The organism is uncultured Anaerobiospirillum sp. (assembly GCF_902485895.1).
GTDB classification, from domain to species: Bacteria; Pseudomonadota; Gammaproteobacteria; order Enterobacterales; family Succinivibrionaceae; genus Anaerobiospirillum; species Anaerobiospirillum succiniciproducens.
In genome coordinates, this window is record NZ_CABTML010000067.1 from 1 (window position 1) to 57,671 (window position 57,671).

Consider the following 57,671-nt stretch of genomic DNA (forward strand, 5'->3'; position numbering starts at 1 on the left):
CGCGGCTATCGTATATTACTTGAGGGAGATGTTTGGCTTATCTTAGGTCGTGCCGCGACAGAAGATATGCCTTTTATTCGCCTTAAACGTTTTCTTCTAGCATTCCCTCAGACCAAATTGAAGCTCAGCGAGATTTCCTATGTAGATTTGCGCTATGTCAATGGTTTTGCAGTGGGTGACCGTAATCCACCTGAAACGGTCGCGCCTCAATAGGTAATTTTGCTTTTAAGTATCTTTAGTGTTTTGTGCACGATAAGTGATTTAAGCTTCATAACGTATTAACGACAAAGACCATGCACTGAATGGCAACATATTTGTGTTTCTACCGGATAAGATTTAGCTATTTAGATAGAATGGCGATCTAAATAACTAGGTCATACAGCTATCAGGGAGTGCAACCCCTGAACAAGTCAGTCAAGAGGACAGGAGATATTGCATGTTTTTAAAAGGGGACAAGGCGGCTAAAGATCATGACAACGCCCCAGATCCTTTGGTAGCAGTCGATATTGGCACCTCTAAGATTCGTCTTATTGCAGGCAGCGTTGATGAGGAAAATATTGTAAACATCAGTTACTATGCTGAAGTGTCCTCATCAGGTGTAAGTAATTCTTCAGTAAGCAGTATCGATAAGCTTGCTGACAAGCTTGCTGAATTGATTGACGATTATGAGAATAAAACAGGTAGAACTTTCTCTCATTGCGTAATGGGCATTTCTGGTCGCCATATTGAATCATGTAATGAATCTGGTTCCGCAACTGTTCCTACCTCATATGTAACTGTATCTGATCGCGACCATGCTATTGAAGATGTGCGTGCAATTGTCTTTGGCGAGTACAAGCATTTAATTCATCTTATTCCAAATAGCTATACTCTTTCAGGCACTACTACTCGTGATGACCCAATTAATATGCGTGGCTCTCGATTAAAGGTAAATGCGCACTTGATTAACTGTAATGAGGATCAAGAGAGTAACTTCCGCTCTGCTTTTACCAAGCTTACAAAGAGTTTTAACATTGATCATGTAATCTACTCAGGTATTGCCGCTGCTGATGCAGTCTTAACCGAAGAAGAAAAAGAGATTGGTGTTTGTTTAATTGATATCGGTGGTGGTTCTGTAAACGTATCTGTTTATGATCAAAATGACCTTGTGATGACCTTCGGCGTTGAGCAAGGTGGCACTGGTATCACTCGCGAGATTGCTACTCGTTACGGCATTCCTCTGTCTACTGCCGAGATGATCAAGGTTAATTATGGCTTAGCTCATCCAGCATTATTAACTGAGGAAAATAAGAACAAAGGCTTATCTATCCCAGTTAACAACGGAGAAGAGCCTCGAGCTGTTGCTTTTAGTGATTTGGCCAAAGTAATTGGTCTTAAGCTTAGCGACATTCTCAAGATAGTTTCAGATCGTATTGATCACAAGAAGCGTACTGAGGGCATTGATATTACTCTCGGTGCTGGTTTCGTGCTCACAGGCGGTGTTGCTTGTACACGCGGTATGGCTACCTTAGCTTCTAACATGCTTGCTCCTCGTGACAGTAGCCAGCGTGTGAAGGCTCGCGTTGGTATTCCTTGCGGTGTAACAGGATCTGATGAAGTTGCCAAGCCTGATTGTGCCACAGCTGTAGGTCTCTTGCGTTTTGCTAACTCACTGACAGCTCAAGAGCATCGTAATTTAGCTATGCAAAAAGAAGAAAAGGCTTCTAATGGTGTGATTAAACGTGGTTACACCTGGATTAGAAACTGGCTTGCTCACGAGTTTTAGTTTGCAAAATAGGTAGCGCACTTCTTAACGATGAATATGTGTAGTTCTATCGTGAATTGCTAAGAACGTACACGTTAAGATAAGTGCGTGCGGTCATTTAACAAAGAGCAAGATTATGCATACATATGCAAATAATCATGTAAAACTCGATGTTTTGACTGCTATAAGATTTTTTAGGTGGCTTTTATACATGGCATACTTGCAATTTAGCCACCTCTAAAAATGAGACAAAATGGCGTGTTGAAGCTATTTTGTTAGGCCTTAATACCCTAGGCCTGTACCAAAACTGTGCGAGATTCCACATATTAGTCATCTTTGTGAGGCTACGATGATGATATTTGCAGAGTTTTAAGGGTATAATGTACGACACACTAATGTTAAGTAAGATGCTCAGTATCTACCTTATGGGAGTTTTATGGACGATTTTGTTGTGGATTCAGTAGTCCCAAGTACTGCCGGAACTGAAGCAGGCATTCACTCTGCTCAAAAGTGCGTGATTCGTGTTTTAGGTGTAGGCGGCGGCGGTGGTAACTCACTGCAGCACATGATCAATCAAAGTCTCACCGGAGTTGAGTTTATTGCCGTAAACACCGATGCTCAGGCTTTAAACCGCTCAACTGCCCCATTAAAGGTACAGATCGGCGTTAAGCTGACTAACGGTTTAGGCGCAGGTTGTGATCCAAATAAGGGTCGTAAGGCTGCTGAGGAAAGTAAGGAAGATATTAAGAAGTTACTCTTTAATTCTGACTTAGTTTTCATTACTGCTGGCATGGGCGGTGGTACCGGTACTGGTGCTGCTCCTATCATTGCAGAAATCGCCAAAGAGACTGGTGCTATCACCATTGCTGTTGTTACTAAGCCTTTCAACTTCGAAGGCCGTCGTAAGATGGTTAATGCTGAGGCTGGTATTACCGAGCTGTCAAAGCACGTTGACTCTCTTATCGTTATTGATAACGACAAGCTCCTTAAGAACTTAGGTTCAAACATCTCAATCATCAACGCCTTCAACGAGGCTAACGATGTATTGTTAAATGCTGTTAAGGGCATTACCGATTCTATTACTGCTCCTGGTTACATTAACTTGGACTTCTCTGACGTTAAGACCATTACCCGTGGTCGTGGCCATGCCATGATCGGTAACGGTGTAGGTCAGGGTGCAAACTTCATTGAAGATGCTGTACAGCGTGCTATTCACTCACCTCTGATTGATCAGGTTGATATTAAGAGTGCAACCGGTCTGCTCGTGAACGCACGTATTAACCATAACTTCCCAATTGCTAAGTGGGAGCAGATCTGTAAGGAAATTCAGAACTACGCTGATGACGAGGCAGACTGCAAGTACGGTATTATTTTCGACGATCAAATCGCTGAAGATCAGATCGTGGTTACTATTCTGATTACTGGTATCTCTGGTTCAGAGTCTAACTCTAAGGACAATGCTGCAGCTGCAGTGCGCTCAAGTGTCAACAATCGACGCAATAGCCCATCAGCTCCACAGGACCCTGGTTTCTTTAGACAGGCTCAGATGAATGGTTATGCTCCTGCTCAGCAGCGCATGCCACAGGATGTTCCAGCACAGCGCCCACAGTCAGTTCCTGGTCGCAACTACTCCCAGGCAACTGGTATGGCTCCAACTGGCTACTCCAACATTGAAGCTAAGGAAGCCTCACTTGGTAACAAGGCTGTTGGCGATGATTGGAATGATGCCAACGAGCTGCCAACAATCTTCCGTAACAAGGTTTAATTTTCCATTAACTTTAGTGTCGAGTACTGCATACTCCCATGCAGTACGCTAAAAAGCCCGGTTCTCCGGGCTTTTTTATGCATCTCATATCCTAAGCTACTACTTCTTAAGTAACCTCCATTCCTTTATCCTCACGGTAAATTGCATTTCTTATCTACATTCCTCCATATTCATAGCTTTTTCCTTTGGTATGGTTTTTTAGCTGTATCCTAAATTTGTAATTACATTAAAGCTTTTACTTTATGCTTTGACAAAGTCTTATACGGACAAGCTTTTTATAGCATCGAGATTTCATTGCATGAGCATGAGTTAAGTTAGAAACGAAGGCTAAGCTTGCTTTTTTTAGAGCATTTACATACATAGATACGATGTAATTTTTTTAATTATATTGTGTATTCGTGGCATTCTGGGTAGGCCTTGTCTCATGCTGAAAGTATATGACTTGGAAAAGATGGCATATACGCGCTATAATTTAAAATCACCTGTATAAGAAAGCGTGCGCAGATGTGCACCTGAGGAGACTTATGAGCGACTTTGTTGTGCAGTCTGTATCACCTAGCAGTCCAGCAGACTTTGGATCTATGATTCGTGTCGTCGGTATTGGTGGCGGTGGTTGTAACTCGCTGCAGTATATGATTAATCAAAGCCTGCAAGGCGTTGAGTTCATTGCTGTAAATACTGATGCTCAGACATTAAACCGTTCTACTGCATCACTGAAGGTACAGATCGGTGTAAGACAGACTAATGGTCTGGGTGCTGGAGGTAATCCATATAAGGGTCGCGAAGCTGCTGAAGAGTCTCGTGAGGACTTAAAGCAAATTCTGCAGGACTCTAAAATCGTATTCTTAACTACAGGTCTCGGTGGTGGTACCGGTACAGGTGCAACTCCTGTTGTAGCTCAGATTGCTAAAGAGTTAGGTGCGCTTACCATTGCAGTTGTGACCCGTCCTTTCTACTTTGAAGGACGTAATCGTACTATCAATGCCAATGCAGGTATTACTGAGCTCACTAAGTACGTTGACTCTATCGTTGTGGTTGATAACGATAAGCTCTTAAAGTCTCTTGGTCAGAATATCTCTGTATTAAATGCCTTCAATGAGGCTAATGCTGTACTGTATAACGCAGTACGTGGCATTTCCGACGCAATTACAGGTGCAGGCTTCATTAACTTAGACTTAGCTGACGTTGATATCATTATGCGCTCTCGTGGTCATGCCTTAATTGGTCTTGGCCGTGGTCGTGGTGTTAACTTTATTGCTGATGCAGTACACAATGCTGTACATAACCCACTTATGAGCTCTAGTGATGTTAAGCGTGCTACAGGTATGCTCGTTAATGCTCATGTAAGTCCAAACTTCCCAATCTTAAATTGGGATATGGTGAATACTCAGCTCTTAAGTTACACCGATCCAGAGGCTGATATTAAGTACGGTCTGATTTTCGATGACTCTTTAAACGAGGACGAAATCGAGATCACCATTATCATTACAGGCTTTAACTCTAATGATGATGCCTATTCTGGTTCTTCACAAAATATTACTCGAGCCCATGCTATTCCTCAAAACTTAGGCTCAAATACTCCTCTGCCTGTTAAGTCCATGGACGATAGCTTCTTAAGAAAGAATGTACAGACAGCAGATCGTAGTGCTTCAGCAGCTCCTGTAGCTCCAGCTGCTCAGGCTGCTACATATGCACCAAGTGATGCTCCCGTACAAACTGAGCAGCAATACGCTAAGGCTGTAGGCTCTGATTTCGATGAGGAAATGCCAGAAGTCTTCCGTAACAAGATTTAGCGCATAGATAACATCAGTTTGCATTGAAAAAGGCGTTGCATGGCAACGCCTTTTTCAATTGTACGCTCTATTAACTTTTAATCTTAATGGCATGGGATTAAAGTATAGTGGAAAACAGTGAAAGCTGAGGCATAAGTGATATCTATGGCTGATACTTATATTTGACGTGTGATTTTCTGATGTAAGCAGGCTTAGCTTATTGCATGTGGTAATGGCTTTGGGTAAAAGGGTTGCGTGATAGTCGTTACAAATTCGATGATGATTAATCAAATTAATGTGATTAGACTGGCATTCATTCGTAGTCTATGATGCTGTAACTAGGCAGATATGTTATATATCACAATTGCATGGTCATAGTTGAGATAGCTGTTATAGAATGGTTTTTCAACAAGCTCCATTTATGTTGAGCCCATAGTGGTGCTTCTATATTTCACATTGCCATCGATTTTGCTTAATAATCGATGCAAAGTGCTTTAAAATGGGCGTCCTTATGCGATTGGCCTTGATCGACTTTAAATAATTTCTTAGTCCGAGCTTAACATAGGCGTTATTGCATTTGTTGACAAACACCAGCTGCTTTTATCCATAGTGCAGCAATTGCCATGTCATCAATTTTCAGTGCCATTTGACAACTGTCAGATGAATGGGCAGGCTAGAGCTTCAACACTAAATTTAGTGATTATGGATAAATATCTATGTTAGTTTGCTATACCTTGGTTTTCAGAGGATGTTTTTTTTTCTATCTGTTTAAACCATGTGGTGTAGCAATTTAAGAAATCAGACAAAGATTTGGAGTTTTAAAGCGAGATATTTACGTTTCACAATCTGCTTTATAACCTTCTTTGCCTTGCTGTTTTAGGTGCTCTTACATTCTATTGCACATTAGTTTTGGTACATCATCTTCAGGCATAGTTACTACATAAGGACTTCGATTTTCTCAATAAGCAATCTAAATTGCTCTACATAAACAAGCTTCTGTTAATTTCATATAGCTCATCAATATTACGGCCATATCGATTAAAGATGAAGTTTGCACTTGCATGTCTTATAAAACTTAATTTCTTAATTACAGGACATGGAATTAATGCTTGAGAGTCGCATGCTTATATAGGCAATAACAAGCCTGTTTATTAGGAAGGAGCTGCAATGTCAGCGCTTAATCTGAACGCGTCATTTAAAGGTCAAGGTGCTGGTGATTCTAGCAAGTCACCTAAAATTGAGCACTCCTTGGTAAAGCGTATTGGTTTGATTTCAGTTGCTGCAGCTGTAGTGGCATTTATCTCCATTACTGCAGTGTTTTATCGTATTTCAGCGGCATTGATTGAAGGCGAGATCATTTCAAAACAGCTGCCAGCTGAAACTAATATCATCGCAAGCAACATACGCGCAAACATTGATCCATACATTGCACTCTCTCGCTCGATGGCTCAATCTGTTTACACTATCGACTGGATGCAAAAGGGTGAGCCAGAGTCTGGAAAGGCTTTGTTTAAGGAAAGCAGTCTGGCAATCAAGGAAAACAACAATCTGTTCTCTACTTTCCTAGCCTCGTTTATCTCTAATGTTTACTTCTTCAATGGTGATAATGCCGGTGCATTGGACATTAACGGTAAAGACTCATGGATGCAGGGCATTGTGAACTCTGCTCGCGACTATGAAGTAAACATGGATAAGGATCGTAATACTGGAGATCTTGCCTTATATATTAACTACAAGGTTAAAGATACGAACGGCAAGGTTATCGGTATTACTGGCGCTTCTGCTCAGATCAATAGCATGAAGGATATGATCAAGGCTCAGAAATTAGGCAAGTCAGGATACTTCTTCTGTATCAATGACGCAGGCTTAATTCAGCTGCATACCAATCAGGATTATATTCTCAAGACCAATGTAAATGATATCGAGCCTGGTATGCTCGATGTGATCTTACAGACGGTTAACAACCCAGGTCACTCTGCATTTTTTACCTCAAAACGAGATGGGCAGGAATACATTTTAGTAGCTATTAAAGATCCTACGCTTGAGTGGATCATTGTTGGTCGTGTACTTAAGTCTGAGGTTATGGCCCCACTCAAGAGCATTTTGCTGCAGTCTAGTGTTGTTATCGTGGTAATGATCTTAGCTCTGCTTGCTTTTAACAGCTATATCTCACGTATCCTTAACCAACGCTTAAGCTTGCTACATCTGAACATTACTTCATTCTCAGATTTCTTTGAGCGTAAGACTAATGAGCCTAATATGCAGCGTCCTTCCACTGTTGATGAAATTGGTTCTGCAGTTCAGACTCTGTGTAATATGGGTGATAAGATCGAGGCTGGTCTTAAGGACAATATGGCAGCAATGCTTGCCGTGCAAAATACCATTGATAATGTGAACAAGGGTAACCTTAAGGATCAGGTTGGCTATAAGAGTAACGATAAGTATATTTCTGTGCTCATCGACTCTTTAGACCATACCATTGCCACTGTTAATACTGTTATGAATGAGGCAACTACGGTCTTAGGTTCATACGCTCAAAACGATTTCCAGGCGCGTATCAATAGCAATGAGTTTGAAGGCCAGTACAGCCATCTGTTAACTGGTATTAACCGTTTAGGCGATGCTGTCTGTGCTCTGCTACGTGAGTACAAGGAACTGTCTGATCACTTAAAGGATAAGTCTAGCCAGCAAACCTTAGCTGTATCAACTGTAGCAACCGCTCTTGAAGAGCAGCTCGGCCTTATTGATGGTACTTTGGCTGCAACTAGAAATATTACTCAGTCCAATGTTGAAGTAGGTCGTCGTACTATTGAGATTGAGGAAAACGCCTCTCGCATTCAAAACGTAGTAGCCAAGATTCGTGAGGTGGCTGACCAGACTAACTTACTGGCACTGAATGCTGCAATTGAAGCAGCCCGTGCCGGCGAGCATGGTCGTGGCTTTGCTGTGGTAGCTGATGAGGTGCGCTCACTTGCTAGCGTCACTCAGAGCAGCCTCAATGACATTATCTCAATTGCAGATTTACTCATTGAGAATATCCACACCTTAAAGAACTCAGTACAAACTCAGTCAGACTCTATTCAGATGATTGAGCAGTCCTCCGATGAGCTGCGTGCAAATAGCCAGAACAATGCAACCTTGGTTAACGACGCACAAAGCATCACCAGAGAGCTTGATTCCTTAGCTGAGCGTATCTCTCAAGAGGTCTCATCTAAGCGTTTCTAAAAGTCCCGTATTTTAATAGATGCCTTAAGGCACCACGTCCTTAAGGCATGCGGCACGTCAGGTAAAACCACCGTCAAGGTCTAGCACCTGTAAGGTAAAACACCATGATGTGCCGCCCTTCCGTTTCTAGGCCTCAGTCTTGCGCCTTAAGAGCCTTTCTTTTGAGCTCCACAACATCTCCCGATATAGCAGCTGTTCATTTCAATCACGTCTTTTGCAAAAGCCAGATGCCAGCATAGCTGTACCTTGTGCAAGCATCAGCAGTTCTCTTCTAAGAACTTCTAGTAAAGCATTAACAAACATTTAAGTGCATTAGTAGCTTTGAGTTTGGGGAATTTTGCCTCTTGTCTGCTAATGCTTAGGATGTTAAGAATTTAGTAGGCTCTAATCTGCCTACATATACAAATAGCATTATGGCGCAAGGTGCAGTACTAATATTTTTGTGGGAACTATCTGTAATTTTGGATGTCTAATCGACAGCAGTGAGTTAAAGAGGCAACCAAGTTATTTAGTAAGCAACTAGTTTTAAGCTTAGGGCTTGAAGACAATTTTGATGTGAATCCAATTTAGCGCTAAGTTTATAAGGCTATACTGTACATGTAAGATCCGTTGTACTAATCTTTTTTTATCAGCAAGACTATTTGTTAAATAGTCCTGAGATAGTCAAAATCATCTCTTTTGTCTCGATCGATATTTATTGTTGAGATAAGATGTCAAAAAAACATGATTTTGATCAAAGTTTGTATTAGAATTATGCGGATTTAGATTGCAAAGATGCCTTTGCATTCAGTTCTGATACATAGTCGTAGGAGAGCAATTCCATGGTACTACAGAGAACAGTAAAAGAAGCGGTTTCTGCTACCGGAATTGGCCTGCATTCAGGCAAGAAGGTAGAAGTAACTTTTCGCCCTGCTCCAGCCGACACTGGTATTGTCTATACCCGTACAGATTTAGATCCTCAGGTATCAATTAAGTGCGAGCCAGAGGCAGTGCGCGATACTCAGCTGTGCACCGCATTAGTTAACCTTGACGGTGTTCGTATTTCAACTGTTGAGCACTTAACTGCAGCTTTAAGCGCATTAGGTATTGATAACCTGTATGTTGATGTCAACGCACCAGAGCTCCCTGTAATGGATGGCTCATCTCAGCCGTTCATCTACCTGTTTGAGTCAACTGGCATTCAAGAGCTTAATGCTCCAAAGAAGTTCATCCGCGTAAAGCGTCCAGTACGTGTTGAGGATGGCGACAAGTGGGCTGAGCTGACTCCATCTGATGCTTTTAGTGTTGATCTCACTATCGATTTCAATCACCCAGCAATGGACAAAGAGCTGCAGCACTTTGCTATGGAGTTCTCTGGTAAGAACTTCGTAAAAGAGCTTTCTCGTGCACGTACTTTCTGCTTCATGCGTGATGTTGAGTACATGCATAGCCACAACCTTGCTTTAGGTGGTTCACTTGAGAACGCTGTAGTGCTCGATGACTTCCGCGTGATCAATCCAGACGGTCTGCGTTATCCAAACGAGTTTGTTAAGCACAAGATGTTAGATGCTATTGGTGACCTCTACATGAATGGTCACAGCATCTTAGGCAACTTCAAGGCATACAAGACTGGTCACAAGCTTAACAATATGCTCTTACGTGCTGTTTTAGCTGATGCAGCTAACTACGAAGTTATCGAAATCGAGCGTGAGAGAGCAACTAACAACGCCATCGACTTCTTAGGCGAGCGTGATTGTGCTCCAGTAATGGCAGGCCACAAGTTAGTTCTTAACTAATTAATAATCTGACTAGCGATAGTAGAGTATTTGATTAAAGACCGCTTTAGCGCCTCAAAGTGCTAAGGCGGTTTTTGTTTTTACCCACCAAGTTTTCCAAAGCCACAGATCACCATGAGCCTAATATCCATAAGAAATTAAGCCAGCTGTCGATTAAGTCGTTCAAATTCCTGTCATCTAATAAGGCCTTCCTTATCCAATCACCTCAGATATTCGATTTACTAGTAGCGGCATTTGCCTAGATCTTGTCATAAGTAGCAATCGGGCTTATGCTCAAGACTAAGTTTACTAAAGGATTTTAGCTTGGAGGGTGCATGAGGATAGTATCAGGATGGCTTGAAGGAGAGGGCATAAGGCAGGTTCCTACCCCGAACTTCAATAAGAGACCAAAAGGCGAGATTTCCATGATTGTCATGCACTGCATCTCGCTACCGCCTGCTCAGTACGGTGGTCCATATGTCGATCAGCTCTTTACTAACTCCTTGCATGGTGAGGATCATCCATACTTCAAAGATATTTGTAATATGGAGCTATCCACCCACCTCTTTATCAACCGTGACGGTCTCATAACTCAGTACGTATCCTTCCTAGATCGTGCCTGGCATGCAGGGCGTAGTTCTTATAAAGGCCAGCTAGAGTGTAATGACTTTGGTATTGGTATCGAGCTTGAGGGCACTGATAGCGACGTCTATACCGATGCGCAATATGCTGCCTTAAATCAGATTCTTCCACTCATAAAAGAGGCATACCCTCTCATTGGAGATCGCATAGCCTCTCATTCAGAGGTAGCTCCAACCCGCAAGACCGATCCAGGCCCTTACTTTGATTACAGCCGCATTGGCGTGCCGCACGACTAGCATTCAACAGCCGCATTGGCGTGCCGCACGACTAGCATTCCACGGCATAGCTATAGCCGCATCGGCGTGTTGCACGACTAGCATTCAACACCATCTGTTAGCGCTTGCTAGGCTCATGCGCGCTGTTAAGTGAGCTGCTAGGCTTTATTACAGATCTGGTGCAAGATGGTAGAGGCTGAAAATATATTGCATTAATGTGGTGCACTAAGTTGTAGCCGCAAAAAGTTGGCTAGACTTGTCTAGATAATTTGACTGTTTGATCTCTGTTCACATTGAGATTGCAGTTATTCACAGATTTCAGGGGGATGAGGGGCACTATGGCTCAAGAGTATTTATCCGACTATTTCCTAAAAGCTAATGAGAGAGCACGTCAGCACATTGAGCCGCTGCCATTGAACAGCTCTGAGGTTAGTGAGCTTATTGAACTGTTAAAGGATCCGCCAGCAGGTTCTGAGACCGTTTTATTTAATCTTCTGGCTAACCGTATTCCACCTGGTGTGGATGAGGCCGCCAAGATTAAGGCTGAGTTCTTATCTGAAGTTGCTTTTGGCAAAGTTGAGAGTCCATTAGTAAGTCCAGAGCAGGCTGTAGAGCTGCTTGGTAATATGAAAGGCGGCTACAACGTTGCCCCGCTGATCTCTCTTTTAAATGATGCAGAGCTTGGCGAAGATGCCGTAGATGCACTTGAGCACACTCTCATGATCTACGATGCCTTTGATGATGTGGCTAAGCTTGCAAAAGAAGGCTCTGTAAATGCCAAAGAGCTGATTAGCCGTTGGGCTGACGCTTCATGGTTTACCTCACGTGATGCTCTGCCTGCATCCCGTAGCTATACCGTATTTAAGGTTACAGGCGAGATCACCACCGACGATCTCTCACCTGCTTCTGATGCATGGTCACGTCCAGATATCCCACTGCACGCTCTGGCCATGTTCAAAAACTCTCGTGATGGTTTAACTCCAGATGAAGAGGGTGTAACTGGCCCAGTTAAACTCATTAACTCCTTAAAGGCTAAAGGTTTACCAGTAGTCTTTGTTGGTGACGTGGTTGGTACTGGTTCTTCACGTAAGTCTGGCACTAACTCTGTTCTCTATCACTTTGGTGATGAGATCGAGGGTGTTCCAAACAAGAAAGCTGGTGGTTTAGTTTTAGGCGGTAAGATCGCCCCAATTTTCTATAACACCTTAGAAGACTCAGGTGCTCTGCCAATTGAGCTTGATGTATCAGCTTTCAATACTGGCGATGTCATTGAAGTTAACTTCGACAAAGGCACTGTAACTAAGCAAGGTCAAAGTGAAGTAGCAGCAAGCTTTAGCCTGCGTCCAAGCCTAATTGATGAGGTAAGAGCAGGTGGCCGTATTCCTCTTATTATTGGCCGTGCACTTACCAAGCGTGCTTGTGAGTTCTTAGGTAAGGACTTACCTGATGTCTTTGCCAAAGAAAGCAGCACTTGCTCATGTGAAAGCAAGAAGGGCTTTACTCGTGCTCAGAAGATCGTAGGTCGTGCTTGTGGCCTTGAGGGTGTTCGTCCAGGTCAGTACGTTGAAGTTAAGGTAACTACTGTAGGTTCTCAGGATACTACTGGTCCAATGACTCGTGATGAGCTTAAGGACTTAGCATGCCTTAAGTTTACTGCTCCATTAGTGATGCAGTCATTCTGTCATACCTGTGCCTATCCACGTCCAGTAGACGTAGAAAACCACAAGAGCATGCCTAAGTTCATGATTGAACGTGGTGGTGTAGCTCTGCGCCCTGGTGATGGTGTTATTCACTCATGGTTAAACCGCATGTGTCTGCCTGACACTGTAGGTACTGGTGGTGATAGCCATACCCGTATGCCTTTAGGTATCTCATTCCCAGCTGGCTCTGGCTTAGTTGCCTTTGCTGCAGCTACAGGTATGATGCCTTTAGATATGCCTGAGTCTGTATTAGTACGCTTTACTGGTACTCGTAAGCCAGGTATTACTCTGCGTGATTTAGTTCATGCCATCCCTTACTTTGCTAGAAAGCAGGGTATGCTCACCTTAGATAAGAAGGGTAAGATCAACGTCTTCTCAGGTCGTATTCTCGAGATTGAAGGTCTTGAGGATCTTTCTGTAGAGCACGCCTTTGAGCTTGCTGATGCTTCTGCTGAGCGTTCAGCTGCAGCATGCGCTATTGATCTGAACTTAGATAGCGTATGTGCTTACTTAAAGAGCAACTCAGCTTTATTAAAGGAAATGGCTCAAGAGGGCTACAAGGATAAGGATGCACTGCTGCGTCGTGCTGCAGCTATGGATGAGTTTATTGCTAACCCATCACGCATTCAGGCTGATGCAGATTGTGAGTATGCTGCAATTCTTGAGATCAACATGGACGAGATTGATGAGCCTGTGCTCTGCGTGCCAAACGATCCTGATGCAGCCTACCCATTAAGCGAGTGCGCTGGTACTAAGCTCGACGAGATCTTTGTTGGCTCATGCATGACCAATATTGGTCATTACCGTGCTGTAGGCTCTATCCTTAATGGCCTATCTCAGGAAAGCAAGTGCCGCTTCTGGATGGCTCCTCCAACCCGTATGGACGAGTCTCAGTTGCGTGCTGAAGGCTTATACTCAACCTTCGTAAGAGCTGGTGCTCGTATGGAGATGCCAGGCTGTTCATTATGTATGGGTAACCAGGCTCACGTTGCAGAGAATGCCACTGTAATCTCAACCTCAACCCGTAACTTCCCTAACCGTTTAGGTAAGGGCTCACAGGTATACTTAGCTTCTGCTGAGCTGTGTGCTGTATGTGCTCGTTTAGGTTACATTCCAACTAAGGAAGAGTACTTTAAGCTCACTGAATGCTTAAGTGGTAATGAGCAAACTCTTTACAAGCTCTTAAACTTCGCTCAGGTCTAATACCAAACGAAGCTCAGTTGCCCTGAGCACGGCTTTACTTGAGAGGTTCATGCTTGATTACAAATATTGAGCATGAACTTTTTATAAGCTAAGTCCATGGCATCAGATGATTAGAGCATATACGCCGCCTATGTCTTGCTTGCACTAACAAGTTAGATCTAGGCGGCTTTTTTATGGTTTGATCTTTGAGCAGATTAATAAGTGCATCTGTATTACGAGGGTGATCTTATGGCTTATAGCTGAATAGTTTTGAGCATGGTTGTGGATAGTTTGCAAATTTTGCAGTGACAATTCATGCAAAGCGTCAAGATCATAGGGCAATGAGCGGTAGAAATGGTGCGTTTATGGTTGCGGCCATGTCAGTAAAGCGCTAAAAAATTGAGGGTGCGCACAAGTTCAACAAAGAATGGAAAAATAAGAAGCAGCTTTGGTATGTTTTGCTAAAATGGAGAATTGCAGCGGGCAATAACTCTTATCAGCTGCTATAAGCAACTGACAATATGGCCCTCTAGCAAATTTGCAGTAAGAACTGTGCTCAATACGCACATTGCGTTGTATAACTGCAAAAACAGATTTTAACCGGAGTCCGGGATGCTTGATGTTCACAACCTATAAGCGTAATAAGGGCTGTGTTTTAGTCAGGTATAGATCAGATGCTCATAGTTCAGAGCGAGATCGTCAAATTCCGGCTTGCTTTACGCATGAGGATATAAAAATGAAGGTTGCCGTTTTAGGTGCAGCAGGTGGTATTGGCCAGCCATTATCTTTAATCTTAAAGACCCAATTACCAGCTGGCTCAGCTCTGTCTTTATATGACGTAGCTCCTTTCACTCCAGGTGTTGCTGTTGACTTAAGCCACATCCCTACCGATGTTTGCGTAAAGGGCTTCACTGGTGATGACCTTCCTAAGGCACTTGAGGGTGCTGACATTGTTGTTATCCCAGCAGGTGTTGCACGTAAGCCAGGCATGACCCGTGATGACTTATTCAACATCAACGCAGGCATCATCGCTAACTTAGTTAAGAACTGCGCCAAGGTTTGCCCTAAGGCTTGCATCTGCATCATCACCAACCCAGTTAACTCAACTGTACCTATCGCAGCTGAAGTATTAAAGTCTGAGGGTGTATACGATCCACACCGCTTATTCGGTGTTTCTGCATTAGACGTTCTCCGCTCCGAGACTTTCCTTGCTGAAGAGTTAGGCCTCTCCAAGGCTTACATGCAGGTTCCAGTAATCGGCGGTCACTCTGGCAACACCATCCTCCCATTACTCTCCAAGGTTCTCGGCTACGAGACCATCTCTCAGGAGCGTATCGAGCAGCTGACCAAGCGTATTCAGGAAGCTGGTACTGAGGTTGTTGAGGCTAAGGCTGGTGCAGGTTCTGCTACCCTGTCCATGGCTTTAGCAGGTGCTCGTTTTGCTCTGAAGGTAGGCCGTGGCTTAGCTGGTGAGCCAGGTGTTACCGAGTACGGCTATGTTGAGGGCGGTTCAAAGTACGGCCAGTTCTTCGCACAGCGTCTTGAGTTCGGCACCGAGGGTTGGAAGCGCGTTATCGACTTCGGCCCAGTTTCTGACTACGAGCAGAAGTGCCTTGACGAGGCTAAGTCTGTATTAGAAGGCAACATCAAGAAGGGTGTTGAGTTCGGTCAGAAGTGGGTTGCTGAGAACAAGTAATCCTAATTAAATTAAGGCTGTATCAAACAGCTAAATTAAAAAAAGGAAGCCATGTGCTTCCTTTTTTTATGCCTGAGTGCCATACATGTGCCCACGATCAAGATCACATGTGTGTATCTATTATAAGATCACAGCAAGATCGTACGCTCACCGCTTAACTAGCGCTGAGATCTCAGTTCAGTTTGCCAATAATGATGATGCCATTAAGATCGTTTTATTAGGATTATGGAGCTTCCTATGAGCTAAAGGCGCACAAATAAGCGCTGTGCTTCTTTATGAGGATCAATGAGAGATCGCAGTATGGGCGTGGTTGGGAGCTTTGTGTATGTCGCTTCAAGATTAGATGCTTTTTAAGATCGTGGATCAAAGGATTACAGGTGGGTATAGGATCACCGCTGGTATTGTGGGCATAAAGATCAGAGCTCTATTGCTAGTATCGGTATTGAGAACCTCACAGTGCAAGGCATTGTCTAGTGTTGTTGCGGCATCTAGAGATCAAAAGATCAGAGCTACAGAGGCTAGTTATTGGTTTTAGAGATCAAAAGATCAGAGCTACAGTGGCTAGTTATTGGTTTTTGGGGAGGGCAAAAGTAGCCTAATCGCGGTTAACATTTCACAAAAGCACTGACATAAGCTAAAAACTTGTATTGTTGGAACTATTGAAGCTCTTTTTTCTTTTGTGGTGCAGTAGCTTTAAACCCTATAAATAAGCGCTTTTTGTAAAGTGTAGAGGAAAATTTTGCCTTTTTTGGCAAAAAGTATGAAAAAACGGCAACGATTTGGCGATAGAATAGGTAAGAACAACAACTATTAAACTATTGGCAAGGATTACTTATGAGAAAGCCCCTAGCTTTAGCGGTGGCCTTTATGGCTGCCCTCTCAAGTTCTGCTTACGCTAGCGTGTCGTCAGAATACGATAAGGTTACTGACACTCAAGCTTTAGCAGCACGCAAGGCAATTGAAAGCACACTTGAGAAGTACAAAGACGATAACTCAAACGTTAACGTATACACCGTAGACGAGCTCAACACCTATGTTGAGAGCGGCGTTTACATGAAGGTGATTCGTGAGCGTGATAAGTGTCAGTTCACTCCTGATATTGAAGACCGTGCCCGTATCGTAGGTATGCCTGCATTCGAGTACGTCTGGGGTGATATGCTGATTACTGGAACTTGCGTAAAGCAGGACGTCGAGCTTGGTCTTGATTACATCAAGAAAGCAGTTGACCATGCTTATGCGCCAGCAATGATCCGTTTATCCGATTTCCACGAGCGTGGTTACTTAGTACCACATAGCAAGGAAAAAGCAGTTACTCTGATGAGAGCTGCAGCTTCTTTAGGCTCTCGAACTGCACGTCTGCAGTGGGCCGATATGCTTGTCCGTGGCTTAGGCGCTCCTGCCTATTATGAAGAAGCATATTCATGGCTCTACCATTCTCTATACTTCAACGAGTACGAGAAGACTAAGCGTACCTATCTGCAAAATGAAATGCAGAAGATGATGCCTCCAAACATTATTGCTCGTGCCAAGGGTGACGGCTTCTACGATATTTAGGCCTTAGCCACAAAAAAGTTTCAAAGGCGTAAGCCTGTGAAAGTAGAGCGGAGCTTTTGCTCTGCCAATAGTTAGTTGTTTTTGTTCTGAGTCCCGTAATGTTCATGCATTGCGGGATTATTTATTTATAGGCATGAAAAAACTAACACTTCCATCAGATCTTTTCTAAAACTCCTCCTTACAAAGATCACCGCATCCACATCTAAAAGAACAAAATCATTTCACATTCTTAGAGCGATCATAGGCACTGTTTATCTCATGCTTGGTGTGTATAAAGGTACCTCCCATCAATAGTGTTTTACGCGATAAATAAAAAAGTAGATACTTAATTAAGCAAAATGCAGCGATTACTCGCTCCGTTATTAGGCGTAGTTTGGGATATATAGGCCATCAGTGTATAATGATGAGCGGCTTTTGCCCGGCCAATGAGATCCGTTACGATCTTGATCTTACGTAAGACTTAGTTTTACTAGCGGTAAGTTAAGGGGCATAAGATCACGTCATTTGTATGTCACGCTCTAAGTACACACTCACATATTCAGCTTAGTTTTGTTGAGTGGTTAAACTACATGCAGTTGCATTAGTAACTGACAAAAGTGAGTGGCTATAGTCTAGCTATCTTGTAGCAAATGACGTCTACAGTTTCATTCTTAAGTAATAAGAACACCGTTGCACAATGTGTTTAAGCCAGATCGCTTGCTACTAAAGTAGGCGTATGACTACACGGTTTTGTTAATACTTCTAACTTCGGGAAGATAGTACCTCGATGTTTGAGAATTTATCCGAAAGACTTAATCGCACCCTGAAAAATATCTCAGGTCAGGGTCGTATTACCGAAGACAATATTCAGAGCACTTTACGTGAAGTAAGAACTGCCCTGCTTGAGGCAGACGTAGCCCTGAGCGTTGTTAAAGACTTTACTGCTAAAGTTAAAGAGCGTGCCTTAGGTGTTCAAGTAAGCACTAGTCTTACACCAGGCCAAGAGTTCGTTAAGATCGTATACGATCAGCTCACCGAGACTATGGGTGCAGCTAATAGCGAACTTAATATTGCCCACCAGCCTCCTGCAGTAATCTTGCTTGCGGGTCTTCAAGGTGCTGGTAAGACTACCTCAGCAGGTAAGCTTGCTTTATATATCAAAGAGCGCTTAAAGAAGACTGTGATGGTGGCATCTGTTGATACCTACCGTCCAGCCGCTATTGATCAGCTGCATACTTTAGCTAAAGAGATTGGCGTTGATTCTTTCCCATCTGATCCAACCTCAACTCCTCAGCAAATTGCAAAAGATGCAATGGCTGAGGCAAAGCGTCGTTATACCGAAGTTCTGATTATCGATACTGCAGGTCGTCTTGCAGTAGACGAAGAGATGATGAACGAGGTTAAAGAGCTTCACGCTATCTGTGAGCCTACCGAGACCATGTTCGTGGTTGACTCCATGACCGGTCAGGACGCTGCCAATACCGCTAAAGCTTTTGCTGAAGCTCTGCCTTTAACTGGTGTAATTTTAACTAAGGCTGACGGTGACGCCCGTGGCGGTGCTGCTCTGTCTGTTCGTCAGATCACTGGTAAGCCAATTAAGTTCATCGGTATGGGTGAAAAGGTTGTAGCTTTGGAACCTTTCCATCCTGACCGTATCGCCTCTCGAATCCTTGGCATGGGTGACGTGCTCTCATTAGTTGAAGAGATGTCACGTAAGACCGATCTTGCTAAGGCAGAACAGATGGCTAATAAGTTGAAGAAGGGTGAAACCTTTACTCTTCAAGACTTTTTAGATCAGATTCGTGAGATGAAGAAGATGGGTTCGATGAATGACATCATTAGTAACCTACCAGGTGGTGCCAAACTCTTAGAGAAAGTAGGCTCCAAGGTCACTGATGATCAGCTCAAGCATACTGAAGCTATCATACTATCCATGACTCCAAAGGAGCGAAATCACCCTGACCTTTTAAAGGGATCACGTAAAAAGCGTATCGCTGCAGGTGCAGGTGTAGATGTAAGTGATGTAAATCAGCTCTTACGTCAGTTTGAACAGATGCAAAAAGCAATGAAGATGTTCAAGCGTGGCGGCATGAAGGGTATCATGAACACTATGCGCGGTATGATGGGCGCTGGTGGTATGATGCGCGGCATGATGGGCGGCGGTGGCCTGCCTCCAATGGGTGGCGGTGGCTTTAAGCGCTAGGCTAGATGAAAAGATCACCACTATAGATGCGTACATCCTCGCTACAAGATGACAAACTTGAGCGCACATCTATAATGAAAAAAGAAGGCAGCTAAAGATGGCTGCCTTTTTTTATATCCACTATAGGCAGCTTATATACAGTCGCCATATAAGATCACCACAAGCTCATGAAGCGTACATCAACGTAAGATCCCTAAACTTTCGGTCACTAGGATCAAGATCATAGAGCGATGGGGTAACAAAGGCTATGTTTATGCGTTTTAAGCTCCATCAGTGCGATGATTAAAAGGCAAGATCACAGCTTAGTTAGCATAAGCATTAGGGGATTGATAGGAGAAAGGCCAAAAAATGCGTCTTTGATCTTGATTTTTGTGAGAAAAGATGTAAAATCGCACTTCTGTATTGATATCTTGGCTGAAGCGCATAACGATTTAGTCCTTATGCACCTCTCAGCTTGAACTTTAAAATAGGTTAATTACGAAATGGTAGTCATTCGTTTACGTCGTGCTGGCGCTAAGAAGCGTCCTTTCTATCACGTAGTAGTTGCTGATTCTCGTTTTGCAGCAACCGGTCGTTTCATCGAAGAGGTTGGTTTCTTTAACCCAATCGCTCGTGGTAAGGAAGTCCGTCTCAAGTTAGACATGGAGCGCGTTAACTACTGGAAGGGTGTAGGTGCTCAGCCATCTGACCGCGTTGCTCGTTTAATCAAGGACGAGGAAATGGGCGCTGAGGCTGTTGCAGCTTACAAGACTGCAAAGTACGAGAAGGCTGTAGCTGCTCGTAAGGCAAAGGCTGAGGCTGAGGCCGCTGCTGCCGCCGCTGAGGCTGCTGCTGCAGAAGCTCCTGCTGAAGCTTAATAAAGCATTACCCGACTAATGGTCGATGATGCACCACGCTCCATGGGTAGACTAGGCTCTACTTATGGCTTAAAGGGCTACTTAAGAGTTCAGTCCTTTACCGAGCAACCTGAAAACCTTTTTGACTACTCGCCATGGTATATTCGTCGGCGTGGAGAAGAATGGCGTGAGGTTCAGGTAGAAGCTTGGAAACCGCATGCTGACGGCTTTATAGTTAAGCTAGATGCGGTCAATGTCAAGGAAGAAGCAGCGCTTCTTACTGGCATGGATATCGGGATCAAGCGCTCAAGCTTGCCCGCACTTCAAGACGGCGAGTTCTACTTAGTAGACCTCGAAGGATGCACAGTCATCGGTCTTGATGATGTAAACCTCGGAGTTGTTTCGAGGGTTGTGGATCAAGGAGCTGCTCCTTATATGGTAGTGTCTCCCTCTGACCAAACGAAAGGTGGACCTCGTGAGAGGTTAATTCCTTACGTTAAAGGCCCGATTGTTACGCATGTCGATCTCGATGCAAAGACAATCCGGGTTGAGTGGGGCGAAGATTACTAAACCGCTCCTGAAAGGACAAATAAGAGTTTAAACGCCAGCAATGCTGGTACCTTTACAGGATTTAAATATGTGGTTTGGTGTAATATCGCTCTTCCCTGAGATGTTCAGTGCTGTATGTAATTCAGGTGTAACGTCACGAGCTGTCAAACGTGGCCTTATAGAGGTCAACGTTTGGAATCCTCGAGACTTCACATTAGATAAGTATCAAACCGTGGACGATAAGCCATATGGCGGCGGTCCAGGTATGCTTATGAAAGTACAGCCGTTACGAGATGCAATCAGCGCAGCTCGACAAAGAGCACCTGAGGGAACAAAAGTCGTGTATATGTCTCCGCAAGGAGAACGTCTTAGCCACTCACTGGTCACGCGATTCCATAACTGGGGTTCGTTAATCCTTATAGCCGGACGCTATGAGGGAATAGATGAGCGTATCCTTCAGAAAGAAGTCGATCTGGAGGTCTCAATCGGTGACTACGTGCTCTCGGGTGGTGAAATCCCTGCTATGTGTGTCATCGATGCGGTATCACGTATGGTTCCTGGTGTTCTAGGAGATATACGTAACGCGCATGAGGATTCTTTTGCCGACGGATTGTTGCACTTTCCTCAGTATACTCGTCCTGAAGTTATCGACGGGATGGAAGTTCCTGAGGTGTTAATGAGCGGCAATCACGAAAAGATCCGTCGTTGGCGATTGCAGCAGGCATTAGCCCGTACATATGAGCGGCGTCCTGATTTATTGCAGTCAAGATTACTAAATCGTGAAGAGCAAAAGCTCTTAGACGAATACCTTGAGCAAAAACAGCTCAAGGATTAGAAGAATTTACTTTAGGTAGGTAAAAAATGGCTAGCCATCCAATTATTGACCAGCTTGAGAAAGAGCAGCTTCGTCAGGACATCCCTGCATTCAACCCAGGTGATACCGTTCGTGTTGAAGTACGTGTAGTAGAAGGCGACAAGACCCGTCTGCAGGCTTTCGAAGGCAACGTTATCGCTAAGCGTAACCGTGGCTTAAACTCTTCTTTCACCGTTCGCAAGATCTCTTCTGGCGAGGGTGTTGAGCGTGTCTTCCAGACTCACTCCCCAATGATCGCTTCTGTTAAGGTTACCCGTCGTGGTGACGTTCGTCGTGCAAAGCTGTACTACTTACGTTCACGTACTGGTAAGGCTGCTCGTATCCGCGAGAAGGTTTAACAGTCAGACAGGTTTAATTCCTGTTAAGGCCGCAGACTCTTGTTTGCGGTCGTTTGTGGCTCAAATTTTGAGCCTGCCAAGAGCCTTGTTTGCACGAACAAGGCTTTTGTCATTTATGGCCCCCAAAAATAAGTTTGGCTGACTATGCACGCCATAGCTCAGTCTAATTTATACCCTAAACACAAGCCACCACGATTGCTCCTCAATCCCACCGACAACTGGCTATTGCTCTTATCACAGGCTCAAAGTGTCCTCACTTTTCCAAGCGCTACTTTTCATCATAAGTCCTTTAACGCTAAAAGCCACCTAAAGCTACTAGCTGTGTCAAAGATCTTCTAGTCTATTAGACGCATCAACTGGCAGCGAAGGCTATTAGCCGCATCAACTGACTGCTTTATACACTACGCATCCATTGCATACAAAGATGACATATGTGCACACGTAGCAGCTTTATTGAGGCCATTGTAGATGGTCATTTGCAGGTTAAAGCATTGCTTACTAACGCTGGTTAGAGCATTGCGTACTAACACAAGGGTGCTGAGCGTCTTAGTGATTTTTCGTGACTATTAGTCTTTATAGCAGGAGCCCTAGGGGCATGTTGCAGTAGTAAAGACTAGGCTTTTGCGCATAAAAAAAAGCCCTATTGCTTGGGAACTCCTTTGGTCACATTCTTGATCTATTGGTATAAATATACTTAATTCCTTGATCTAATGGCATAAATATATGCGATTCCTTGATCCATTGAGCTAAATACATTGTTCCTTGATTTAAGTTATGCTAAAATATAATTATATATTCAAACTTAGACCAAGGATAAAATAACATGAGCCTCCCTAAGCTGCCTCCTCTAAAACTATGCTTTCCTGAAGGTAGAACATACGTTCAAACCTACAAAGGTGTATGGGAAAAGGAACTTAGGGATGAGCAAGGAAACGTCGTTAGAAAGGGCCGTTCTCGTACGATTGATCGAAAGACTGTTGGAAAGATGAAGCCAGGAACAAGAACTGGATACGTTCAGTTCTACGAGTCTTTCTATCAGGATTATCCAGAGCTGAGAGACTATGCTGTCTATAGAAATGAAGATAGCTCATTCACGCTAAAGCGAATAAGCAATCTTAACGTTCAGAACAGTGAAGATGCTGAGCTTATTGATGGTGTTATCGGTACCGGTGACTATGAGCTGTCTGATAGCGGTAAGGTCATTAAATCTGCATCTGGCATTCCTATGTCTAGAGACCCAGCTGAGTTGGTACATGCAAGTAGTGTTTATACAAATCATGCTGAAAGCTTTGTTGCAAATGACCATAGTGCTCGAGAGCTAATCTCGACAAAGAAAGGTGGATGCTTCTTGTTTGTCGATGATTCATTTCATAAGACAGGCTTGTCCAATGCATTAATCCGCACATTTAAAGAAGCTTGCCGCAACATGAGCGCACGCAAGGCATACATCTATGCTCGCCATATTGAGGCCTATCTAGCTCAGATGAACATAACTGGAGACAATACTTACGAAAGTTTCAATCGCTTCTGCAAAGAGCACGAAACAATGATTGAGATGTCTCCACATAAAACAACATTAAAGCGTATAGCTGCTCTCATAACTCCAAAGTTTATGGATACTTTCCATAAGCACTTCATTGCTGAATACATCAAAATCAACCACACAAACATAATTGAGGATGGCATTGTTCTTCTCGTTGATGGAAGTCCAATTGCCCATAAGAATAAAGACCGCATCTTTGTTACAACTGGCAGAGCGAAGAATGGCGAATTTCAAAACCAAATGAATGTGCAGTTTATGTGTGACGCTACAAATGGATGCGCTCCGATTGGCATTGATGTGTTTAATGGCAATACAACCGATATTGCTGCATTTAAGAACGTATTGCAAAAAGTAGCTAACTACAACCTGACATCAACTAACTACACCGTTGTAGCTGATAAAGGTTATACCAGCCTTGATAATATGGTCGCAATTGAGCGCAATGGAGGTCATTTCATATTAAACTGCAGAAAGGGCGACAACACTGATGTCTGTAAAGCTATTAAGCGTGCGATAAAAAAAGGACTTCACACTAACGGCACGTATTTCTCAGGAGATAATGCCGATGAGTGCTATGAATACATAGATGATCCTTACAAGTATGATTCAACGCCGGTACAGGGTAAGAGAGCCCGTAAAGACGCAATAATGCGTGTTAGATACCATGTCTTCTACAACTGTAGAATTTACGAGGACGCTGCACGCAAGCTTAGAGAAGAGTTAAGAGCAGCCATTGAAGCATACTCAAAGGCTAGTGAGCTAACATCTGAGCAGCAAACCATCCTTTCAGAATACACTGATTTTGATGCAGAGAAATATAAGCCAGGTCAAGAAGGCAAAGAGCTATTTGTATTTGTGAATAAGGTAAACGATGACCTCAGATATGAGGGGTATCAGGTGTTAGTCACAAATAACTTAAAACTTAGTTCTTTAGATGTTCGTAAGCTTTACGATTCTCGTGTAAGCATTGAAACAAAAATTCAGAACATGAAGCAGCATCTTGGCGGAAGAACAACAAAGAGTAAGAGCGACGCAGGTTTAATGCAAAAGCTATTCTTCCAGTATCTTGCGTTAATCATATCTTCTGATATTGGTAACCGAGTGGCACAGGCACGCAAAGAACGATCTGGTAAATACTCTGATGTATTTAGATCAAAGAAAGAGGTGTTCTCGGTTTTAAGCGAGATGGTAGTGGATAAATACAAAAGCGGCTTAGTATGGAAGCCTATATCCCAGAAGCACAAATATGTACTTGATTGCTTAGGAATCAATATGCCTTCGTCACTATTGTCTTGTACTAAGTTAGGAGAGAAGTATGAGGAAGCACCAGCTATATCTGATGATCTCGCTGGTGACGAGGAGCAGATAGCCTACCTGTAAAGATCCTATAAGAATGGCTTAAATATGCGGCGCATCCTCATTTTGTGAGTTTTGATTGCCGCATATTTGTCACATTCATTGATCTAAGGAAAAATGTGACCAACGGAGTGGGAATAGGGCTTTTAGGTTATGGTTCTAGCTTAGCTTGTTAAAGCATAAGCTTTAGAGGTTTGCAGTATTAGATATAGCCAAATAAGGTAGCTAAGATGTAGCCAAATACGCATGATGAAGCTACACCAATCAGACCTGGAAGAATGAATGAGTGGTTGATTACGAACTTACCAATGCGAGTAGTACCAGTACGATCGAATTGGATAGTTGCTAAGTCTGATGGGTAGGTTGGCAGAATGTAGTAGCCGTAACATGCTGCAGCAAAGGCTACGATGATGCCAGGCTCTACACCAATGCCTAAGGCAATTGGTACGAAAGCGGCTAATGCAGCAGCCTGTGAGTTAACGAACTTAGAGATTAACAGCAGCATGATAGCGTAGGTCCACTGGTGCTCTTTAACGATGTCACCTAAGAACTCTTTCATCATTGGGGTGTGCACAGCGAACATGGTGTCAGCCATCCATGAAATACCGAACACAGCAACCAGAGCAATCATACCTGACTTAAAGATTTCGTTAGAGGCAATCTTCTTGGCTTCAGTTGGAGTAAAGATGATGATTAAGGCACCAGCAAGTAACATAAAGGCCTGAATTACATGCACCATAGAGATGTACTTAATATCAGGATTACCCATCTTGTCCTTAAGTGGGATAGCAGTGATAGTGCCATCCTTGATAGCCTCTTTGAACTTGCTATCAGCACCGTGATCAGACTCTTGATCAAAGCCTAATGCCTTAAGGTTGATTTCACCCTTATTTGAGCCAGTAGAAGTCCAACGCAGTGGAGTATCGGCGCTTATAGTGGTCTCATAGGCCATCTTCTGACCCCATGAAGGCTTGATGTCATTAGAGGCACCAACCACAGCCACAGCAGCAATAGCGCCTAAGAAAATCCACATGGCAAGCCAGCTAGACTTAGGCAGCTTTACGCCTAAAAGACTCTTAGAATCACCATATACGTACTTCTTGAACTCTTCGTCCTTGAGCTTCTCTTGGAACTCTTTATCGTCCTCAAGATCCTTACCTCTAAACCAGCTGAAGATACCAATGCAGAGGATACCAAATAAGGTGCTAGGAATGGTTACAGCAAGCAGGTCTAAGTAGCCGTCAAATCCAGGGATCTTGTGATCAGAGGCTAGTAAGAAAGCAGACAGTGAAACAACTGCTACTGATACAGGGGATGCAATAATGGCAAGCTGTGATGAAATGGAAGAGGCTGCCATTGGACGCTCAGGACGAATACCATTCTTAATAGCGATGTCATAAATAATCGGCATGATGGTATAAACCACGTGGCCAGTACCACAGAGCATGGTTAAGAAGCCGGTGATGAATGGAGCGATGATGGTTACGTACTTAGGATTCTTACGTAAAACCTTTTCTGCAATCTGCAGCATTACATCTAAGCCACCGCTAGCCTGCAGTGTAGCTGAGGCAACTACTACCGCTAAGATGGTAATCATAACGTCGATAGCAGGCTTGCCTGGTTGAATGTGGAAAACGAAGATCAGAACCAGGATGCCGATACCACCGAGCATACCAAGTGCTAAACCGCCTTTTTTAGCGCCATAGAATAAACAGGCTAGAACAACGATGATTTGCACGAAAAACTGCATACCATCGGACATTGAAGTAAAGAGCTCCATAAGGCCCCCTAATCAGATCACACACATCTCATAAATTCATTTCATGAGCATTTGTGCATATTTTAGATTACGTATAGCTGACTAAGATAAGCTGGAATTGTGAATTATGAAGCTGGCTAGAAAACTAAAACAAAATGGTAAATTTAGATGTATAAGATGACAATTTTCTCTCTGTTCATGATATGATTTCTCATTTTCTTGTTTTCAACATCAAGTTTTAAATTTACTCAAAGCCAATATACATGCGGATTCTTGCTGTATAGCTAATAACTATAGTAACAACAAAAGTAATGCCAAAATGAGCATGATGTTCTTAATAGCAAGAGGTCTAAATTGGTAGAAAAAATGAGTGAGAGAAAGAAGATAAGAATTTGATGGCGGTAGATCGGATCGGTAGATACAAAAAAACCAGCCTGAAGCTGGTCTTTGAAAAATTTTGAAATGCCCAAAAACAAAAAAACCAGCATAAAGCTGGCTAATTGCGGTCATCTCGGAGCAGTCTAGACCAACTCACTTAGTTGGTTGCGGGGGCAGGATTTGAACCTACGACCTTCGGGTTATGAGCCCGACGAGCTACCGAGCTGCTCCACCCCGCGATTGAATGAGCACATTATATGGAATGGGCTATGAGCTGTCAACACTTTTATGAAAAAAGTTTGGTTTTTTGTCCTTATCAGAAATATATAATCATACTCTAATAGTACATGATGCCCATATACATGCCATTTGTGAACTTTGATCTAGATCTAAAAATATTTGACTTCGAACTTAAAATTATTGGCATATAGACCATATGTATTGTTTGTATTTAGCACTTAGAATGAAAAATCGCCGTTCACATACCCCTCTGTAAGGCTATATGCTGCTCGTTAAATAAAATTAAGGGATGTCGGTAAGAGACTGGACACTCCCAGACACTCCCCTAAAAAAGAAGAATGTAGGTCATGGAGTAATTATGCACCAAAGAAAGGGGTAAAAGGGAGGTTTGAGACGGGCTCTATAACAGATGCATGCTGCTATTGGGTAGAGGAATCAGATTATGTGCTTGGGATGGAAAATTAAAAAGGCCACATAGTTAAGGTGTGGCCTTTTAATTAAAATTAGTGTAGCTACAAGAGCGATTACTTTTGCTGAACGGTGAATACTGAGTTTTCAGTACCAAAGTCGTTGCGGCAGTATGACTCAGCATCCCAGTCGTTGTCGAACTTAACTTCACCGTCGTTCATGATGTACTTAAAACGGTATTGATAGCTTGGCTGAATATCAGTAGGAACGGTGATTGAGCCTCTGAAGGTGCCGTTCTTCTGTGGCTTCATAGCAACTGGCTCCCAGCCATTATGCTCGCAGATTAAGAAGATCTTGTCAGCGCCTGCAGCAGCTTCTTTCTTGATGTAGAAAGTAATGGTGATCTTCTTGCCGTCCTTGGTTGGGCTCTTGGCAATACTCATGCAAATATCCTCTATTACAGTTGTTGCATTGCAGTCGTTAGCAATCAGTGCACATCTCTTAGGTGCGTAAACTGATAGGGGCTGCATTAGCAATCTTGTGGTCATAATGTGGCAGCAAGTTAGTGAATTGTGCTGCCACTGAGCAGTGAAATCTTTTGTGCTTAGTTATCAAGTTGCAATCATTATGGTGTTACTCAAACGATCGCCACTGTTATAGATAAAACGTGCTTGGCCAGATCTGATGGCAAAAAGTGCTTTGGCTGATCTGTTGGCACCAATAATAGTGATTGCAGATCTGTTGGCAGCAATAAAAGTGCTTGGCAGATCTGATTACAACATTTGATAGCTAAGTTTTGATGTTGATGCTGTCTTAGACAAGCGAAGGTAAGCTTGTCTTAACTAAACGTCTTTGTTCACAAGTTAATCAGGTGTATCTGCTTTTGAGATCGCTCTTTACGAAGATGCTTTGACCTGTATAGGTAGGTGGTGATCCTACATAAAGCCTATGTCACGCCTTATCTTTTCCAATATGTTAATTAGCTTAGACAGTGCGTATTGAGGGTTGTATAAGGTGGGTCTCACCCACGTGTGAACACCCTCTGAACACCCTATGCAAAAAGTACTTTGGTAAATTTTAAGTACGAACAAAGATTATGCATAAGGGCTATTATAGGTAACTTGCATGCATAGATCTATTGCTTAAATTTGCGGATTTGTTAATTTTAGGAGGGTGGTGCCACCCTATAAGACACCCTCTTGCCACGTTGTATGCGGGTTAGATAACAATCGCGTAAATAAGTAGTTATATCTGTGAAATCTTAAAATTTTCTAAGATCTTGATGACGTTGCACAATTAAGTGACAAAAATGGCGTGATCTTTTCCTAATTTAGTACCCAAGGCCTTGGGTTATGATAGGGTGGCATGAGGGTTATTATGAGGGTGTAAGTAAACGATACAGAGGGTGCTTTAACTTGAAAATGTGATATATATCAACTTTATAAGGGTAAGTAGGTAGGGTTCCTAGTCTTTACAAAGCGTGCTAACTGAGGGTTAAGCCTAGGGTTAAACGAGGGTGTCAGGTGCGTGGCTATAGCTAAACATATCTTAAGAGCAAGCTAGCTAAGCATATTGCAGTTGTAATACGGCAATACGTATTGATGAGGCGCTATAGCCGTTGATTAGTAAACTTCTGAAGTTGGACTCGCTCTTACTAGAGATCTTCGATCTCATGATTAGAGACTGTATCGATGGTCGAGGCTTGAGTATGCTTACTTGTTTGGCTATCTTGTAGTTCTAGAGGATCATCATCTGCGGCTAATGCTGCTTCAAGATCGCTAGGATCTATGCCAAATGCACTCTTGAGCTTGCCAAGTTGTGATAGAGCGAGATCATCTATCTTATTCATGCTCATAAAGTCTTGCATTAGCTTTTTAGTGAACCATGGTCTTAAGTAGTATGCACGAGGATAGGTAGTAGTAAAGTTGCCAGAAACATCGCGCACTTTGATGTATTCACTCGATGCAGCTGCTTTTGGTCGCATCTGAATGACATTGCCAGCGCTGCCATCAATTTCACGTGCCGATGCATTCAAAATGAGCTCGTTAAACTCATTGTAATCTTGTTCAAAGAGCTCAAGTGTTTGAGTATCAGGCTTGAAAAAGAAGTAGCCTAAGATGCGTCTTTCGGTGATCTTGGCTCCCTTTGGAGCTAAAAGGATCACAAAGAGCATATGGCGCAGTTTGTGGTAAAGGTGAGATTGCTCAAAAGGTATGAAACGCTCAGGATTGAGATCTGCCATGCACAAGAACGTGCTTTGAGCAGGCATGAGATCAAAGCCTACTGGCAGTGTCTTAAGCTCGATACCAAGATTAGTAAAATCAGGCTCTGAGAGGGTGCCAGCATCAGCTCCTAAGAAGATCTCTGTAAGTTGACCTGCAAAGCCTTTTCCAGCACGGTTGTTATAAGGAGAATCTACTCCGGAGAGAAAGGCAAGCTCACTAAGAGAGCGGCCCGTGATGAGATCAAGGCGTTTAATGAGATCGGCGCGAGTTTTAGGTTGACTAAGTTTGAGTAAGCTATTGAGCTCTTTACGGTACTTAGGTGCACTTTTACTTTCGCTCAAATGCTGTGGCTGTAAAATCGCTGCATTACTCATGATCTAGTCTTCCTCAATGTGAGCTCAACAGTCTAAACCAATTAAGAGAGTATGTCTTGCTTTTAGCATGACAGGAGCATGAGTATTATCCTGCTTCTTTGTATGATTATGTATTGTCTATTGTGGTAAAGGCCTGTTGGTGTGGGAGCTAGGGATTATTGGGGTTTGAGGCAGTTTTTAGCTGAATTTGTGGCATTTTTGCGATTTTTGCATGTTTTTAGGTAAAAACTCAGAGCTTATGTAATGAGTAATGTTCGATTTTGCGATGCATACCATAAACATAGTTTACGCCTTATGGGATAATAATTGCTTGACAAAACAATGCAGGAGGCGGCTTCAAGACGTTTTTGTGCATCTTTGTCAAAGGTGTTTAACGCCTCATTTTTACGCTTGTAAGCGCTTTAAAATAGTTGAGTAACAGCTACTCAGGTGCATGAGATAGAACGCTTATCTTGTGCTCGAAAAGAGTGTTTGAGTGTTTATACGTAGAGTGCGGCGCTATTGTATGAGGCTTTTTTGCGATGATGGATCAAGACGGTTTCAGACCCAATGTGGGCATGGTGATCTTTAATCGCAAAGGTCAGGTGCTATGGGCACGGCGCATTCGGCAAAATTCCTATCAATTTCCTCAAGGAGGAGTGAGGGATAACGAAACCGAAGAAGAGGCAATGTATCGCGAGCTCTACGAGGAAGTTGGGCTAACTAAAAAAGATGTTTGGATTGTTCAAACTTCTAAAGATCATCATTGCTACCGTTTGCCTAAACGAATTTTAGATGCTCATAAAGACAATGAGTTTTTAGGCCAAAAACAGCGCTGGTTCTTATTGTCTTTAGAAGATGAATCAAAACTTAATGATGTAATCAACTTCACGAGCTCATCGCATCAAGAGTTTGATGGTTGGCGTTGGGTCAGTTATTGGTATCCAGTACGCAATGTAGTTACATTCAAACGCGATGTATACAGGGCCATTCTTACAGAGTTTGCCTCTGCAGCTTTAGGACTTGATTTACATCCTCATAAACATGGTGAAAGGCGTAGTCGACCCCACTCAAAGCGTCGTCGCTAAGCGCTTCTTGTTAGCGAGTGCGACTTAGTAGAGTGATTAAGCTTTAATGACACTTTAGTGGGCTTTGGCATGTGATTTTAGCTATCTGATCTAAGATTATCAGCACTTATTAAGTCACGGCACCTTTCATATTATAAGATTAACTAGTGAAACCACCTCTTTACTTAATTATCATGTCTAGAGTTTGGTTTGATAAAGATAGAGACGTATGTAAACGTTTAGCTATCTGATGTTTAACTTGTTAATCAATGCGCGACAAACTCGCAATGCTGCTTGAGCAGCAGATAGATAAACATCGTGCGGAGTTAAGGTATGGACGGAAGAATATTCTTACAAGCATTGCGTCAGATTACTGAGGCAGTAACGGGCGAGCTGGATATTAAAAAGGCAATGGATATCCTGGTACATAAGATTCGCCTGACTACTGAGACCGATTGCTGTTCGATTTATCTTCTCGATAGCTTCCGCAAACGCTATCGTCTGATGGCGACTGACGGTCTGTCACAGTCTGCTGTAGGTAAGGCTACCTTACATTTTGATGAAGGTTTAGTGGGCGTAGTTGGTACTACTGGCGAGGTGTTAAACCTAGCAAATGCTCCAAGTCATCCAAACTTTAAGTACCTGCCTGATGTTGGTGAAGACGAGTATCAGTCATTCTTAGGCGTGCCTATTCTAGATCAGGGTTCTACCATTGGTGTGCTCATTATTCAAAGTAAGAGCAGACAGCAATTTGGTGAGCAAGAGGAGTCTTTTTTAGTCACTCTTGCTGCGCAAATGGGCAGCATCATCTCTAGAAGCCGTGAAGAGCACTCTTTAGAAGATGACGAACTTAAGCGTATCAAGGGTATTAGCTCCACTGGCGAAATTGCCATTGCTAAAGCATTAGTGTGGCAGCCAGATACCTCCCTTGATGATGTAAAAATTCAAAAGACTGAGGATTCAACGCTACAAGTTGATCTGTTCACCCAAGTTCTTTTCCAAATGCAAATTGAGATGGATAAGGCCACTCTCAAGATGCAAGAGGGCGAAAAGAGCAATGCCGCATTTGGTTACATGGCCTCTTATGGCAAGCTCCTCGATGACTCTACTTTCTCTGATGAGGTAATTAGCTGCATTGAGCAAGGCCATTACTTAGCCACCTCAGCAGTTAAGTTTGTTATTGAGCGTCGCCTGAAGGATGCTTTAATCCAAGGTCAGGATGATAAGGTCATCGACATTAAAGACTTTGGTCAGGTATTAGTCTCACGTCTGGTGCACGCATGTAATCGTGAGTTCGACATTGACGAGCAAGTAGTGCTCGTTATGGAGAATATGCCTGCAGCCATGGTTGCTGACTTGCCAAAGGATAAGATCGTAGGTTTTGTAGCAACCTCACAAGTATCCTCAGCACACGCTTCTATCTTAGCCCGTGACTTTGGTATTCCTTCTGTCTTAGGCGTTAAGGTTAACATCAATGATCTTGATGGTCATACCGTGATCGTTGATGGTAGAAACTGTGAAGTGATTCTTGACCCACCTGAGTCAGTGATCGGTGAGTTCAAACAGCTCGTAAGTCAGAGCAAGGAGCAGCAGGATCTCTTCTCAAGAGAGGCAACCGAGCCTGCTAACACCTTAGATGGTCAGCACGTCACTGTAAGCTTAAATGCAGGCTTAAATCAGAATGGTTCTGAGGCACTGCAAGCTGGCGATAACATCGGTCTTTACCGTACTGAAATTGCCTTCATGATGTGTGACACTTTCCCTGGTGAGCAACAGCAATATGAGTGGTACTCACGTATTTTAGAGCAATCAGCTCCTAAGCCTGTATGTATGCGTACCTTAGATATTGGCTCAGACAAGGGTCTGCCATATTTGCAAAGCAAGGAGCCAAACCCTGCTTTAGGTTGGCGTGGTGTACGTGTCACTGTGGATATGCCAAATATTCTGCATACTCAGTTACGCGCTATGCTGCTTGCTCATCAGAAGTATGGCAACTTAGAGCTCATGATTCCTATGGTGTCATGCATGGAAGAAGTGCACTTTGTTAAGAGTGCCATTATTGAGGTTGCTAATGAGCTGCGACAGAAGACTGGCAAAGAGGTTACTCTGCCACCATTTGGCGTGATGATTGAAGTTCCATCCACTACTTACTTAATGGATGAGCTATCTCAAGAGGTAGACTTCTTCTCTATCGGCTCTAATGACTTAATTCAGTACTTATTGGCAGTAGATAGAGCTAATCCAAATGTGGCTCGTTTCTATGATTGTTTCCACCCTGCAGTGGTGCGTTGCTTAAAGGGTCTGGTCGATAAGGCTAAAGAGCACAATAAGCCAATTACCGTATGTGGTGAGTCTGCTGGTGATCCTCTGTCTGCTTTACTGCTCTTGTCACTTGGCTACACCTCACTGAGCATGAATAACTCATTTATTGCTCGTATTAAGTACATCATGCGTCGTGTATCCTGTGAGGATCTGCAAAAGCTAGCAGCCGAGGCTCTCAAGCTTACTGATGGTAAGTCTATCCGTGCGCTGTATGATGCCTATGCTGCAAATCAGGGCTTAGGTAAGATCATGTCATCTTACCAACAGGAAATTAAAGCCATTATTGAAAGCGGTGAGAAGACCGACAATCACTAGTATTGCTTGATTTTCATACGGGGCTTTAAATTACCCATAATTTGAGGCTTTGAAACACCCATAATTTATGGCTATTAGGCAGCGATTATATGCTGCTAAAAGCCCACTTAGCCGCTAAGCTTTAGAGATCTTAGCGGACTGAGCCGCTAAGTTTAAGAGATCTTAGCGGCACTAACAGGCCGCTTTTGCGGCCTTAATTTTTTATATATGCGGCAGCTTATTAACGCCGGATCTTTTGTCTTGGTTTAGCTTAACTACGATAATATTGCGCTGATTGTGCGATAGGATAATGTCTGTGTTAATATTCGGTGATTTTTGTTCTTGAGGCCGAGCTAAGCTCGATCTTAAGAAAGTTGCTGTTTTGCTAGTTAGGAGCCGCACTTTGGGTGTGGATAATGTAATATGCAGGTCTATCTTGATTTAATGAAGAAGATCCTCGATGAGGGTGTAGATCGTTCTGATCGTACCGGAGTAGGTACTCGTTCAATTTTCGGTACACAGATGCGTTTTGATCTGTCTGAATCATTCCCACTTCTGACTACCAAAAAGGTTCACTTACGCTCCATCATTTATGAATTATTATGGTTCTTAAGTGGTGATACCAACATCAAGTTCTTAAAGGACAACAAGGTCACCATTTGGGACGAGTGGGCTGATGAAAACGGCAATTTAGGTCCTGTATATGGTAAGCAGTGGCGTCGTTGGGAATGTGCTGATGGTCGTATCATCGATCAGATCTCCAATGTAGTAGAGCAGATCAAGAACAATCCACAAAGCCGTCGTCTTATCGTCAATGCTTGGAACGTAGCTGACGTAGATAAGATGGCACTGCCTCCATGCCACTTACTGTTCCAGTTCTATGTGGCCAATGATCGTTTAAGCTGCATGCTCTATCAGCGCAGCTGTGACTTTTTCTTAGGTGTGCCTTTCAACATCGCCTCATACTCCTTACTGTGCATGATGATCGCTCAGCAATGTGGTCTCAAGCCTGGTGAGTTTGTGTGGACTGGTGGTGATACTCACCTGTACTCCAACCATTTTGAGCAGGCCAAAGAGCAGCTGTCACGTACTCCACGTGCTTTACCAAAAATGTTAATCAAGCGTAAGCCAGATAGTATTTTTGACTATAAGTTTGAGGATTTTGAGCTAGTCGATTACGACCCATATCCAGTCATCAAGGCTCCTATTGCTGTTTAGTTGTTAACAGCTAGCGCCAAAATTAAACAATAATTAAAAGCTAAGGGCATTAAAGTGCTCTTAGCTTTTTCTTTATTCACCCCTGCCTAAACAAAATGGATTGTATAAAAGAAAAGAAGCTGCCTGATGGCGGTGCAAAGACACCGCTATAGCGTACGCATGTACGGGGCCATAGCGGGCGCTGGTGCAGTGCCATGGCGGGTGCACAATGCTTGCATGGTAACATGGTAGGGCTGTTTATTGTCTTGGAACTCATTTAAGATTTTTTTGAGTGTGTATGTGTGTGGTTGTAAGGCTTTTTAAGCTTTACAGATATTACTAAGGATAATGTATGTGTGGAATTGTGGGCGCTGTTGCTTTGCGTCCTATTGCCGAAATCTTAATTTATGGGCTTAAGTCTTTAGAGTATAGAGGCTATGACTCATCAGGCATCTGTATGTGTGATGATGATTGTATGGTGATTATTAAAAGCCCTGGTAAAGTTAGTGCTTTAGAGAATTTGGTCAAAGAGCAAAAGCAAAATGGCAAGATAGGTATTGCTCATACCCGCTGGGCTACTCATGGTCGTCCTAGTGTAGAGAATGCTCACCCTCATCAGGTGGGAGCTGTAACTTTAGTTCACAACGGTATTATTGAAAACTACCAAGAGCTAAAAGCGCAATTACATAATAGTGGCTATAGCTTTAAGAGTTCTACTGATACTGAGGTATTAGCTGCTTTAATTGATAGTTGTTACCAAAAACAGGAAAAACACGGTGCTCAAGGAGAGCTTTCTTTAGAGCAATTAAACTATCAAGCTCTATCTTGTGCCTTATCCTTGGTTAAAGGCTCTTATGCTATAGCAGTAATTTTTGATAATGACCATGACCATATTTATATTGCTAAAGAAGGTTCACCTTTAGTGTTGGGTCTGGGCATTGGTGAAAACTTTGTTGCCTCTGATGTTTTAGCTCTCACTAGTGTTACCTCTCGCTTTATTTACTTAGAAGACGGCGATAGAGGCATAGTAGGACGTAATGATTATCAGCTTTTTGATAGCCATGATAAGGCCGTGACCCGTGAGGTTAATAGCCTAGAACATAGTAGTGAGTTGTTAGGTAAAGGCCCTTATAAGCACTACATGCAAAAGGAAATATTTGAGCAAACCGATGCCTTAGTTAATACTATGATGGGTAGGCTTAAGGATAGTGATATTGATGAAGATAGCTTTATTGCTAACCACGATAAGGTTAAGTGCTCTTTTACCGAGCTATTAAAGGACATTGATCATTTAGAGATTGTTGCCTGCGGCACTTCTTATCACGCCGCCTTAGTAGGTAAGTATTTAATAGAGCAATATGCTGAAATTAGCGTTAATGTTTCTATAGCATCTGAGTATCGCTACAAAAAGACCATTGTGCCTAGCAACAGTCTCTTTGTGACCATTTCACAATCTGGTGAAACTGCTGATACTTTAGCTGCTTTAAAGCTTGCTAAAACACAAAACTATCTTGCTTCATTATGTATTTGTAACGTAGCTAATAGCTCTTTAGTAAGAGAGAGTGACTATAGTTTATTAACTCGTGCAGGCACTGAAATTGGCGTGGCTTCTACTAAAGCTTTTACTACCCAATTGCTATGCTTTAATTTACTTACTATTGCTTTAGGTCGGGCTCATAATCATATTGATAAAGAACAAGCTCAAAGCTTAATTGCAGATCTTAAGAGTATTCCTAATCTAATTAGTGAAGTCTTAAAGCTTGATAAGGTTATTGAGACCTTAGCTCAAGATTTTGTCTCTTTAGATCATAGTTTATTTTTAGGCAGAGGCATGATGTATCCTATTGCTCTAGAGGGTGCACTCAAGCTTAAAGAAATTAGCTATATCCATGCTGAGGGTTATGCCTCAGGTGAGTTAAAACATGGCCCAATAGCGCTAATTGATAGTCATATGCCTGTAATTGTCGTAGCTCCTGACAATCAGCTGTTGCCTAAACTGATTTCCAATATCCAAGAGGTTAGCGCAAGAGGCGGCAAACTTTATATCTTTACTGATACTACAGTAAAATTAGAAGTTGATGATAAACATCTTAAGGTCTTTACTTTGCCTCATTCTCCTGATTTTATCAGTGCCTTAGTCTTTACTATTCCACTACAACTGTTGGCTTATCATGTGGCCTTAATCAAAGGTAGTGACGTTGACCAGCCTCGCAATTTGGCTAAATCTGTCACTGTTGAGTAGTGGGTGGGGGCCTAATTTTTTTAGGATAAAAATAGACTTTTGGTATACCATAATAAGATATTTGGTTGAAAATAGGAGGCAGTAGAGCATCCTTATTAATTATTGCTGAAAAAGGCTTGGGAAAAGGATTTTTATATTATGAGCGAAATTAACTGGGGCAAGATTAAGTGGCAGTCTCGTCGTGGTATGCGTGAGCTTGATCTGATGCTATTGCCTTTTGTTGATATTGATCTGCCTAAGATGGATGCAAGCGTAGTAGATGACTATTTAGATCTACTCGATGCCAGCGATCTTGAGTTATTCCGCTGGTTCCATCGCATCAATGAAGCCGACACCGAACGTCGTCGCAAGATGGTGGACATTATTATTGAGTGTCACGCAGGCCGTGCTGGCCGTGAGGGTGTTTAACACATAGAACCTTGGTCTAAAGATGGTGGATATGCGCTTATTTATGCTTAAATCAGCCATCTTTAAAGTTATGGTTTTATGATTTGCTCTAAATTCCTTGTTTTGATACATACCTTGTCTAAGCTTTAGGTATGTATCACGATCAATATGCAATTGCGTGCCTATTTAAGTAAATGGAAATGCTGATGTTTGAAGAGTTTACCCTTCCTGGTTTTGTGCTCGAAGCGATTGATAAGATGGGCTGGGAACAGCCTACTCATGTACAAAGTCTCGTCATTCCGAAGGCTTTGGAAGGTGTCGACATTTTAGGAGGTGCACCAACAGGTACCGGTAAGAGTGCTGCATTCTTACTGCCTGTGATTGCGCGTCTTGCTCAGCGTCCCCGTAAAGGTGTGCAATGCATTATTCTTGAGCCGACTCGTGAGCTTGCTATGCAGGTAGCTCAAGTAGCTAAAGAACTCTTAGCATTCCAAGATGAGGCCATTGAGTCAGGCGAGGGCGAGATCACTCAAGAGATCAGCGTAGGTACCATTATTGGCGGTGAAGATCGTGCAGCTCAGCGAGTTTCGATGCCGACCATCGTGTGTGCCACCCCTGGTCGTCTGCAAGAGTTCTTACGCAAAGAGTGGTTTGACAGTGACGATGTCGAGTTATTGGTCATCGATGAGGCTGATCGTATGCTCGACATGGGCTTTAGAGATGACATTGCTGCAATTACCCGTTGTCTAGAGCGTCGTTTCCAAACCATGCTCTTCTCAGCCACCTTAGAGGGCTTTGGCGTAAGAGACTTTGCTCGCAATGTGCTCAATAATCCATCTGAGATCGTCGTAGGTGGTGGTGAGGAATTTACTGAGAAGCTCCCAGAGCTCTTGCAGTCACGTGCTTACTATGCAGCTAATGACTCTCAAAAGGTTAAGATCCTCTTGCACTTATTAAGTACGATCAAGGGTAAATCTATTATCTTTGTGCGTACGAAAGACACGCTCAGCCGCTTATCTTCCTTACTTTCACGTCAAGGCATGAGCTTTGCAAGTCTTAAAGGTGAGAGCTCACAAAATGAGAGAAAAGCTGCATTGCGTCGTTTCAGTGACGGTGAGGTAGATTTACTCCTTGCCACTGACGTTGCATCACGCGGTCTTGATCTTGATGACGTAGCTTATGTGTACAACTTTGATCTGCCATCAAAAGGCGAGATCTATGTACACCGTGCAGGCCGAACAGCTCGAGCCGGCGCTAAGGGTACTGTAATTAGCTTAGTAAAGGCTGATGAGTTTGCTACCTTAGAGCGTATCGAGCGTTATACCGACCGAAGCATTGAGCGTAGAGCGATTAAAGGACTCTGTGCTTCATTTGAAGAGGTTGGTGCAACTCATCAAAGTGAGAAAAAGCGCGGTCGTGCTTCTCCTAATGGTGGTTTTGATAAGAAGACCAAAGAAGAGAAGAAGCCTCATAAGAAGATTCGTCATCGCGATAAGAAGAATAAAGGCAAGCCTGATTTTGCCGCTAAGCGCGCAAAGAAAGCTGATCGCCTTGCAGCTAAAGCCGCCGTTGCTGATGGGGCAGATAGTACTCCTCAAGCAAAGAGCAATGCATCAGTTAACAATACCGGTGCAAAGGCCGAACCTAAAGATAAGTTAAAGAAGCTTGCTAATAGCGCGGCTTCTAAAAAACAATAAGCTGGTTAGGTTCACATTTTTCTAACAAGGATCGTTTAGATAAGTATCCTTGTGACGTACGATATTGAGGGGTAGCTTTAAGGCTACTTGATATTGAAAGTCTAAAAGAGAATGAATGTTAAACATATGGCACTCTCTTTTAAGCTTAGGTAGTCGCAATACCTCCATCGGGCTCTTAACGTACTGGCTATGCTAAAACCAAGTCGTAGCATCAGCCATAGAAGTTACTTAATGAATTAGTCGGAAGTAAAACCATGGGTGCAACCATTTTACGCAACGCAAGATTACACCTTACTAAGGGTGTTCTTGAAGGCGCTGACTCTTTAGCGGTACAAAACCACCGCATCATTCCGCTCGATCCAGTTTTATTAGAGGATGGCACCTCTGAGGAAATCGATCTTAACGGAATGCACGTTGCCCCAGGCTTTATTGACCTGCTCGTTAACGGCTGCGCTGGTGTAACTTTCAGCTCTGACCTCTCTTTAGACGGTTTAGAGCGTATGCGTCGTTGGCTCACTTTACACGGTACCTTAACCTTTGTTCCAACACTGGTTTCAGGTCCACGTGAGAACATGACCCGTGCACTGGCTGTTACCCGTAAGTTCATGGATAAGCACCCAGGTGTATGCCCAGGTCTGCACCTTGAAGGTCCTTTCATTAACCCAGAGCGTAAGGGCTTCCACGGTAATGGTTATATCCGTGGTATCTCTAACTCTGACCTTGCTTATCTGCGCGATAACATCGATAACATCGCCTATATGACCATTGCTCCTGAAGTGGTGCGTGGTAAGTTCCTTATGGAGCTCATGGGCATGGGTATGAAGTTATCCTTAGGCCACACTAACGCTTCATTCAACGATACTGTGGATGCATTTAAGATGGGTGTTACTAACATTACCCACTTATTCAATGCTATGCGTCCATTAAACGGTCGTGAGCCAGGCATCATCGGTGCTGTATTAAATGCTCAGACTGTAACCACCGGTGTTATTGCTGACGGTCGTCACGTGCACCCTGCTATCGTTCGTATCATTCATCAGCTGCTTAAAGATCGTATGTACATCGTATCTGACTCTCAGGCTGTAGCTGGCTCTCCTGAGGTTCTCAACAGCTTTACTGTTGCTGGTACTGAAGTATTCAACGATGCTAAGCGTGGTCTTATCGACGCTAAGGGCTCTTTAGTAGGCACTAACATCTGTATGATGGACGGTGTTAAGTTCTTAGTTAAGACCTGTGGTATTCCTCTTGACGATGCTCTGATGGCCGCATCCACCATTCCTGCTCGTGTGCTTGGTTTAGACTACGAGTCTGGTTGGATTGACCATGGCTATCGTGCTGACCTTATCGTCTTCAACGATGACTTCAAGATCCGTTACGTAATTCAAAACGGCTTCTTAAAGACCACCGCAGAACTCATCTAATTAAAAGCCTACAAGGCGATGCTTATGCCTAAGCATACAGGCTTGAGCTAAAGTAAAAAAAGCTGCATACCTTACTGTGAGGTTGCGGCTTTTTTTGTCTTTGCGCACGACAAATTAGCATCAGCTTTTGCCTTTGCACACAACAAATTAGCATCAGTTTTGGTCTTTACGTACGACAAATTAGCCTTAGCAAGGCTTGGTTGTTTTTATTGCTTGGGAAAGGTGTGCCTTAGATAAAGCAGCAAAGAGCTGGATGAAGAGATGATGATGGCAAGCATCTAAAGGATGGAGCGACTTACGGGAATCGAACCCGCGCTTGAAGCTTGGGAAGCTACAGTTCTACCATTAAACTAAAGTCGCGTGAGTGCCATTCTATACTAAAGGCCCTAAAAAGCAAGCTGCATCATGTTTGGTGCACACTTAATAAGCCTGGCAATACCACCATTTTGCAACTACGGCTTTACGAGGCGAAGCTGCCACCTGTAAACAGGTGGCAAGATTATATTGGCATTTAGGGCTTGTGTCCGTGGTGGCGATCGGGTTATAGAACCATCTTACGGCGTAGGTACTGAATGGACTCAATGAGGGTGTTAGGGTCGGTTGCAGAGCTTGCTGAGGCAACATAGTGCAGACCCTCATATGGGCCGCCTAAAAGATGGCCATAAGAGGTTAGAGGTAATACCTGACCTTGAATATTAAAGCCGAGGGATTTGAGCTCACGGCAAATCGCTACTGTGTATTCAGCACCAGTAGAGTAAATGCCTCTAAACTCAGGGCAGCGCTCAATTACCTGATGGGTAATTTGTGCATAGGCCGTAGCTATGATGTCCATCGCCTCAATTGCAGAACGATTGCTTTGCTCGAGAATCTTGTTAAACTCCATGATGGTTTGAGCATTAGCGCCAAGGTTGTCTGAGACGGCAAAGACGGTAGTAAACTCGCCAGCGCGGGCGATGACGTTGTTAACGACACGCTCAATTTCTACAGCACGGGTCTGATCATCTACAATAAGATCGATATTCTTAACAGGGACAAAGAGGGTCTTTTCCTCTAAACGCAGCATTTCAACTTGAGCTGCGATAAGAGGGTTAGAACCACCTACTAGACCAAAGATCTTGTCTGAGGATATGCGCTGATTGTTTTGCATGCGCATGACCTTGCGAGCCATGGTAGCAGTGAAAGGACCTGGATCTACAGCTAAGAACTTAATGCCAGACATGAGCACAGCATCGGCAATAGTATTGATGTCCTGCTGTGAGGTACAGTCAAAGACAAGGGCTCTAGTGCCGCTTGAGGCTAAGGCTTTGATCTTATTAGCTAGATAGTCTGGGCCATGGAGCAGATCTTTTAAGTAGATAGGGTCAGATTTATAGCGGAATTTCTCTGTAAAGAGATCGGCTACACGACTGCCTTCGGTGGCGTGTAAATCCTCAAGACCGGCTAGTGATTTCTCCATTGGCTTGCCATCAACTAAGATATAGCCGCCAACGTTGGAGCGCTTGAGCTCTGGGAAGCCTGGAACCACGATAGCCACTCGATCGTTATCGCCTAAGGCATCTAACAGAGCATGGGTTTCAGCACAGGTATTGCCGCGCATAGCAGGGTCAATACGCTTAGCATAGAGCTTAATGTCTGGAGACTTTAAGAGCTTGCCGGCATAAAACACCATCTGATAGCTTTGAATAGGCATCAGATTTCGGCTATTAGTTGAATAGACTAAGCATTCATAATCTTTTGTTAAAGGGTCTTTCAAGCCTCGTGAGCTTGCTAGAGAACATACGGTGGAGCGGTTCTTTTGCAGCATGGCTGCAACTGCTGAAGCTCCAGTAATCTCATCTGCAATTACGACACATTGAGCCATAGAAAAATAATCCTCTTTGAGGGCGCTCCTAGGTAGCTCTATTCATGTTGGCTAGACAAGGTTGTTACTTGACCGCCTGTAAAAACATTTTGCTGTTAATTGCTCCTAAAAATTTTGGAGCGTACATACCAACACAATCAACAATTATCAGCCCTTATCTTGCAAGTCCAGATTATTGGGGCTTAAGCTTACTAGTGTATTTGCTAGTTATTAAGTGATGTTCTTAGTATGTGATGTTTAGTTTGCTACCTTGTGTAGGAGTGTGCCGCTATTAACCTAAAGTTGAAATACGTGCACGAATGTTTAACACCGATGATGGGACAACGGATATTTCGTCTACACCCATACGGATAAGTTCGTGAGTAAATCCCTCATCTGCAGCTAGCTCACCACAGACACCCACCCAAATGCCTTTCTTGTGTGCATTGTTCACTGTCATTTCAATAAGACGGATAACAGCACGGTGGTAAGGGTTTAAAAAGCGGCCGACCTCTGCATTTTGGCGATCTACTGCCAGAGTGAACTGCGTGAGATCGTTAGTTCCGATACTGAAGAAATCGACATGATCTGCAAGCATGTCTGAGATTAAGGCTGAAGCCGGTGTCTCAATCATGATGCCAATCTCTACGTCATCTGAGTACTTAATACCCTCTGCATCAAGCTGCTTTTTGACCTCATTACAAATCCTGATGCAATCTTTAACCTCCTCAACAGAGGTAATCATCGGGAACATAATGGAGAGGTTGCCAAAGGCTGAGGCACGGTAAAGCGCACGCAGCTGAGTGATAAAGACCTCAGGACGGGTGAGGCAAATACGGATTGCTCTCATACCCATGGCAGGGTTTTCTTCGTGCTTAAGCATGAAGTACTCAGCGGTTTTATCAGCACCGATATCAAGGGTACGGATAATCACCTTCTTGCCATTCAAAGCAAGGAGAGCTTCTTTGTAGATATTAAATTGAGTCTCTTCATCTGGGTAATCTTGTGATTGTAAGTAGATATACTCAGAGCGAAGTAGACCAATACCCTCAGCATCAGAGGTTTTGACCAAATCAAGATCAGCAATGGTACCGATGTTGGTAAATAAATTGATCTTGCGGCCAGAGAGCGTCTTCGTCTCTTTACCTCTAAATTGCTCTAAGCGGGCTCTTAAAGCATCCTCAGTACGTTTGCGCTCGGCATAAATGGAGAGTGTCTTCTCATCAGGATCTAAGATGACACGACCGGTGGCTCCATCGACAATCGCTATCTTGCCCTCAAGATCGCTGTTTAAATCGTTACCAATATTGATAACTGCAGGCAAACCTAAGGTGCGGGCGAAGATAACAGTATGAGAGCGAGCAGAGCCTGCCGAAGTAATGATGCCACGTACTAAGTTTTGATCGAGCTGTACGGTTTCAGATGGGGCTAGATCATCTGTGGCCAGAATGATTGGCTCATCAGAGTTAACGAATTGATGCGGGGCATTAAAGCCGGAGCTTTGGTTCAAGATATCGCTAAGACGTCTTGAAACATCCATCACGTCAGCGGCACGACCTTGCATATAGTCGTTATCTTCCATCTGACGGAACATGTCAGCAAAACGGCTACCAGTGATTTCTACAGCGTACTCAGCATTGACCTTTTCGTCACGAATGGTGCCTTCAATGGCATCAACGTATTCAGGGTCATCAAGCATCATCTGGTGAATTTGGAACACGACTGCGTTCTGATCACCAAGCTTTTCTACTGTGGTCTCGTACAAGGTGCCAAGCTGGGCAATGGCCTCAGCACGTGCAGTTTCAAAGCGTGCAACTTCTGCATCCACATCCTCAATGGATCTACGTGTAGCAAGTTGTGCATCGCGTTGGAGAAAAGAGATTCTTCCAACGGCTATGCCTCTACTTGCTGGAATACCATTAAGGATTTGAAATGCATCGCATGCAGAGACATCAGGCTCTGGCAGAGGGCTTTGATACTTAGAGTAGCCACCATAGCTAAGTCCAACGGTAGCAGTATCGCTTAAATGGTTGTCATCACTATCTAATGATCCATTAGCACTGCCGTTGATATAGGCACTCTCATTGAGGTTGCCGCTATCAGATACACCATCAGCTCCTGCTGCATGAGCTTGCGCTGCAGCAGCATCTGCACTGGCTTGAGTAGCATCAGCGCTGCCTGCAGTAGCAGTAGCTTCAGAAGAGGCGGATGCATCAGCACCTGATGCAGTCGCTGCTGCTTTGCTAGCAGTATCTGCATTGGCAAATGATTGGTCATGTGATGAGGCAGCACTCGTGGTGACGCTAGTGCCATCAAGAGTGTGCTTATCAGCATTATCACCCATAGTTACTCCCTTAACTGACGATGAGTCGGGAGTAGGTGATGTTAAATTAGGGTATTGGTTTTGATCGCTCAATTTGACTAGTCCACAAACCGTTAACACCTCAATATTAACTTATGTACTAAGGCTTTGCTTATCTGCGTATCAAATTAAGTATTGCTTTAACCTCATTGCTTGTAAAAAAGCAGCTTTTGAAAGCTTATATATGGTGTACAAAGTCAGTGTAGGAGCGCTTTTGACTGTTAATGGCTCTTAAGTTAGTTTGTTCTTATTTGTGGCTAAGAAAAAACATTGTTTGTCTGCAATTTAGTATGCCTAAGCAAGTGCCATTTTGCTTTTATTGCTAACTTACCAAGAGCTTAAGTATGGGATCTAAGATATTTAGGCACAATGACAGCGCCGTTTAGGGCGTGAGGTGCTAAAATAGGCGCAATTTCTCACAACGGCGCGTTACCACCAGGGCTGCCTGATCTGGTAACACGGTTTGATACGGGTGCGGGCACTTCCTACTCCGCACTCTCGGCCTTAAGGACTTTACAATGGAACTAGTCAAGACTCGTTTTGCTCCGTCACCTACTGGTTACTTACACGTAGGCGGTGCCAGAACTGCTTTATTCTCATGGCTGTATGCCAAACACTGCAATGGTGAGTTCGTTCTGCGTATTGAAGATACCGACCGTGAACGTTCTACTCAGCCAGCTATTGATGCCATTTTAGAGTCCATGGAATGGCTCAACTTAGGTTGGGATGAGGGCCCTTACTACCAGACCAAGCGTTTTGACCGCTACAAGGAAGTTATCGATCAGCTTTTAGCTGAGGGTAAGGCTTATAAGTGCTACTGCTCTAAAGAGCGCTTAGAAGAGATCCGTGCTCAGCAGATGAAGGACGGTGTTAAGCCACGTTACGACGGTCACTGCCGTGAAGATCACTCCGAGCACTCACCTGATGAGCCATACGTAGTACGTTTCCGTAACCCAGACACTGGCATCGTAGCTTTTGATGACATGGTTAAGGGTCGCATTGAGTTCAAGAACGAAGAGTTAGATGACTTCATCATTCAGCGTTCTGACGGCACCCCAACTTACAACTTCTGCGTAGTAGTTGACGACTTTGACATGGGTATTACCCACGTTATCCGTGGTGATGACCACGTTAACAACACCCCACGTCAGATCAACTTATACCGTGCTATGGGCGCAAAGGAGCCAGTCTTTGGTCATTTAGCTATGATCTTAGGTGATGATGGCGCTAAGCTCTCTAAGCGTCATGGTGCTGTTAGCGTTATGCAGTACCGTGAGGATGGTTACCTGCCAGAGGCCTTATTAAACTACCTCGTACGTCTAGGTTGGTCTCATGGTGATCAGGAAATCTTCACCATTGACGAGATGATTAAGCTCTTTACTCCAGAGCAGATCAACAAGTCAGCCTCATCATTCAATACCAAGAAGCTCAACTGGCTTAACGCTCACTACATGAAGACCCAGCCACGTGCTGAGGTAGCCTCTGAGCTCAAGTGGCACTTAAACCGTCTTGGTATCGATACTGATAAGGTTCAAGGTCCTGATTTAGAGTTAGTAGTTAAGAACTACTGCGAGCGTACTCAGACTCTCAAGGAGATGGCAGAGAAGGCTCGTTGCTACTTTGAAGACATCACTGAGTATGATGCAGCTGGTGTTAAGAAGTGGATCAAGGAAGGCTCTGTTGAGATCTTAAAGGACAGCTTAGAGGCTTTAAAGGCATTAGACAGCTGGGAGCCAGAGGCTATTGATAAGGCTTTAGAGGCTATTGCTCAAAAGCATGAGGTAGGCATGGGTAAGGTAGGTCAGCCACTGCGTCTTGCTATGACTGGCACCCCAACTTCTCCAGGTATCGGTGACACCATGGAGTTAGTTGGTCGCGAGCGTACCTTCAAGCGTATTGAAGATGCTATCGCCGCTTTTTCTAAGTAATTAGATTCCATCTTTCACTAAGATAGGCGCATGTACCTGTAGGAGGTATGCGCTTATCTTTAGTGCTTATCTTGGTAAGAGCCAAGAGACAAAAAAGGCAGCTATTGGGCTGCCTTTTTTTGTCGCTACCTAGGTAGCAGTTACATATAGTGTTACCACCACTTTGGCTTAGTAAGAGCTTCCTCGTAGAGTTTTTCGTACTTAGCGCAGGACTCTTCCCAACTAAAGTGAACGCTCATAGCATTCTTACGCAGACGCTCCATCTCCACAGGATCCTCAAGGTAGAGAATTAAAGAGCGACGTAAGGTGCTTAGTAACTCCTCAGGATTTGGATCCCAGAAGATAAAGCCATTACCGTTAACTTGGTCGGTATCGTAGTTAGTAACGGTATCACGCAGACCGCCTACACCACGCACAATTGGGATGGTACCGTAGGCAAGAGAGTACATCTGATTGAGACCGCAAGGCTCAAAGATTGATGGCATTAAGAAGAAGTCAGCTGCAGCTTCAATCTTATGAGCTAAGGCATTGTCATAAACCGAGCGGAAAATCATCTTGTCTGGATGACGATCGGCAATCTCTTGAATTTGACGAGCTAAGTTTGGATCACCAGTGCCCTCGATAACGATTTGTACACGGTGACGTAAGAACTGCTCAAGAATAGGGATTAAGATGCCCACACCTTTTTGGTCAGTAAGACGTGCCACCATACCGTACATAGGGTCATCACCCATTGGCAGACCAAGCTCTTTTTGTAGCAGGTACTTGCCTAAAATCTTCTCTTCGAGGGTGTTGATGTCGTACTGAATCTTTAAGTGCTTATCGGTAGCAGGATCCCAGTCGCTATAGTCACAGCCGTTAATAATACCTACTAAATCAGCGCTACGGCTTTGGAAGTTAACTGTCATACCGTGACCGCCTAAGTAGGTGGTAAGTTCGGTAGCGTAGCCTGGGGATACGGTAGTGATCTTGTCAGCGTAGAACACGCCGCACTTTAAGAAGTTAATGTAAGTGCCCTGAGAGATCATGTCGTTGTAGACCTGACAAATCTCAGGAATCATATAAATCTGACCGCGATCAAAGACGCCTTGGAATGCACCATTGTGCACGGTAATTACTGAGCGGGTCTTATCAAAGAACTTATTGTCATCGTACTTGATGCGCAGGATCATTGGAGCTAAGGCAGCATGCCAGTCGTTAGCATGTACGATGTCAGGGCGGAACTGAAGTTTCTCGGCTGCATCAAAAGAGGCTGCAGATAAGAAGGCGTAACGTTCGCCATTATCCCAGTAAGCCTGGTTGTTATCACCGTAAATGGAGGTACGGTTGTAGTAACGTGGGCAATCGATAAGCCAAACTTCAACGTCATTAGCAATGTGAGTTGAGCGAATGGTGTAATCGATTTGACGATCGGTTCCAGGATTTAAAGATGAAGAACCGATGACAGGGAAGTTTTCAACGCCTTTGATGAGACTGTAGCAAGGCATTACTACTCGAACCTGATGTCCGTTGCTTTTCAGTTGTGCCGGCAAAGCCTTCGCCACATCAGCAAGACCACCAGTCTTGATAATGTCAGCAACCTCTGAAGAAATAAATAGGATATTCAAAACGCACCTTCCTAAACGTCGCAATCAGGAGGAATAGACAGTTACTTGTCTCAAGGACAGATCCTTAAGAGATTGGTCACTCTTAAGAGCAAACTTCGCAACTGACTGAGTAAATGCACCTTGTGTGGTGCTTGTGTGTACCAACACCAAGCTAGCGTAAGTTAAAGCTGCATACCATAGCTTTAAAAACCTAACGCTCTTACTAGTGTCAAAATTGTACATCTAGTCTAGCTATTGTATGAAATTTCTAGCCTAGATGTGCAGTCAAATACTCAAACTTGCAACAAGTATCTAGCAATCAGCATCTTAAAGCCTCTATCAAGATGACTTTGAGATGGTCTGTAGAATGATTAATAGCTAATTATCATGGCTTGTTAAAGCCCCAAAACTCTAATCATTGGGGCTTTTGCAAGCCAATAGTATTTAATTAACAGTAGAACTATGGCCTAGCACTTTTAGTGACCATGTTTAGCTATGCTTAAGGTTGCTAAGCTTACTCGTCAAAGCCAAGGCGCATGCCCTTAGGAATGACGATAATGCCATTTGGTGACATTTGTGGTCCGTTCTTGTCATCAGGGGTGACAATCTTCATATCAGCTTCTTTGTCATAGCCTAGAGTAAAGCCTGGAGCTAATACTACATCACGGTCAATGATGGCACGACGAATCTTGCAGTTAGCGCCAATCTTAACATCACCAATGAGAACGGTTTCTTCAACCTGAGCACCATCTTCAGCAGTACATCTAAAGCCCATTACTGACTTACGAATGCGTGCGCCATCGATGTTACAGCCAGCACTGATCATAGACTGAGACACCTCAGATTGATTGTTGGCTGTATCAGAGAAGTGAGCAGGTGGAAGAGGTGGGTAGAAAGTGTGCAGAGCCCACTTTAAGTTCATTAAGGAGAATGGGGCCTTATCTTGGAGTAGATCCATATGGGCATCCCAATAGGCATCAATACTTCCTACATCGCGCCAGTACACTTCATTAGGCTCGCCATCGATAACATTGTTCGACAGGTCATAGACGAAAACATTGCCACGTGGGAAGAGCTTAGGAATGATGTCCTTACCAAAGTCGTGGGAGGACTCTTTATCCTCTGCATCTACACGCAGCTCATGGCCTAACACTTCGGTCTTGAAGATGTAGTTACCCATGAGACTAAAGAGTAGCCTGGATCACCAGGGATCTCTTTTGGCACGGCTGGCTTTTCTTCAAAGCCAATCATGCGACCAGATTGGTCTACCTCAATCACACCGAAGTTGCCGGCGCAATCTTTAGATGGCAGACGAATAGCAGCTACAGTTAAGTCAGCTTTATGAGAAGTGTGATACTGCAGCATCTGGCGAATATCCATCTTATAGATATGGTCAGAGCCGAAAACGCACACATCGGATGGGTACAGATCTTCAATGAAGGTTAAGTTCTGATAGATAGCATCTGCTGTGCCCTGATACCACTCCTTGCCAGTACGCATCTGTGCAGGGATTGGATCAATAAAGCAGCCTGGAATACCTGAAACTGTCCAGCCATTCTTCAAGTGCATGTACAAAGATTGGGACTTGTACTGAGTGATTACAAACAGACGCAGAATGCCTGAGTTAACGAAGTTGTTAAGCACAAAGTCGATCAGTCGATAAGAACCACCAAAAGGCACAGACGGCTTGGAGCGCGATTTGGTGAGTGGCATTAAGCGTGTGCCCTCGCCACCAGCGAGGATCATTGCCATTACTCCTGACATATAAATTCCCCTTATCTAAGCTACAAAGTTTAGAACAATAGCCGTATGGATGCTGGTAGAAGCATATGAACAAGACATAGCTGTGGTGCTATATGCCAAAGATCATGCGCTACTGCTAAAAAAACAACGGCCCTATCACCAACACACAACGCCGCTTCTGTACATATCTTTGATGCTACCTTCTTAAATTTGAGCTGCAACAAGACGTAGTAATGTTCATGCAAGATGTTGCAATAAGCCTAGCTTCTATTCACCTCAATGTATGTTTGAGTAGATAAGCACAAGAGAGCTTAAGAGCTACGCTCTTGGACATGGCAGAAGAACGGAACCATTGTAATAATACGCGCAATGACACACTGTAAATTTGACTAATGACTCAGTTTTCCTACCTAGAACACACCCTTTGCATCCTCATGGTTCAAAGTGAGCGCTACTTCTCAAATTAAGCATTGACCATACTTAAGATCGCAACTGGGTATTGGCAAATTTCATATTGTGAAAAGCTTATTAAATCATTACAATCGGAGCGTAATTTTGGGTATAACCACCCATTTGACAGGCGCTAGAGCAATTAACAGCGCTATAGAATTTTCTTTGCGTGAAGATCCACTTAGCTTTGGATTCCAAGGTTGAGCTACAAACTTCACGACTATAGGTTTTTTATATGAAGTTACTTGTACTTGCTACTGCAACAGCCGCTCTTTTGTCTGTAGGTTGCCAATCTGGTGTTACTTTTGATTCCAATTTAAATCCTGAGAACTTCACTGAGTATGCTAAGCCTGCATCAGTAGATGTTTTTACTAAGGATTCCATTCTTGAGCATCGCTACCACTCTTTAGGTATGGTCGCTGGTTTAGCTTGTCAAGAAAGTGAGGATGACTACATTGCAACTGAGGCTGATGCTCGTACTGATGCCAAGATCAAGACTGCAGATTTAGGCGGTAATGGTGTAGTTTTTGGCAAGTGCATTCGTCTTGAGCGTACTGATGCTTGCGTTGTTTCAGTAACCTGCTATGGCGAGGCTTTCAAGGTAGACGACTCTTTCAAGCAGCAGTCTAAGTAGCTCTACCATAGGCAAAGCTCGAATTTAAAGGCAGCATACAGCACCTCTTGAAGAGGTGCACCATGAGCTTTTAGATGCGCATTCAGACCTCTTTAGGAGGCGCACTAGGCGCTTTTAGATGCGCATGCAGGGCTTTTGAGGCGATCTCACCATACCCTAGCTCATTTGGGCATGGGTTCAATGGGCAAGCACTGTGAGTGCATAGGACAGCCTGTCGTAAGTACAGGCTGCTTGTATTTTAGCTTGCTGCTTAAGTGGCAAGATCTCAAGGCAGATGTTTATGGACACTTTTAATCTTGAGCCAATAGGAGTTATCCATACTCCATATGGTCAAAAGTTTGCTGTGCCACGCCAGCCAGGTCTTGCTGCAGCTGTAGCTTGTGAAATTGAGCTACTCCCACCTTATTGCGATCCTCAAGCATGCATCGGTCTTGAAGGTTTTAGCCATATCCATGTGATCTTTATTTTTGATAAGGTTGAAGTGGATAAGTTTAGGCCTATGATTAGACCGCCACGACTTGGTGGTAATCAAAAAGTAGGTTTGTTTGCCTCAAGATCGCCATTTAGACCATCAAGATTAGGTCTGTCTGTTCTCAAGCTTGAAAAGGTAGAAAACCGTAACGGCAAGATAGTGCTTCATGTGCTCGGTGCTGATATGGTCGATGGCACTCCGATCTTAGATATCAAGCCATATATTCCATTTGTCGATGCTTTGCCTGATGCAGTAGGCGGCTTTGCTCTAGAGCCCCCTAAGCTTAAGCAAGTTACATTTACCTTAGAAGCTGACGCACTTATAACTAAGCTTAAGCTTGATAAAGCCTCACTTATCGATATTCTTGCCCAAGATCCACGTCCGGCTTACAAAGGCACTGAGGACGATAAGCCTTATTTTGCTCTTCTTATGGGTTACAACATCAAGTTCACCGTATCAGGTGAGATCGTCACCGTACTTGATGTCCTTCCAGCAGAAACCGCCACGCAACAGTAAATAGGCTAGACCCTCGCAAGAATAAATAGCCTGATATGGCCATGAAGCAGTGAATAGGCTAAAACACCGTTGTAGCAGAAATAGGCTAAAGGCGCACCGCAGTTATTTTTTAATTTGCAAAACTCCGTTGCAATAAGATGTACTTTTCGGGTTCATCTCAAGCGCTATGCCATCGATCTCCTTGCTTATCAAAGTATCCTAATACGCACTTAGGGGGATAGCCCCTTTATTTTGCATACTATCTATCGGCTAAACATCACACTTTTGTTTTAATGATCGCTTTTTGCCGTTCATTGAGATCTTTAGATGCTTACTCAAAGCTATAATCAGTAGGAAGCATGTCTGTCACATTTGGCAAGCTTGATGTTAGGACTTTTAAGCACGCGAGGCACCGTATGAGCAAGTATAAGCATTTGCTTTTTGATTTAGATGGCACCCTAGTTGATACTTTTGAGGCCAATCTTAGTAGTGTCATTGAGTTACTTGATCGTAACAAGCCTGGCCATGGCATGTCTCGTGATGACTTTATTAAGTTCTTTGGCTTATCTGGTCCTACCTGTTTACGTAAGCTCGGCGTCAATGAGATCGATATCGATGCGTATATGGCTGAGTGGATTAATTTAGTCCGCGCTAAGAGTCACATGTATAAGCTCTTTAATGGTGTGGTTCCTGTCATGGAGTGCTTAAAGTTTCGTGGATACCACATGTCTGTAGTGACTTCACGTACCCGTGGTATTACCTTAGGCGGTCCACTTGGTGGTGATATGCCTGATCCGCTGCGTCAGTTCTTAGATATGTCAATCTGCGCTAATGACGTGCCTAATCCCAAGCCTGCTCCAGACTCTTTACTGCACTATATGAAAGTAACTGGTGCTAAGCCTGAGGAGATCTTATTTATTGGTGATGCTGCAACTGATCTGCAATGTGCTGATGCTGCCGGTGTCGACTTTGCACTTGCCCTGTGGGATTATCGCGGCAATGACCATCTTTACTGCAAGCACTATCTTAAGACCCCATGGGACTTAGTTTCTGTAGTAACCCAAAAGGAAGCTGAAACTGATCTTGGTGCACAGATGCATAAGTGGGCGCGTGAGATTAACGCTATTGGTCAGATTGGTCTTACCTTTTCACAAGATCGCTTTGATCAAGAGCGTTATAGCCGTCTGCAGGATATTGCAGCGCAAATGGCAGCTTGCTATGTGGGCGTGGATGAGAAGATCATAAGAAAAGAATGGACCATGTCTGGCTATAAGACTCCACAGTTAGACACCCGTGCAGCCATCTTTGATGATCAGGATCGTATCTTATTAGTTAAAGAGGCTCTCTCTGGTAAGTGGAACATGCCAGGCGGCTGGTGTGATGAAAACATGACCATTATGAAGAATGTGGTCAAAGAGGTTAAAGAAGAGGCGGGTATGGATGTCCATCCTATCCGTCTTATCGCCATCCACGATAAGAGTCGTCACAATGATAAAGAATGCCTCAATGGTACTCTAAAGGCTTTTGTTGAGTGCTCAGCAGGCCCAGGTGAGTTTGTACCAAATGCAGAGACAGTTGAGCGCCGTTTCTTCTCACTTAACGAGTTGCCTGTTAAAGACTTACGCACTTCTACTAATACCTTAGAGCAGATCATGATGTGCTTCTCTTGCCATAAGGATCCGCTGTGGCGTGCCGTAGTGGAGTAAGAGCAAGTTAGCTACTTTGCTGCCAAATGATGCACTACAAAGATCGTGGTAGTAAGGTAGCACTAAGTGCATGCTTGTAATTGGGGTGGAGACTGTGCAAAACAGTGCAAGACGAAAAATCACGCTCCATTGTGTTTATGATGTTGGTATTACTCTCTAGAGTTTTATGTCTAGACAGTAGTGAGCTTACATTTAGTGGCTCGTTGCGTGGCAAGACTTTTTTATATTACTGCCTAACAGAGCCATAACATCAATATTAGTTTCAACGTGCAATACTTTACTTGGGAGCTTATATGCGATTTTTAGTTGATCTTCATACACATACCGTAGCAAGTGACCATGCTTACAGCACGATCAATGACTATGTGCTGCAGGCTGAGAAGAATGGTATTGCAATGTTTGCTACCACCGATCACGGCCCTGATGTTGAGGATGCACCTCATCCTTGGCATTTTGGCAACCTCTGTGTTATCCCTCATGTAGTAGATAAGATTGCGATTTTACGTGGCGTTGAGGCTAATATCCGTGTTGACGGTACTATCGACCTTGAAGATAAGTACTTAGAGCGTCTGGACATCGTTTTAGCTGGCTTCCATCCAAACTTAGATCCATCTAATGCTGATGAGCACACCAAGCTTTTAAAGCAAGTTATTTCTTCAGGTAAGGTCGATATCATCACTCACTTAGGTAACCCAAGATATCCAGTGCATTTACGCGAAGTGTTATCTTGTGCCAAGGAGCATAACGTAGCAATCGAGCTTAACTCTTCATCTGGCGTTAATACCCGCAAGGGCAGCCACAGCAATTGCGTTGAAGTAGCAAGACTAGCTAAAGAGATCGGCAACGTTATCTCTTTAGGCTCTGACGCCCATGTTTGCTATTTCTTAGGCAACTTCAAGGCTGCTGAGGCTGTCATTGAAGAGGCAGGCTTAGGCTACGATCAAATCATTAACACTAGCCCAATGAAGGTATTAGACTTCCTTGAGTCTCGTGGTCGTGAGCCAATTGAGTCACTGCACAATCTCTTTACTCTCTTCTAAACAAATACACCCATCATATCGCCACATAATGGCATAGCATTTAGCTAATGAGTTTGGGTTATATATGGCGGTTTGCTGATGCAACCGCCTTATTTTTTCTTGCTAAAGCAACACAAGTTTGTCATTACAATAGCAAGTCCAAAGGCATAACTATCTTAGTTAGTAAGCCTAAAGATGATGGGTAAACGCAGGGTATAGTCCTCTTTTACCTGTGGGAATGAGGCGCTTGCGCGAATGATAGTTTGCTTAGCTGCATCATCAAGCTCGGCAGAGCCTGTGCTTCTAAGTAGGCGTAGTCTTCTTAACTGCCCTTGTCTTGTGTAGGTAAATTGAACGATAGCAGCACCCTCTTCACGCATCATGCGAGCTCTACGTGGGTAGAGTAAATTGCTATCGATTGCCTGTTTGATTTTGGTCAGTACAGGGTGCTGATCGCGGCCTAGAATCAATACTTGTTCGGATGAACGCCCACTACGCATTGCTACATTCTGTCTATGCGCATTGGCAGGCGGCTCTTTCAAGTGCGCTGCTGTTTGCATTGCTCTGTCACGGCGCATATGGCGCATCTCATTAACCTTACGCTTATGCTCCATCTTGCGCTCATGCCTGCGTTCAGCCTTAGCCATGGCTTGCTTACGCTCTTGCACTACAGGTTGTGGCATTGGCTCTGGATCTGGTATCTCATGCTGTGGCTTAACAGCGTCAACTTGCTTTTGTTCTTGCTCCTCGGGTGCTGGAGTTGTCTCATTAGAGCTTGGTGCAGGCGGCGTATCTACATTGCCAAATTGCTCTAAGCTCAGAGCAATAGAGGGGCTGCCAACATCAAGCTTAGTTACGTTAGGCTCATAGATGAAATAACTATAGGCTGCAGCCGCTACACACAGATAGAGAGCACTGGTTATAGCAAAAGCACTCTTGGTGCAATTGTTGAGCGAACCAACCTTAAAGAGTATGGATTCATAGCAATTAACGTTGTTGCAAAGTGGCAATGGAGAAGTTGTCATGGCTTTGCTCCTTGAGGGCGTTGATCAATCCTATGAAAGTGCCAAATTGGCTTTGCTCATCAATACGGAGCTGCAAGTGCTCGCTTTTGGAAATAGAGGCTAGAGCCTCTTTAAACTCACTTAGTGACAAGGCTTTGCCATCAAGGTGTAAGGTGCCTTCCTTGTTGACCTCAACTAGCACGGATGGTTTTTGCTCGAGTGGTGCTGCAGATGAAGCGCTAGGGAGTTTGACCTCGATTTTTCCTTGGGCAATGAAGGTGGATATCGACAAAACAATGCACAGCAAGACCAGCATGATATCTATGAATGGGACGATATTTAGCGCTGAACGCTCAGGGACTTTTTTCATGGTGATTCCGTCATCATGGTGCTAAACAGAGTGGTGCATTAAGCTTGTAACGCCTGCTTAGGAGTGCCATTGAGCTTAGATTCACTAACGGATGGATTGTGCGGGCGCTGTGATGATTCAATGTGCTCAGATGAAGCTACATGATCCTCTTTTACTGTCATGGCTTGATGCTGTTTCATGACGTGAGGGTAGAGGCTGCTGATAACTGCGATCTTGCGGTTAAGAGCGTTGTAGGCGATTAGAGTAGGGATCGCAACCACTAATCCTAGTGCGGTTGCATACAGTGCCAAAGATAAGCCAGTCATAATTTGGCTTGAGTCAATGTATGCTGCTTTACCCATGTCATAGAAGGTAATCATGATGCCAACTACAGTGCCTAAAAGACCAACGTAAGGGGCATTAGAGTAGATGATATAAAGGGTGGTTAAATTGTTAGTCAGTGCATTATCAAACTCATCTTGGTTGGAGTATTTGTGGATATGATGCTTCACTTTGCTTAGAAACATCACGCGCTCGATGCTGTACATAAGCGCAATAAAGCCCATGAGTCCTAAGATGATCATGATGCCGTAATCAACAATTTCTTTGAGTAGTTCCATGGTGTTGCCGTTCAAATTTAACTAGCAAGCTAAAGCTGCTCTAAGCTGCTGTAGCCTGCCATGATTAACAAGTGATGTATGAGTTTTACTCTCTTGAGAGTATTGACGCATCTAGCATGGCTAGATCGTCAAGTGCCTAGAAGTCGTAGGTCATGCTGGCATAGACATTACGGCCCTCAATGTAGTCACGGTAGTAGCTGTTGTAGGTGGTACCACGAGATCCTGCTACTGCGTCGAAGTCTTCATATGCATCAAAATCAAGCAGGTTATTGATGGTGATGTTCAGGCGTGCTTGCGGTGTAAAGTTGTAGTGGCCGCCTAAGTCTAAGAGCATGTAGTTCTTGTAGTAGTCAAAGCCGGCTCCACCACGAGTAGTGATGTATGGAGTGCGGATCTTGCCTATGCCCTTAATGAACAGTCCATAGTTATCTTTGTCGTAGCTAAGCTTTGCCATGATGGCATGTGCTGGAATAGCATTTACAAACTTACCGGCATCGACACCATCGCGGTAGGTATGGTGGGTGTAGGTATAAGAGCCTTCGAGCT

General features: G+C 43.7%; 36 protein-coding genes, 2 tRNA genes and 3 pseudogenes (1 of these 41 running past the window's edge). 28 read left to right on the forward strand and 13 right to left on the reverse strand.

Features of this window, described 5'->3' with window-relative positions:
• From RDO37_RS05185 to RDO37_RS05260, 16 genes and pseudogenes are all read left to right on the forward strand, one after another.
• Nucleotides 1–213, forward strand: a pseudogene (locus RDO37_RS05185) (hypothetical protein); the annotation flags it as partial.
• Between the two features lie 223 nt (nucleotides 214–436).
• Nucleotides 437–1,765: a cell division protein FtsA gene (ftsA, locus tag RDO37_RS05190; RefSeq protein ID WP_027939124.1), complete on the forward strand. Its 1,329-nt coding sequence runs from the start codon at nucleotides 437–439 to the stop codon at nucleotides 1,763–1,765.
• A gap of 415 nt (nucleotides 1,766–2,180) precedes the next feature.
• Nucleotides 2,181–3,509: a cell division protein FtsZ gene (ftsZ, locus tag RDO37_RS05195; RefSeq protein ID WP_052338866.1), complete on the forward strand. Its 1,329-nt coding sequence runs from the start codon at nucleotides 2,181–2,183 to the stop codon at nucleotides 3,507–3,509.
• A gap of 524 nt (nucleotides 3,510–4,033) precedes the next feature.
• On the forward strand, nucleotides 4,034–5,302 hold the full coding sequence (gene ftsZ, locus RDO37_RS05200; RefSeq protein ID WP_052338865.1) for a cell division protein FtsZ: 1,269 nt from the start codon (nucleotides 4,034–4,036) through the stop codon (nucleotides 5,300–5,302).
• Between the two features lie 1,146 nt (nucleotides 5,303–6,448).
• The gene (locus RDO37_RS05205; protein WP_308498350.1) at nucleotides 6,449–8,506 is read left to right on the forward strand and encodes a methyl-accepting chemotaxis protein; all 2,058 of its coding nucleotides are present in this window, start codon (nucleotides 6,449–6,451) and stop codon (nucleotides 8,504–8,506) included.
• Nucleotides 8,507–9,327: 821 nt separating this feature from the next.
• On the forward strand, nucleotides 9,328–10,281 hold the full coding sequence (lpxC, locus tag RDO37_RS05210; protein ID WP_044121326.1) for a UDP-3-O-acyl-N-acetylglucosamine deacetylase: 954 nt from the start codon (nucleotides 9,328–9,330) through the stop codon (nucleotides 10,279–10,281).
• Nucleotides 10,282–10,595: 314 nt separating this feature from the next.
• Nucleotides 10,596–11,138: a 1,6-anhydro-N-acetylmuramyl-L-alanine amidase AmpD gene (ampD, locus tag RDO37_RS05215; RefSeq protein ID WP_027939122.1), complete on the forward strand. Its 543-nt coding sequence runs from the start codon at nucleotides 10,596–10,598 to the stop codon at nucleotides 11,136–11,138.
• A 317-nt stretch (nucleotides 11,139–11,455) separates the two neighbouring features.
• A complete protein-coding gene (locus RDO37_RS05220) occupies nucleotides 11,456–14,020 on the forward strand; it encodes a bifunctional aconitate hydratase 2/2-methylisocitrate dehydratase (protein WP_281710723.1) in 2,565 nt (854 codons plus the stop codon).
• Nucleotides 14,021–14,735: 715 nt separating this feature from the next.
• The gene (mdh, locus tag RDO37_RS05225; RefSeq protein WP_027939120.1) at nucleotides 14,736–15,695 is read left to right on the forward strand and encodes a malate dehydrogenase; all 960 of its coding nucleotides are present in this window, start codon (nucleotides 14,736–14,738) and stop codon (nucleotides 15,693–15,695) included.
• A gap of 834 nt (nucleotides 15,696–16,529) precedes the next feature.
• On the forward strand, nucleotides 16,530–17,249 hold the full coding sequence (locus RDO37_RS05230) for a tetratricopeptide repeat protein (RefSeq protein ID WP_156907519.1): 720 nt from the start codon (nucleotides 16,530–16,532) through the stop codon (nucleotides 17,247–17,249).
• Nucleotides 17,250–18,015: 766 nt separating this feature from the next.
• A complete protein-coding gene (gene ffh / locus RDO37_RS05235) occupies nucleotides 18,016–19,431 on the forward strand; it encodes a signal recognition particle protein (RefSeq protein ID WP_027939117.1) in 1,416 nt (471 codons plus the stop codon).
• A 482-nt stretch (nucleotides 19,432–19,913) separates the two neighbouring features.
• A pseudogene (gene rpsP, locus RDO37_RS05240) lies at nucleotides 19,914–20,159 on the forward strand (30S ribosomal protein S16); the annotation flags it as partial.
• A gap of 147 nt (nucleotides 20,160–20,306) precedes the next feature.
• The gene (gene rimM, locus RDO37_RS05245; RefSeq protein WP_027939116.1) at nucleotides 20,307–20,837 is read left to right on the forward strand and encodes a ribosome maturation factor RimM; all 531 of its coding nucleotides are present in this window, start codon (nucleotides 20,307–20,309) and stop codon (nucleotides 20,835–20,837) included.
• Between the two features lie 67 nt (nucleotides 20,838–20,904).
• Nucleotides 20,905–21,651, forward strand: a complete 747-nt coding sequence (gene trmD, locus RDO37_RS05250) for a tRNA (guanosine(37)-N1)-methyltransferase TrmD (protein ID WP_027939115.1) — start codon at nucleotides 20,905–20,907, stop codon at nucleotides 21,649–21,651.
• A 26-nt stretch (nucleotides 21,652–21,677) separates the two neighbouring features.
• Nucleotides 21,678–22,028, forward strand: a complete 351-nt coding sequence (gene rplS, locus RDO37_RS05255; RefSeq protein WP_027939114.1) for a 50S ribosomal protein L19 — start codon at nucleotides 21,678–21,680, stop codon at nucleotides 22,026–22,028.
• A gap of 823 nt (nucleotides 22,029–22,851) precedes the next feature.
• On the forward strand, nucleotides 22,852–24,951 hold the full coding sequence (locus RDO37_RS05260) for a transposase (RefSeq protein ID WP_308498351.1): 2,100 nt from the start codon (nucleotides 22,852–22,854) through the stop codon (nucleotides 24,949–24,951).
• 178 nt (nucleotides 24,952–25,129) lie between these two features.
• On the opposite strand, the gene RDO37_RS05265 is transcribed toward RDO37_RS05260, so the two are convergent.
• The 4 genes from RDO37_RS05265 to RDO37_RS05280 form a co-directional block, all read right to left on the reverse strand.
• Entirely contained in the window at nucleotides 25,130–26,707 is a 1,578-nt protein-coding gene (locus tag RDO37_RS05265) for an anaerobic C4-dicarboxylate transporter (RefSeq protein WP_308498352.1), read from the reverse strand.
• Nucleotides 26,708–27,226: 519 nt separating this feature from the next.
• Nucleotides 27,227–27,303: transfer RNA gene (locus tag RDO37_RS05270), tRNA-Met, on the reverse strand.
• 525 nt (nucleotides 27,304–27,828) lie between these two features.
• Nucleotides 27,829–28,155 (reverse strand): isoamylase early set domain-containing protein, encoded by a 327-nt coding sequence (locus RDO37_RS05275; protein ID WP_027939112.1) that lies wholly within the window; start codon nucleotides 28,153–28,155, stop codon nucleotides 27,829–27,831.
• Nucleotides 28,156–29,366: 1,211 nt separating this feature from the next.
• Nucleotides 29,367–30,311 (reverse strand): MutH/Sau3AI family endonuclease, encoded by a 945-nt coding sequence (locus RDO37_RS05280; protein ID WP_308498353.1) that lies wholly within the window; start codon nucleotides 30,309–30,311, stop codon nucleotides 29,367–29,369.
• Nucleotides 30,312–30,832: 521 nt separating this feature from the next.
• Here RDO37_RS05280 and RDO37_RS05285 point away from each other — a divergent pair.
• The 7 genes from RDO37_RS05285 to nagA all read left to right on the forward strand — a co-directional run bounded on the left by RDO37_RS05285 (nucleotide 30,833) and on the right by nagA (nucleotide 40,917).
• Nucleotides 30,833–31,378 (forward strand): RNA pyrophosphohydrolase, encoded by a 546-nt coding sequence (locus RDO37_RS05285; protein ID WP_308498354.1) that lies wholly within the window; start codon nucleotides 30,833–30,835, stop codon nucleotides 31,376–31,378.
• 312 nt (nucleotides 31,379–31,690) lie between these two features.
• Complete coding sequence (gene ptsP / locus RDO37_RS05290) at nucleotides 31,691–33,994, forward strand: phosphoenolpyruvate--protein phosphotransferase (RefSeq protein ID WP_044121323.1); 2,304 nt, start codon at nucleotides 31,691–31,693, stop codon at nucleotides 33,992–33,994.
• A 402-nt stretch (nucleotides 33,995–34,396) separates the two neighbouring features.
• Nucleotides 34,397–35,191 carry a thymidylate synthase gene (gene thyA, locus RDO37_RS05295; protein WP_273325254.1) on the forward strand — a complete coding sequence of 265 codons (795 nt, stop codon included), beginning with the start codon at nucleotides 34,397–34,399 and terminating at the stop codon, nucleotides 35,189–35,191.
• 331 nt (nucleotides 35,192–35,522) lie between these two features.
• Entirely contained in the window at nucleotides 35,523–37,412 is a 1,890-nt protein-coding gene (gene glmS, locus RDO37_RS05300; protein ID WP_308498355.1) for a glutamine--fructose-6-phosphate transaminase (isomerizing), read from the forward strand.
• Between the two features lie 138 nt (nucleotides 37,413–37,550).
• Nucleotides 37,551–37,820 (forward strand): succinate dehydrogenase assembly factor 2, encoded by a 270-nt coding sequence (locus RDO37_RS05305; protein ID WP_044121322.1) that lies wholly within the window; start codon nucleotides 37,551–37,553, stop codon nucleotides 37,818–37,820.
• Nucleotides 37,821–38,005: 185 nt separating this feature from the next.
• On the forward strand, nucleotides 38,006–39,496 hold the full coding sequence (locus RDO37_RS05310) for a DEAD/DEAH box helicase (RefSeq protein ID WP_308498356.1): 1,491 nt from the start codon (nucleotides 38,006–38,008) through the stop codon (nucleotides 39,494–39,496).
• Between the two features lie 254 nt (nucleotides 39,497–39,750).
• Entirely contained in the window at nucleotides 39,751–40,917 is a 1,167-nt protein-coding gene (nagA, locus tag RDO37_RS05315; protein ID WP_052338861.1) for an N-acetylglucosamine-6-phosphate deacetylase, read from the forward strand.
• A gap of 286 nt (nucleotides 40,918–41,203) precedes the next feature.
• On the opposite strand, the gene RDO37_RS05320 is transcribed toward nagA, so the two are convergent.
• The 3 genes from RDO37_RS05320 to ptsP (RDO37_RS05330) form a co-directional block, all read right to left on the reverse strand.
• A tRNA-Gly gene (locus RDO37_RS05320) sits at nucleotides 41,204–41,277 on the reverse strand.
• A 181-nt stretch (nucleotides 41,278–41,458) separates the two neighbouring features.
• Nucleotides 41,459–42,778: a four-carbon acid sugar kinase family protein gene (locus RDO37_RS05325; protein WP_308498357.1), complete on the reverse strand. Its 1,320-nt coding sequence runs from the start codon at nucleotides 42,776–42,778 to the stop codon at nucleotides 41,459–41,461.
• A 271-nt stretch (nucleotides 42,779–43,049) separates the two neighbouring features.
• The gene (gene ptsP, locus RDO37_RS05330) at nucleotides 43,050–45,101 is read right to left on the reverse strand and encodes a phosphoenolpyruvate--protein phosphotransferase (RefSeq protein ID WP_308498358.1); all 2,052 of its coding nucleotides are present in this window, start codon (nucleotides 45,099–45,101) and stop codon (nucleotides 43,050–43,052) included.
• A gap of 536 nt (nucleotides 45,102–45,637) precedes the next feature.
• Between ptsP (RDO37_RS05330) and gltX the strand changes: the two genes are divergently transcribed.
• Complete coding sequence (gene gltX / locus RDO37_RS05335; protein ID WP_027939106.1) at nucleotides 45,638–47,047, forward strand: glutamate--tRNA ligase; 1,410 nt, start codon at nucleotides 45,638–45,640, stop codon at nucleotides 47,045–47,047.
• A 152-nt stretch (nucleotides 47,048–47,199) separates the two neighbouring features.
• On the opposite strand, the gene glgA is transcribed toward gltX, so the two are convergent.
• On the reverse strand, nucleotides 47,200–48,654 hold the full coding sequence (gene glgA / locus RDO37_RS05340; protein WP_027939105.1) for a glycogen synthase GlgA: 1,455 nt from the start codon (nucleotides 48,652–48,654) through the stop codon (nucleotides 47,200–47,202).
• A 493-nt stretch (nucleotides 48,655–49,147) separates the two neighbouring features.
• Nucleotides 49,148–50,397 (reverse strand): annotated as a pseudogene (gene glgC, locus RDO37_RS05345) (glucose-1-phosphate adenylyltransferase).
• Between the two features lie 664 nt (nucleotides 50,398–51,061).
• On the opposite strand from glgC, the gene rcsF reads away from it, so the two are divergent.
• The 4 genes from rcsF to RDO37_RS05365 all read left to right on the forward strand — a co-directional run bounded on the left by rcsF (nucleotide 51,062) and on the right by RDO37_RS05365 (nucleotide 55,173).
• A complete protein-coding gene (gene rcsF, locus RDO37_RS05350; RefSeq protein ID WP_027939769.1) occupies nucleotides 51,062–51,460 on the forward strand; it encodes an Rcs stress response system protein RcsF in 399 nt (132 codons plus the stop codon).
• A gap of 280 nt (nucleotides 51,461–51,740) precedes the next feature.
• A complete protein-coding gene (tsaA, locus tag RDO37_RS05355) occupies nucleotides 51,741–52,448 on the forward strand; it encodes a tRNA (N6-threonylcarbamoyladenosine(37)-N6)-methyltransferase TrmO (protein ID WP_308498359.1) in 708 nt (235 codons plus the stop codon).
• A gap of 395 nt (nucleotides 52,449–52,843) precedes the next feature.
• Nucleotides 52,844–54,133: an NUDIX hydrolase N-terminal domain-containing protein gene (locus RDO37_RS05360; RefSeq protein WP_308498360.1), complete on the forward strand. Its 1,290-nt coding sequence runs from the start codon at nucleotides 52,844–52,846 to the stop codon at nucleotides 54,131–54,133.
• Between the two features lie 293 nt (nucleotides 54,134–54,426).
• Nucleotides 54,427–55,173 (forward strand): phosphatase, encoded by a 747-nt coding sequence (locus tag RDO37_RS05365; RefSeq protein ID WP_308498361.1) that lies wholly within the window; start codon nucleotides 54,427–54,429, stop codon nucleotides 55,171–55,173.
• 155 nt (nucleotides 55,174–55,328) lie between these two features.
• On the opposite strand, the gene RDO37_RS05370 is transcribed toward RDO37_RS05365, so the two are convergent.
• The 4 genes from RDO37_RS05370 to RDO37_RS05385 form a co-directional block, all read right to left on the reverse strand.
• Complete coding sequence (locus RDO37_RS05370) at nucleotides 55,329–56,177, reverse strand: TonB family protein (protein WP_308498362.1); 849 nt, start codon at nucleotides 56,175–56,177, stop codon at nucleotides 55,329–55,331.
• Complete coding sequence (locus tag RDO37_RS05375) at nucleotides 56,140–56,526, reverse strand: biopolymer transporter ExbD (protein WP_308498363.1); 387 nt, start codon at nucleotides 56,524–56,526, stop codon at nucleotides 56,140–56,142. The genes RDO37_RS05370 and RDO37_RS05375 overlap by 38 nt, the downstream gene beginning before the upstream one ends.
• 38 nt (nucleotides 56,527–56,564) lie before the next feature.
• On the reverse strand, nucleotides 56,565–57,125 hold the full coding sequence (gene exbB, locus RDO37_RS05380; RefSeq protein WP_308498364.1) for a TonB-system energizer ExbB: 561 nt from the start codon (nucleotides 57,123–57,125) through the stop codon (nucleotides 56,565–56,567).
• 136 nt (nucleotides 57,126–57,261) lie between these two features.
• Nucleotides 57,262–57,671: the end of a TonB-dependent receptor domain-containing protein gene (locus tag RDO37_RS05385; protein ID WP_308498365.1), read on the reverse strand. Its footprint extends 1,762 nt past the window's final position; 410 of the gene's 2,172 nt are visible here — the last part of the coding sequence; its start codon lies off the right edge, out of view — the gene reads right to left on this strand; the stop codon is at nucleotides 57,262–57,264.

Bases quoted from the DNA above. Each gene is read 5' to 3' on its own strand.
- RDO37_RS05305 (WP_044121322.1), top strand. From the start codon at position 37,551: ATGAGCGAAATTAACTGGGGCAAGATTAAGTGGCAGTCTCGTCGTGGT.
- RDO37_RS05310 (WP_308498356.1), top strand. From the start codon at position 38,006: ATGTTTGAAGAGTTTACCCTTCCTGGTTTTGTGCTCGAAGCGATTGAT.
- mdh (WP_027939120.1), top strand. From the start codon at position 14,736: ATGAAGGTTGCCGTTTTAGGTGCAGCAGGTGGTATTGGCCAGCCATTA.
- RDO37_RS05325 (WP_308498357.1), bottom strand. From the start codon at position 42,778: ATGGCTCAATGTGTCGTAATTGCAGATGAGATTACTGGAGCTTCAGCA.
- lpxC (WP_044121326.1), top strand. From the start codon at position 9,328: ATGGTACTACAGAGAACAGTAAAAGAAGCGGTTTCTGCTACCGGAATT.
- RDO37_RS05220 (WP_281710723.1), top strand. From the start codon at position 11,456: ATGGCTCAAGAGTATTTATCCGACTATTTCCTAAAAGCTAATGAGAGA.
- ptsP (WP_308498358.1), bottom strand. From the start codon at position 45,101: ATGGGTGATAATGCTGATAAGCACACTCTTGATGGCACTAGCGTCACC.
- exbB (WP_308498364.1), bottom strand. From the start codon at position 57,125: ATGGAACTACTCAAAGAAATTGTTGATTACGGCATCATGATCATCTTA.
- RDO37_RS05285 (WP_308498354.1), top strand. From the start codon at position 30,833: ATGATGGATCAAGACGGTTTCAGACCCAATGTGGGCATGGTGATCTTT.
- RDO37_RS05360 (WP_308498360.1), top strand. From the start codon at position 52,844: ATGAGCAAGTATAAGCATTTGCTTTTTGATTTAGATGGCACCCTAGTT.
- ptsP (WP_044121323.1), top strand. From the start codon at position 31,691: ATGGACGGAAGAATATTCTTACAAGCATTGCGTCAGATTACTGAGGCA.
- gltX (WP_027939106.1), top strand. From the start codon at position 45,638: ATGGAACTAGTCAAGACTCGTTTTGCTCCGTCACCTACTGGTTACTTA.
- rimM (WP_027939116.1), top strand. From the start codon at position 20,307: ATGGTCGATGATGCACCACGCTCCATGGGTAGACTAGGCTCTACTTAT.
- trmD (WP_027939115.1), top strand. From the start codon at position 20,905: ATGTGGTTTGGTGTAATATCGCTCTTCCCTGAGATGTTCAGTGCTGTA.
- glmS (WP_308498355.1), top strand. From the start codon at position 35,523: ATGTGTGGAATTGTGGGCGCTGTTGCTTTGCGTCCTATTGCCGAAATC.
- rplS (WP_027939114.1), top strand. From the start codon at position 21,678: ATGGCTAGCCATCCAATTATTGACCAGCTTGAGAAAGAGCAGCTTCGT.
- RDO37_RS05375 (WP_308498363.1), bottom strand. From the start codon at position 56,526: ATGAAAAAAGTCCCTGAGCGTTCAGCGCTAAATATCGTCCCATTCATA.
- RDO37_RS05280 (WP_308498353.1), bottom strand. From the start codon at position 30,311: ATGAGTAATGCAGCGATTTTACAGCCACAGCATTTGAGCGAAAGTAAA.
- rcsF (WP_027939769.1), top strand. From the start codon at position 51,062: ATGAAGTTACTTGTACTTGCTACTGCAACAGCCGCTCTTTTGTCTGTA.
- ffh (WP_027939117.1), top strand. From the start codon at position 18,016: ATGTTTGAGAATTTATCCGAAAGACTTAATCGCACCCTGAAAAATATC.
- ampD (WP_027939122.1), top strand. From the start codon at position 10,596: ATGAGGATAGTATCAGGATGGCTTGAAGGAGAGGGCATAAGGCAGGTT.
- nagA (WP_052338861.1), top strand. From the start codon at position 39,751: ATGGGTGCAACCATTTTACGCAACGCAAGATTACACCTTACTAAGGGT.
- ftsZ (WP_052338865.1), top strand. From the start codon at position 4,034: ATGAGCGACTTTGTTGTGCAGTCTGTATCACCTAGCAGTCCAGCAGAC.
- RDO37_RS05365 (WP_308498361.1), top strand. From the start codon at position 54,427: ATGCGATTTTTAGTTGATCTTCATACACATACCGTAGCAAGTGACCAT.
- RDO37_RS05230 (WP_156907519.1), top strand. From the start codon at position 16,530: ATGAGAAAGCCCCTAGCTTTAGCGGTGGCCTTTATGGCTGCCCTCTCA.
- thyA (WP_273325254.1), top strand. From the start codon at position 34,397: ATGCAGGTCTATCTTGATTTAATGAAGAAGATCCTCGATGAGGGTGTA.
- RDO37_RS05265 (WP_308498352.1), bottom strand. From the start codon at position 26,707: ATGGAGCTCTTTACTTCAATGTCCGATGGTATGCAGTTTTTCGTGCAA.
- RDO37_RS05275 (WP_027939112.1), bottom strand. From the start codon at position 28,155: ATGAGTATTGCCAAGAGCCCAACCAAGGACGGCAAGAAGATCACCATT.
- tsaA (WP_308498359.1), top strand. From the start codon at position 51,741: ATGGACACTTTTAATCTTGAGCCAATAGGAGTTATCCATACTCCATAT.
- RDO37_RS05370 (WP_308498362.1), bottom strand. From the start codon at position 56,177: ATGACAACTTCTCCATTGCCACTTTGCAACAACGTTAATTGCTATGAA.
- RDO37_RS05205 (WP_308498350.1), top strand. From the start codon at position 6,449: ATGTCAGCGCTTAATCTGAACGCGTCATTTAAAGGTCAAGGTGCTGGT.
- ftsZ (WP_052338866.1), top strand. From the start codon at position 2,181: ATGGACGATTTTGTTGTGGATTCAGTAGTCCCAAGTACTGCCGGAACT.
- RDO37_RS05260 (WP_308498351.1), top strand. From the start codon at position 22,852: ATGAGCCTCCCTAAGCTGCCTCCTCTAAAACTATGCTTTCCTGAAGGT.
- ftsA (WP_027939124.1), top strand. From the start codon at position 437: ATGTTTTTAAAAGGGGACAAGGCGGCTAAAGATCATGACAACGCCCCA.